Raw genomic sequence first — 48,032 nt, 5'->3', positions numbered from 1 at the left:
ATACGTCAATATACTTACACACAGAAAATCATTTAGGATTGCTCTCGATATAGAAAATCATTTAGGATTGCTATAGTGGAAATAGGGAACTTTTAAATAAGTTCAATTTCTCCTCTCCCCCGATCGGGCGAGTTAACAGGAGGAGCCAAAAATCCCTGAAAAAGGATTTATTGTAAAACAGAGCAAAAGTAAAAATCAACTACCCGGTGGGGGTGACAACTTCTTTACTTAGCTGTAGAAACTTTATTCAAACAATAGTAGTTACTTAAGCACCAAGCTTGGTAACGAAAGAGAGCGCGACTCATCGACATCCAGCCATAAACTCACATACAAAACTAGCCCAAAAGGGCAAACCAATTTTTATGATTGCGCTATGAGATAAAACCTGAAAGCCTGGGTGATATAAACAGGTTTCTGAGTTTTATCGACACCACAATAAATCTGCATTACATCCGCGTTCATCTGCGGTTAATAACCAAAAACTTGGATTTTTGCAAGAAATTCACTGTACTTGTTTGCCCATACTAATTAAGAGGAACAGTCCGAAATTACGGATTGCAAGTTTTCTATGAATATCCTGACAACACGCTCCTACAAGGGCGAAACTGACTGGTGCGCGATCGCAAATTTGATCGACGCTTGCGAAGCAGTCGATCGCCTCGGCGAAGAAGTCTCAGCAACTGAACTCAAGCTCGTACTTGATGCACCCAAACTCGACAAAGCCCGCGACGTGCAGTTGTGGGAAGATGGTAATTACAAACTAATCGGTTTGTCACTCCTAGATATGCCAGATTCGCCAGAAGAGATAGACGCTTGTCTGTGGTTTTATGTGCATCCAAATCAACGTAGCGAAGGTTTAGAAAAAGACATAATTAAGTGGGGAGAAAAGCGGCTGCGCGAAGTAGGAAAAGAACGGAATTTGCCCGCGAAATTGCGTACCTACAGCCGGGAGGATAAAACAGATGAAATCATGCTGTTAAAAAAACAGGGCTTTGAGGTCGATCGCTATTTTCTCACAATGGCCCGATCGCTCGCTGAACCCATACCAACACCCGAATTTCCGGCAGATTTTGCGCTGACACACGTATCCGGAGAACAAGACATCCAACCCTGGGTAGATATGTTCAACCAGTCATTTATCGATCACTGGAATCACCACGATTTAACTGCGGAAACCGTGCGCTACTGGATGCAAGATCCGAATTATCAGCCGGAATTAGATTTGATTGCTGTTTCGGGCGATCGCAAATTTGCAGCTTTTTGCGACTGTCAAATCAAACCCCAAAAAAACGCCCGCAGCGGCACAAAAGACGGTTGGATTGAATTGTTGGGTACGCGGCGCGACTTTCGGAAAATGGGTTTAGGAAAAGCGATGCTGCTGGCGGGTTTGCACTCCTTAAAAGCGGCGGGTGCAAATACTGCGAAACTCAGCGTCGATGCTGACAGTTTGACGGGGGCGACAAAGCTTTACAAATCAGTCGGTTTCCGCCCGATGGAAACTTGGATCGAGTGGGCTAAGACTGTGTAATATCAAATCTGGTTAGATATTACATCTTGCACCATTAGCAATAAGTTTTTCAAGAATAGGCAAGATGGCTGTTCCACAAAACATTAAGTTTATTGTGGAACAGCCAAGATGGCTGTTCACAAGAAGCTAGACCGTTGCACTGTGTCATTGTTCGCTTTGTTTAGTCACTTCGACATAAATATGTTCTAATCGCACCGGATACCGAGCGATTGAATCAATAGAAATGCCGTCGAACAGCAAAATAATCTCTTTTAATTCTAAACGTTCCGGCAGCCAAAAAGCTAAATCGCTACCGTAGCGGCGGGGAATGAAACTGTATTGTTTAGCGCGGGCGATGACTTCAGCTTCTGCGTCGGTTTTTACCACGATAATTTCCTGAGCCGGAATCAGTTTTTGCAACTCTTCTAAACTACCTTCAGCTACAATACTGCCATTCTTTAAAATCCCAATTCTGTGACACAGCCGCTCAGCTTCATCCAACAAGTGAGTTGTCAGTAAAATTGTAATTCCTTCCGATTGTAAGCGCTGAATTAACTCCCAAATTTCGTAGCGAGCCTCAATATCTAAACCCGTTGTCGGTTCATCTAAAATTACTAATTTAGGCTGGTGTACCAAAGCCACCGCAATATTCAAACGGCGCTGCATTCCTCCGCTCAAAGTTTCCACAGGGCTTGTAGCTCTATCTGTCAAATTAACTGCTTTCAAACAGTGTCTTACTTGATAGCGCCGCTGTTTGCGCTCTAAGCCGTAAATTTGAGCAAAAAAATTGAGGTTTTCTTCGCAGCTAAGGCTTTTGTAAAGCAAATTTTCTTGAGGCGCTACACCGATTAAGGATTTTGTAGAGTCGGAAACAGGTTCGCCATTAATATAAACTTGACCGCTGTCGGCATTTAACAAATTACATAAAATATTGATAGTTGTAGTTTTGCCCGCCCCGTTTGACCCGAGCAAACCGTAAATTTCTCCAGCTTGAATGTGCAGTGTTAAATCTTTAAGCACTGAACGCTCGCCATAGGACTTATTTAGCTTTTCTATTTGCAGCACTTCTTTAATTATCCGTATTATTTTATATATTTACGGTTGTTTTTGAACGATTAAACCGCAGAGAGCGCAGAGGGCGCAGAGTCAGAGAAGTGAGAGATGAATAATTACGACATAATGAGATACTTTTAAAGTCTTCTTTCTACTCTCAGCATCCTGCGGTAAGAAAGCCATCCACCTGCAATCATGGTAATAGAAAATATGAATAAATACCAAAAGTGTTCGGAAATAGCAGCCAAATCTTTGCCGTCAGCCCACACGCCCATCAGCGCTTCGTTCATGTGATAAATTGGATTATACTGGGCGAGATCCAGCAGACTTTGGGGAAAGAGCGAAGTAGGCAAAAATGCGCCTCCTAAAATCAATAAGGGGACGCCGAAAGCTGCTACTAGGGAGTTGACATCCTCAGTGCGCCTCGCAAACTGGGTGCCGAGAATAAAGCCTACACCTACATAAGATACAATACTGAGCAGAATAATCGCACATCCTAGCAGAATAGAGCCTTGAAATTGCGCTCCTAAACAAGAGGCGATCGTGTATACTAAAATTACCTGACCAATGCCGATGCAACTGTGGGCGAGGAAAATTCCTAAAAAGTAGGAAGTGCCGCTCAGCGGGGAAATAAACAAGCGTTTGAGGGTATGCTGTTCTCGCTCTGCTACTACTGTTGCTACGCTACCACCGAGACAGCTAAAAAATAAAGCCGCTCCTACTAAGCTTGCAGGTGCAGCAGTTTCAAAGGCTTTTGCTGTGGTGAGATTAGCGCGTTCTTTTAAAATTAAAGCGTTAATTAGCAAGATAGAAACTGGAAAAATACTCCACAAGACTAAGCTGCGTCGCCGCCTCCCCAATTCAATTAAAATCCGCTGTGCTACTGCGAGCGTTTCGTACCAGTATTTCATAGCAAATATATTAGTATGGTTAGAATTGGGAATGGGTAATGACGCCACCGGATATCATACCATAGAGGTGCAAATAAGTTTAACTCTCAATAAAAAACCCGCCGGCGCGGGTTTTGTGATTTTAGGGGGATAGGTTTTAACACCAGTAAAAAAAACCATGGAACTGTAACAAATTCCAAATCCATATCTAATCAGTTATTCCCTATCGAAAATCGAAAATCGTATAACTTGTCGCCCTCTGTCGCTGCTCTCAATTAATACTAAAGTTCTTACCTCTGTAGCATCCTTGAAAGGAAGTTAAACGGGTGCCGTTTTTCTGTTCCAATTTAGTCACGAGGGAAGAAGTATTGCTACTTTCAGGGGTAGCACCCCACTTGTAGATAAAGTCGCCGAGATTGTCTCCGGTTTCTTCGTAGCTGTGCTCTTCTACTGGAATTCCCGAAACTCCTGAAACAGTTTGGTTGTGGTATCCGTTAACGATGATTTTTTCGATAACTGCGCCCGGTTCTGCGGTAATGTTCCACTGCACGGGTTCGTAGGCTGAAAGCGCGAGAATTATTGGCTTGTTTCGGCGTTCTACTTTGACTTCGATCGCTCTTTTAGATAAATCTGGGTTCTTGTGATCCGCATTAGCTTCGTAAACGCCTATTAAATGAAGTTCTTTGTTTCCGCTTGAGGAACCGATATAAGCTGAAAAATCGTCGGAACCGCCCAGCCCGCAGTTGGCGCCAGAACTAATTGGGGAAATAAAAGCTGTTTTTTCGGCTAGTTTCTGCTGCACAGTTGGCACTACCCACAATCCGGTTCCGATGCCTAAAGCACCTATCAAAGCAGCCGCGATACCGAAAGGAAGGGCATTTGTGAGGTTGCGAACAACTGGTTTGGCTGTTAGTTGAGATAGGGTTTGCTGCCAAGTTTCACCCGTTTGTCGATCGGCATTACCGCCATCGAGACAAGCCAACAAAGCTAAACTTTCCGGCTGTTCGAGCAGACTTTGAACTGCTTTCCCTTCGCCGACGTAGAGATTTCTAGTTTCGATGTCTAAAAGCAGCCAGTAGCGATCGCCCTCGCCAAGGTTGTACTCTTGTACCGCAGGATCGACTAAATCGTGCTGCAAAAACACCAGCCAAGCCATATTATTGCCAGTGCCGACTGTTTTGCCGTCGCTGGAAATAAGTTGGTCGATGTCGGGTTCCCAGCGCCAAGCTACCCAGCGACTATCTCCTCGATAGCCGAGGGATTTTTCAAGTTGCGGATGAGCGGTTATTTCTAAGCGTTGAACTAAGTTTGACACTAGATGTCCTCCTCAAGTGCGATCGGGTCTAGAGCAATTTTGTTCCAATGTATTAAAACAAATATTTTGCTCATGAAGAGCCTCCGAATAATCGGGTTAATTTTGTCTGGCTAATATTATCAGCCGGTACTTTCCAAACCACACTGGCTTAACAAAAATATGCCTGTTTAATGGCTTAGCTTGAGAACTTGGAGCTGGCGAGCACCCGCCTGGTAATAACTTTAACCTGTGCCGATCGCTAATCCTGTTACGGATTAAAGCTGGCTATTTCTCACTGCTTCTACCTGGTTGTCCAGTTTTGAAAGAGTGCTTGGCTAATAGCGTCTACAAGTTCTTAGCTTAACTTTTATTTGGCTACTCTGCTACCAAATATGCCGATCGCACCTGACATCAATATTACGCAGGCAAATAAATATTCCGGCTTTCTCGCGGGTGAAATATCCCTGAAAAAGAGACGGTTTCCGAGAAACCCGGTTTCTGTGATGAAAGTTCAGACACTTCGCCGATTACTGGCGGGGGCCATCAATCGCATCTCTAGTCGGTGCAAGACCTCCGGGGCTAAAGGAACTCGGCGGCACTCTCGGAAGATTGAGAGTGGGATTGGGAACTAAATCGCCGTTGCCGCCGCCAGCAGTTCCACCCGTGGGAGACGCACTGTTATTGGGACTGGTACTCGGTGAACTTCCCGGATTGAGATTATTCTGATTGGTATTCGGCGAAGTTCCCAGATTGGGATTATTGGGAGTGATATAGGGCGAACTTCCCGGATTGAGATTATTGGGATTGGTACTCGGTGAAGTTCCCGGATTGGCATTGGGAGTACCTGCGGGCGAAGTTCCCGGACTGGCGTTGGGAGTACCTGCGGGCGAAGTTCCCGGATTGGCATTGGGAGTACCTGCGGGCGAAGTTCCCGGATTGGCATTGTTGGGAGTACCTGCGGGCGAAGTTCCCGGATTGGCATTATTCTGATTGTTGGGATTTGCCGTGCCTGTTGGAGTAGTTATCGGGGTGCCGGTACCATCTCTGGTGATGGCGTTGGGGTTCGGGGGAGGAGGCGGAGGAGTGCCTGCATTGGGGTTATTTGCAGGAGCATTGGCGGGGTTGCCCGCAACCGGAGCAGTGTTTTGGGGAGCAGCATTGCTGCCGCACAAGCTGACTAAATCAAAAGTTGTGCCGCCTCGGGTTTCGATGAAGCAAACCGGCACATTTACATCGGGGTTTGAGGCTCTGGGAAAATCGGCTGTTCCCGGCATGGGACGGCTAAAGGCAGCTTCAGCCATCAGTGGGGTCAAGGCCGCCGATAGAGCGGCGATTGTTCGCAATAATCTCATCAGCGTTTCCTCAAATGTATAACTTTATTTTCTCCAGTATTGCCCATAAATCGCTAAGTGTCGTCACTCTAAAAGCCGATCGATCTTTTTGACAACTGCTTCCACAGGGCCACCGCTGGCTGAAACATCTCGCGCCGACAGAAAGGACAGGTAGAAAAAGCCGAAAGTGCAACAGTCGCGCATCCGTTGCCCTTCTTCATTGATATTTTTAGTACCGAATTCGCGGGTCAACGTAAGCGTTCAAAATATCAATCACAATGCTGGCAATTACGACAATTGCCGCAAAAAACACCACAATACCTTGAACAGTTGGATAATCCCGCAAGCTAATCGCTTCGTAAAGGCGATTTGCCAACCCCGGCCAAGAAAAAGTAACCTCTGTTAAAATAGCACCGCCCAACAGTGCAGCAAAAGTCAATCCTAAGACAGTAATCACCGGAATTAGTGCATTTTTCAGAGCGTGAGCCCATAAAATCTGCAATTCAGGAATGCCTCTAGCTCTAGCTGCTTCGACATAATCTGCTTGCAAAGTTTGCTTGAGATTCACTCTGACAATGCGCTCGAAAATGCCGCTCAAAAGAATGCCCAAGGTCAAACTCGGAAGTGCCAAATAATGCAAAGATGTGAGAAACTGACCAGGGTTAGCGCTCAGGAGACTGTCAATCGTGTAGAGTCCTGTGTAGCCTTCGGGGGCGGGGAATGTCACGGGAAAGCGAGTTCCCAAGGGAAACCATCCCAACTGCACCGCGAAAATCAACTGCAAAACCATACCGGCCCAAAAAGCGGGCAGCGAGTAAGTGATAATGCCAAACAAACGGCCGACAGCATCGAAAATAGTGTTGGGGCGGGATGCTGCCAGGGAACCGATACTGATGCCGACAATTAAAGCTATGGCCATGCTACAAACTGCTAATTCCACTGTCGCGGGGAAATAATCTCCGATAATTTGCCACACGGTTTGTCCGCGAGTGGTGATGGAGGTTCCCAAGTCGAAGCTCAACAAGTCTTTCATGTAGTTGAGATATTGCTGCCACAGGGGTGCGTCGAGGCCGAGTTGAGTTCGCATTGCTTCTTTGGCGCCTGCGGGAGCTCGCGAGCCGAGAATGGCATCTATGGGGTCGCCCGGAGTGGCCCGCAACAATAAAAATACTGCTGTGGTGATTGTCCACAACATTAGCGGTGCCAGGAGCAAGCGGACAAAAATATAAGATTGCAGGGCTTTGGAACGAGACATAATATTTGGGAATTGCCAATTGCGAAGTCATTAGTCATTAGTCATTAGCCAGATGTTGAAGACATCAGGCAGATGGAAGGTAGAAGCTGGAAGAAACAGATATTTTATATCTGCGACTTCCGTGCCGCCAATCAGGGGAATTGGGAATTGTGAATAGACAGTTGAGTTGATTTTTGCGAAAAAGTCGATCGACTTTTTCGCAATTGGCGATTTTCCTATTCGCCTAGCAGCGATTCAAAGGCGGCTTGCAAAGACTTGATATCGCCTACTCTGGCTACTAACAAGTTTTCGCTGCCGGCATCCTCCAGCCTGTGCCTCCAATACTGGACGCTATCGGAGTTGTTCATCCAGAAACTAATCACGGTGTCTACAACTCGATCGACATCCCAGCCCCGGTAAGGAGAAACTGTCTCCACGGATGCCACAAACGCATCAAGAGTACACTTCCAGTTTCCCAAGTATTCTACACCCGACGGCTGCTGTTGTTTCAGCAATTCCTGCTGCTGGTTAAAAAATGTTAAAGTTGGAGATACGCCCAGGATTTCAAATGTATAGTTCATGTCATCCTCCAGAAGTATTATTTTGCCAAAATGTCGTAGCGAAGCGGGGCGTAAGCCATCGTCCAAAAAAGCCAAAAACGCTTTACTTTGCTGGCGTTGATGAAATGCAGATGCTTCAATTATCCTCTTTGTTCGATCGGGATTTTGGCGGCTTATCTTATTAATAGCAAATTTTTTAACACTCGATTGTCACAGAATTTACATTTGTCCTGGCATTGTAGAAAAAATGTAAATCAAATTTTTATTAAGCAGGGGTAAGGTGGGGCATCTGCACCCGGAGGAACTGATACACTTTTAGATTTGAGATTTTAAATTTTAGATTAAAGAATTGAATAATTGGGAATGACTGATGACAACCAAAGTTGGATCGCGGGTCTACAATTGCATTTGTTCTAACCTGGTGTGACTTTTTGGCCGCGAGTCCCCAGAGATATCGCCACATTCACGCAAGTAGTGGCATCATTAATATTACAAGTTTTTACAGTAGCGGTGGAAATCTCAGCCAAGTTTTGAGCAGGCGGCCACCCCACTTCACTATTGCTGCACAACTTTGTAAATTATATCTAGGGCATCTCTTAAACTACAAACGATACGCAAACCCGGTAGGTGTCAGAATATTGATGTTATTTAAAAATTTAAGCAGTTGTCTGATGAAAAGCTCCCCCAAGATGTCACTAAGCCTAGTCTTGTTGATACCCCTGGTGGTGCAAATCTCCGTAGCAGTCGGCGTGACTGGATGGCTTTCGTTTCGCAATGGCCAGAAAGCCGTCAATGACCTTGCTACGAGGTTAAGCTTGGAAGTCGCAGCGAGGACTAAAGAAAATTTCCGCAGTTTTGGGGATGTGTCTCATTTATTCCTGCAAATGAATACTGCTGCGATCGCCTCTGGAAACTTAGACCCGGAAGACTTGCCCAACTTAGAGCGCTATTTGTGGAACCAGACCAAGCTGAGCGATCGAAATACAACCATCTACTACGGCGACGAACAGGGCAAATTCCTCTTGCTCAAGCGAGAAGCAGAACACTTAGTATACATCAGAGACGAATCAACCGCTCCCAACCGCCAAATTTATCGCCTAGATAGCCAAGGAAATCGCACTGAGCTAATCAAAACCGTCCCCTATGACCCCCGTACTAGACCGTGGTACCAAGCTGCAAAACAGTCAGGAAAAGCCACTTGGTCTCCCATCTACGTCTTCGCAGCACCGCCAGTGCTGGGCATTACGCCGGTGATGCCTATTTACAATGAAACAGGAAACCTGCGGGGGGTATTGGCAATTGACCTGACTCTTTCTCAAATCAGCGATTTTCTCAAAAGCATCAAAATTAGCCCGTCAGGACAAGTTTTTGCGATCGAACGCAGCGGGGAAATAGTCGCCAGTTCCACAGACGAATTGCCCTTTGTCACCGACAAAGGCGAACAAAAACGGATGTTGGCGACACAGAGCAAAAATTTGCTAATTCGATCGGCCTCCACATACTTGCAAAAACGATTTGATAGTTTTGAAAAAATTGACAGCAAAGGACAGTTTACCTTCGAGATAGACGGCAAACGTCAATTCATTACTGTTGCTCCCCTGCAAGACGGCCGTGGCCTCGATTGGCTGATTGTAGTGGCAATTCCAGAAGCAGACTTTATGGAGCAAATTAACGCCAACACTCGCACAACTATCTTATTGTGCTTTTTTGCCTTCGTACTGGCGATCGCACTCGGAATTTTCACCTCTCGCTGGGTTGTCAAACCGATTACCCGATTGCTGGAAGCTTCCAAAGCTTTAAAAAAAATGTCCGAATCATCCGACTTCACCTCCACAGAATTAAACGGCGAAGTCGAAGTTCAAGGCGTCAAAGAACTCGGCCTTCTAGCTCAGTCTTTCAACCAAATGGCCCGACAATTGCGATCGTCTTTTATTGCCCTAGAACAAACTAACTCTAGTTTAGAACAGCGAGTAGCAGAGCGGACTGCCGAACTCGAAGCTGCCGAAGCAGAATTGCGGGCTTTGTTCGCAGCTATGAACGAATTAATTATAGTTGTGGGCGCCAGCGGCCGCTATTTAAAAATTGCGCCCACAAATCTTTCTCTGCTCTACAAACCAGCCGAAGAATTAGTTGGCAAAACAGTCACAGAGGTGTTTCCGCCAGCTACAGCCGACAATTTTCTCAACCACATCCGAGCAGCTTTAGATACTCAGCAAACTGTCAGCATCGAGTACGATTTAACCATTGACGACCGCGAAGTTTGTTTTGCCGCCAGCATTTCACCGCTTTCAGAAGAATCCGTCATTGTGGTAGCCCGGGACATTACCGAACAGAAGCGAGCCGAATCGGCGCGACGGCAAAGGCAAAAACAATTGCTCAAACAAAATACGGTTTTGGTAGAATTGGCAAGAAATAAAGCACTTTATCGCGGTGATTTAAAAGTAGCTTTGAGGCAAATCACCGAAGCGGCGGCTCATACCCTACAGACAGAAAAAGCTGGCGCGTGGCTGTATGATGAGAGCCGATCGAAACTGCGATGTCTCGACCAATTTCACCGCAGCAGCGAACAGCATGAAGCAGGCGCCGAACTCGCAGCAGCAGACTATCCAGCTTATTTTCAAGCTTTGGAAGAACACCGGACGATCGCAGCCGAGGACGCTCTCTCAGATATTAGAACTAGAGAATTTGCCGAATCTTACTTTTCACAAGCTGGCACTACTTCTACCTTAGACGCGCCAGTGCGCCTCGGCGGACAAACAGTCGGAGTCATCTGTATCGAACAAGTGGGAACTACTCGCAACTGGACATTAGAAGAACAAAATTTTGCCGCTTCCCTGGCAGATTTGGTATCATTGGCGATCGAAGCGAGTGAGCGCGATCGTACACAAATCGCTCTGCGTCAAGCAGAACAAAAATATCGCAGCATATTTGAAAATGCCGTCGAAGGAATTTTTCAAAGAACCCCCGAAGGTCGTTTCTTGAGCGTAAATCCAGCTTTAGCCCGCATCTACGGCTACGCCACTCCTGAAGAATTGACATCAAATCTCACAAACATCAGACAGCAAGCTTACGTCAATCCTCAGGAGGGCGACAAGTTTATGCGGGTGATGCAAGAATTCGGAGAAGTTTCGGGGTTTGAGTCACAAGTTTACCGTGTTGATGGCAGCGTAATTTGGATTTCCGAAAGCGCGCGTGCAGTGTGCGACGCCAACGGCGAGATACTCTACTATGAAGGCAGCGTCGAGGATATTAGCGATCGCAAAGTCTTTGAATCCGCCTTGCAACTCGCCCTAGAAGCAGCCGAAGCCGCTTCCACCGCAAAAAGCGCATTTTTAGCAAACATGAGTCACGAACTGCGGACACCTCTGAATGCGATCATCGGCTACAGCGAAATGCTCCAAGAAGAAACGGCAGAATTGGGTTACGATGAACTCACCCCAGATTTAGACAAAATTCGCACTTCCGGCAGACACTTGCTATCGCTAATTAACGACATTCTCGACATTTCTAAAATCGAAGCCGGCCGCATGGATCTTTACTTAGAAACCTTCGACATCGCCGCCTTGATTGAAGAAGTAGCATCTACTGCCGCGCCGCTAATTGAGAAGAACGGCAACACTCTAAACTTGGATCAAATTAGCAATATCGGCACCATGCACGGTGACATTACGAAAGTGCAGCAGATTTTATTAAATTTGCTGAGCAATGCCGCAAAATTCACTCAAAACGGTACAATTACCCTCACAGCCAGCCGAGAAAAAATTGCGGGCGACAGCAGCGAAGCAAAACAAGAAAACACTTCTGAACCTGCGGCAATTTCTCAATCTTCAATTGCTAGTAAAGAATTTTTAGTTGTTAATTGTACAGATACAGGAATTGGGATGACTCCCGAGCAGTTGCAGCAAATTTTCCAACCCTTTACCCAAGCAGACGCTTCCACCACCCGCAAGTACGGCGGCACCGGTTTGGGACTAGCAATTAGCCAGCGTTTTTGCCTAATGATGGGTGGCAATATTTCCGTAAAAAGTCAGGAGGGTGTTGGTTCTACTTTCACCATTTGCTTGCCGGTTAATCTGCAAAATTACGGGGCGTAACGGTTACACCTGCTCTGCCTGCAAACTAGAAATTACTAACTCCCAATTATATCAAATCCGTTAGCATCGGAATAGTAAATTCGAGTTCACTGTTCACTGTCAACAGTCAACCGTCAACAGTCAACATCATTCCGGTGTAACCGGAAATGAGATTACCTTTGAATGCTTCTCGGATCGAGAGCATCCCGCAATCCATCCCCCAATAAATTAAACGCCAAAACGGTCAAAATAATCAGTATCGCCGGAGGCCAAACCAACCAAGGCTGCAACACTAAAATCGAAGCATTAGTAGACAGGGATAGTAAATTTCCCCAAGAAGGATCTGGCTGTTGAATTCCCAAGCCAATTAAACTCAAAACCGACTCCGCCACAATAAAACCCGGAACAGACAAAGTAGCAGAAATAATTACATAAGTAGCAGTTTGTGGCAAAACGTGGCGGACAATAATATAAATTGGATTGGCGCCCATTGCCCGCGCCGCTTGCACGAATTCTAGCTGTTTAATTGACAGTACCTGACCGCGAATCACCCGCGCTAAACTCGCCCAACTGATAAATGAAGTAATCAGCACAATCAATATAAAGCGCTGAGCGCTTGTCAATCCCGGTGGCAATACTGCTGCTAGCGCTACTAATAAATAAAGACCGGGAATTGTCATCAATACTTCGGCGAAACGCATTAAAATACTATCAATCCAACTGCCGAAATAACCAGATATGCCTCCGATTAACAATCCCAAGGGAAAAGAAATGGCTATTCCTACTAAACCGATGCTGAGGCTAATTCTACTGCCGTGTACTAAGCGGCTGAATTGATCGCGAGCTTGTTCATCCGTGCCTAAAAGATTAATTTGACCTTCTCCTGTAGTGCCAAACAGGTGCCTGTCAAAAGGCAAAAATCCTAAAAATTTATAGGGGGAACCTTTGACAAACAAACCGAGAACAGAGGGTTTTTGCCAGTCTACAATTACCTCGCGAGCGCCGGTATTCGCATCCACTGGGCCCTGAGTAGTCGGATAAACGTGCGGGCCGATAAAGCGCCCATCTTGGCTGCTTAAATAAATCTGAGTTGGTGGCAGCAATGAACCGTTTAATTGAGAGTCGTAGGGGTCGTAAGGTGCCACAAATTCGGCTAAAAGCGCGACTGTATAAAAAATTAACAGTAGCACGGCTCCCAACCGAGCTAGAGGATTGTTTCTAAGATTTTGCCACCAGTTCATAAGTTTTTAGGTTTGAGATTTTAAGTGGGTTAGTAATAAAGACTAAAGTTCTTTGTAGAGACTTTAGTCTGTTCTTAAGGGACTCAGCAGCCAAAAGTTAATTCCTGACTTATAACAGTTTTCATAACTGAACTACTTACTACAAAAATTAGACTACTTTTGTTCATCTCCCACCAAGATTATTCTAGTTTCATCTTCTGGTATTTTTCCCAATTCCTCGCCGCTAAAAGGATTGTAGAAAAACGAGCCTGTTTGGGGCGGCAATTTGGGATTGAGTACAATTTCTACTATACTTTTTACAACCCCAGTGAGCGGAATTGCCAGGATAACTCCCAACAATCCTCCCACTCTACCTCCTAAAAGCAAAGCTGTGAAAATAATTACCGGACTCAATCCGGTGAGATTGCCCATGATTCGGGGAGCTACTAAATTATCCTTGATTTGCTGGAGACCGATCGCCACTACCAACACTTGCAGCGCCAGCCACCAATCAATAAACGCTACAATTATACTAACAGTCCCAATTCCCAAAGTGGCCCCAATAAACGGAATTATTTCCGTCAATCCTATAAACACGGCAAACAACAGAAAAAACGGAACTTGCAGCCACGAAAAAGCCAAACTCAGCGAGATGGCCATAAATAGTCCCAGCAATAACTGTCCCGATACAAATCGCTGGAGGTTTCGCTCCAAAGTCTCTGTTAAAACATAGCGAATTTCTGGGGAAAAAATGCTGGTCAAACCCTGCCACACTCTTTGCCCGTCTAGCAGCATATAAAAGGAAATCACCACAATAAAAATTAAGTCCACAAACCAGTTAACAGTACCGACAACTAAGCCTAAACCCGTACCGGCGATCGCCTGGACTTGTCCTTGGACTCTAGCTGACAGTTGCTGCTCCAATATTTGCACGTCAAACGGTAAATTGCGCTCGGCACTCCAGGCTTGAAATTCACCTAGCTGCAGCCGCCCCGACTCCAGCAATTCCGGCAACCTCACCCCCAACTGGCTCGCTTGGGTGAACACCGGCGGCACAATAGTTACACCGATTACTACTACTATCACGCCCGCAGTTAAATAAACCAGCGCTGCAGCGACTCCCCGCGGCAAAAATACTTCCAGTCTTTTTACTGCATAATTTAATAAAAATGCAACCAGTCCCGCGGTTACTAAAATGCTGACCAGTTCCCCAACATAACTGACAGCAGTCAGGGTAAACCATCCCGTCACTAGCACTAGCAGCCAAGTAATTAGAAACTGTTGGAGGGGAGAAAAGAGACTATTCATTTTGATTTTTGTCAATTAAACTGGTACAACTTACTGAGCCGATTTGTCGAGTTCTACGACAAACACATTAGAGTATAGATTAGCAATAATCAGTTCAAGATTAGACTGCATTTTCTCAGCATTGATGAGTTGGTGACAGCAAAACCGCTCGGGGACAGACAATGCGCTCGCGATCGCCCCGACGATCGCCCATTGCGCTAATATTCAGTATCCCGTTCTATAAGACCTACCCAAAACTACCTAAGTCTAGACTTAACTGGACATTGGTGGTTTCGGTGCTTACTTCCTGTTTCAAGGCAGTCTCAAGATGACTCTTAAGAGGTTTGTCTGCTCCACAAGCAATCTCGGTAGAACTTACCGTTTTATCCGAACTAATCGGAATATAAATTCCTTCAAACCATCGTTCGATATTTTTAGCCTCGTTCAAATCTCTGTCTTCAGTGTGTCCGCACTCAGGACAATGATAGACGCGGTTTTTAAGTGGCATTTTGTGACGATGCACATGGCAACCGGAGCAGATTTGAGAGCTAGGAAAGAAACGATAAACTAGAATTAACTGGCTAGAAAACTTCTCAGTCTTGTACTCTAGTTGACGCTTGAATTCGTACATTCCACAATCTGCAATAGCGCCTGCCAACTTATGATTTTTCAAGAAAGCTTTGACACTCAAGTCTTCAATCTTCACAACGCTGTGGTTTTTAGCGAGATGATTCGTGAGCTTATGAATCGCGTCCTTGCGAATATTGGCAACGGCTGCATGATGTCTTGCTAGTAATCGAATCGCCGACCACCGATTTTTAGACCCTTTGACCTTGCGACTGACAGAACGCTGTAGACGCTTCATTTTCTTGCTCATTCTTCGGTAAGGTTTGGGATTTGAAAACACCTTGCCATCACTGGTTACAGCCAATTCTTTGATACCGATATCAACACCTATCGTAGGTCGATTTGTAGCCACTACAGGCTTTTCGATTTCATACTTGATGGCAATAAACCAACTATCACCTGTGCGACTAATCACACAGTTATGAACTGAATTTACAGGCAACGCCTCTGTCAATCTCACCCAACCGATTTTAGGAAGCTTGACTCGCTTGCCATCGTTACGAATTCCTGGTTTAGCTTTGGTTCCTTGCTCTAAATAAAAAGAATCGTGTGAACGTCCTTTCTTCTTATAGCGAGGTTGTTTAGACACTTTCTTGAAGCATCTATCCCAGGCTGTACGCAACTCGGCTAAGGCTTGCTGAGGCGATGCCTTGGAAACTTGATAATACCAGGGATTCTCAGGCTTAACCTCAGCAACTAGACGTTTATGTAAGTCAATCGAGCTAGGCACTTTAATCGATTTATCGGTTTCTCTGAGTTCGAGAATCTCCCGAATTACTGCATTACCCCAATTGTAGGCATGACGAGCAACGCCGCAATGCTTACGAAACGCTGTTACCTGTTTGTTATTTAGGACTAATGCCGTTTTGAATGAAATAAGCATCGTTTCGACCTCCGATGTATTTGCTTTGCTATTACTGATTATGGACGATTGAGGAGTTTTGTCTAGATTTGTCTAGAAATTACGATACAGCTCTTAGCCCCAGAGGCAGATCAAATTTAATCTCGATCGAACAAACTTCCATCAAAGTTAATCAAAATTGCCATTGTAGGGTGAAACGGCGCCATACTCACCCAAAAGGAGGAAGCGCTACTCCAGATACCCTCGGCTAAAATGAACTAAATAATATCGTAATCTTTCTTTACAATATAAAAAAAGGAAAGGCCCATACTGGCGAGAGGAACTACCGTGACTAATCAAGTTTTTTCAGAAGCCGAAGAAAAGCAACCCCTTTCCTCCGTGGAGAGCGGGCGCGACAGGAAATCAGCAGTGGATGTAGCTGAAAGTGAAGTCTCAGACAACTCTCGCTGGCAATTCTCCGGTGAGGAAGATGAACGAGAAGTTCCCCTAGAAGCTCCAGAAATGGAGGGGGAACAGGTTTGGGAACCTGAAGCAACTGAAGTTGGGCCCCGCAAAGAAATCAGGTGGCCGGCTTTGTTGGCGGGCGCAGGGGTTGGGGTGGCTGCAACGCTGCTAGCAGTCAACTTGACTGGGGGCAATCAGAGTTCGCGTCCTGCCGCTCCAATTCCACCGGTAAACCAGCAGGCGGCGGCTCCGACGGTGACAGTGGCGCCTGTGGAATCTGCCCAGGTGGGTGAAAGTTTGGAAGCGACAGGCGCCGTGGCAGCCTATGACTTGCTGCCGGTGCTGCCACAGGCTAACGGTTTGCAAATCAAGCAGGTGTTGGTCAATGAAGGGGATGCGGTAGAAAAAGGTCAGACGATGGCGGTTTTGGACGATTCGGTGCTACGATCGCAAATTGCCGAAGCGCTGGCGGGAGTACAATCGGCCAATTCTACGGTAGAACAAGCCCAAGCTCAGGTACAGCAAGCCGAGTCAGCCCAACAAGAAGCCCAAGCCGGCGTTGCTCAAGCCCAAGCTGGCGTTGAAAAAGCCATCGCTGACGCAGCGCAAGCCAAAACAGGCGTCGGGCAGGCAAGAGCAGGTGTGGAACAAGCTAAAGCCGGTGTCACTCAAGCGAAAGCAGGCATTGCCTCCGCTCAGGCTAAATTAGATCAAGCTCAAAGAGAAGTAAATCGCACCCAAGATTTGGCTGCTCAGGGAGTAATTAGCCAGCAAGATTTGGAAAGGCGAAAGACAGAGCGGCAGACTGCTGTTCAAGACTTGAACAAAGCTAAAGCTGACTTGAATACAGCTTTGGAAGAACAGAATAAAGCAGCGGAAGAAGTGCGATCGGCTATTGCTAAAGTAGCTACTGCTGAAGCTAATATCAGTACGGCTAGAGCCGCCCTCGCCAGCGCTCGTGCGAAAGTGAATACGGCCGGAGCGAGTGTCAGCAGTGCGAGAGCAAATGTTGGAAATAACGCAGCAAGTGTCCGCAGCAATGATGCACAAGTCAAACAGTTACAAACTCAACTAGAACAAACAATTGTTCGAGCGCCCGATAGCGGCACTGTGGCTGAAAGAATTGGTCGAGTTGGCGATGTTTCTTCGGGAAGTCAAAAACTCTTTTCGATTATTCGGGGCAACAAGCTGGAACTGCAATTGAAAGTGCCGGAAACTCAGATTTCGCAAGTGCGGCCTGGAACAGCAGTGCAAATTACTTCGGATTCTGACAAGCGGATTAAGTTGTCAGGAACTGTGCGAGAAATTTCGCCGGTAGTTGACCCGCAAAATCGGCAAGCTACGGTGAAGATTGATTTGCCGGCCAGCGAGTTTTTGCGATCGGGAATGTTTTTGCGCGCATCAATTGCGACGGCAACGGCTCAAGGTTTGAAAGTGCCCGCTAAAGCTATTGTGCCGCAAGCTGACGGCAGTTCTATTGTTTACAAACTTGTGGGCCAGGACAAGGTACAGGCTCAACCTGTGGAACTCGGGGAAATTTCCGGAGGCGCTGTGGGGGATTTGACTGCTGCTAAGGTGGAGGTTAAAAAGGGTTTGAAGGCGGGCGATCGGGTGGTTGTTACTGGCGCTGGTTTTCTTAAGGATGGCGCTCAGGTTAATGTTGGTAAATAGTTATATGGATTCCGGTTGCAGCGGAATCATTCTTGACTGTTGACTCGATTTTATTATTGTGATGCAACCGGAATGATTGTTGACTGTTGACTGTAGAAGCAGGGGTGGAAAAACTCAATAGTTGAGTGTTCACTGTTGACTCGATTTTATTATTGTGATGCAACCGGAAACGATATCATACCAATTTAAGGTGAAGTTGCACATATCTCGATCCCCCTAAATCCCCCTTAAGAAGGGGGACTTTGAGAAGAATCTTGTCCCCCCCTTATTAAGGGGGGTTAGGGGGGATCAGATTCTACGGGGCTTCATAAAAAATTGGTATCAGATGAGGAGATAAGATTAGAAATAATATCAATTGCGGTTGCGCCGGAATGATATCAAATCCGCGCTTTATCGTCCCGATCGAGTCGAATCAAGCGGCCAACAAATAATTCGCGCAATTTGCATTTTTTTGACTCACAGCCAACCGTCAACAGTCAACAGTCAACAGTCAACAATCATGGGATCTCTGTTCGTAGCGGCAACCTCACGGTAAACGTTGCCCCTTGTCCCTCACCGGAACTTGTTGCACTAACAGTACCGCCGTGGAGTTCTACTAAATGACGGACGATCGAGAGTCCTAGTCCCAATCCACCGTCTCTGCGAGTGTAGCTACTATCCGCCTGACGGAAGCGATCGAACACATAGGGCAGAAAATTAGGATGAATGCCCTTACCCGTATCGCTAACTTGGATTTGAGCCATGCCATCAATGCAGTCTAATGCGATTTCCATTTTTCCTCCGGCTGGGGTGAATTTAATCGCGTTTGAAAGTAGATTCCACACTACCTGTTGTAAACGGTTTGGATCGCCCAATACCTTTAGTGTTAAAGAAGTTAGCCTGGATTCGATTTGAAGATTTTTGGCTTCTGCTGCCAAACGAACCACCTCCATCGAACTTTCAACCAGTGGATTCAGCTCAATTTCAGAAGCATTGAGCCGAAACTGGCCTGTGGTAATCCGCGAAACGTCTAATATGTCATCGATGAGCTGGTTTTGTGCTTTGGCGGCGCGCTCGATCGTTTTTAGCGCCTCCTCGGTTTTAGCCTGGTCAAATTTTTTCAGGCGCAGCAACTGTGCCCAGCCAATCATCGCATTGAGCGGCGTCCGCAGTTCGTGAGAGAGGACGGACAAAAACTCATCTTTGACGCGGTTGGCCTCCTCAGCAGCGACACGAGCCAATTGTTCTTCAATCCGAAGGCTGCGTTCTTTCTCCAACTGTTTTTGCTCGGTGATATCCTCGATCGCCAACAGAATCATCTGTGTATCGCCGATCGGAGGCATTTTGCGGGCATTGAGCCGCATTACTTTATGCCCGATGTGCTCAAACTCATGCTCGACATCAAAATCGTGAAACTCGGTCTTTCCTCTCAGAATTTCTTCTAGGAGCGATCGCAACTTGGGAATATTCCACTGTCCGTTACCGAGATCGAAGATCGAGTGTTGCTCAGTGTGGATACGCATCACCTGAAACGTCTCGTAGAAAGAACGGTTGGCGGTGATCGCGTGTAGTTGTAGATCCAGCACTAGCAAAGGTTCCCGCACGGTTTCTACGATCGTTTCGGCGTAATTTTTCGCTTCCATCAACTGCTGGGCGGTGACTTTGAGATCGTTGATATCCACCAACATCACCACAGCTCCATCAATCTTGTGGTCGATCGTCCGATACGGTCGAATATGCAGATCGTACCAATGACCCTCTCGATCTTGAACCTCCTCAACTTTCAAATTGAGGGTGCGGATCACTTCTATAATCATTGGCTCTAACTCCGGCACTATCAACTTGTGAGTGATGTCGCTCAAACAGCGCCCCACATCGCTAGAAATCAAGTTAAAGATGGTTTCGATTGCGGGAGTAAACCGGCGGATTCGCAGGTCGCCTCCCACCATCAGAATCGGAATATTGATGGTGCCCAGCAGATTCTGTAAATCGTTACTCACCTGAGTTGATTCAACATTGCGCCGCTGCAATTCGTCATTAATTGTGTTCAGTTCTTCATTGGTTGCCTGAATCTCTTCTTTTGCGGTTTCGAGTTCCTCATTTGTACTTTGCAACTCTTCGTTGTTCGACAAAATCTCCTCGTTGGCGGCTCTCAAATCTTGGTTAGCGGCTTGATGTTCTTGGATGATCGATTGCAGGTGGTCTTTTGTGATTTTGAGTTCTTCTTGCAGCCTCGCAATCTCCAAACTTTCACCCTCTAAAATATCGGATTTGACTTTACCATTGTCTGCAGCAGGTATTACAGGGATCGGCTGCTCCTCTTCAAACAAAACTAAAAAATAGTTTTTTTCTACAGCGGCTGTTGGGAATGGAATCACATTAATTATGACGAGGCGGATGCGATCGTTTTCTTTAATTTTCAAGCCAGTACGTTTGACCGGCAACTGCTGCTGGGAGGCCTGTTCAATTGCAGTGCGGAGTTCGAGGCGCAATCCTTCTTTTGCCATTCTCAGCAAATTCAAGCTAGCCCTACCGGGAGACGGTTCTAGGTAGTCACTCGTCTGTCCTCGAAATTGCAGAATCTCCTTGGCTGTGTTAATTACGACGCCGACAGGCGCATAGTGATTCAAAACAATGCGATCGGCATGTTTCTCGATCTCTATTTCGTTTAAGGTTTCCGTCACCAGCGGTAGAGGGTTGAAGAATGTCGCAGGATAGTTGCTAGCAGTTAAATCCATGCTCAGCCAATGCGACAGCAGTTTTTTAGTATAAATTTTGTTCTTTTTGTCTAATAGCCTAAACAATTCTGAAAAGTCACCAACCGTTTCCGAAGTGCCTAACAGCAAAAAGCCCGCGGGCTGAAGCCCATAGTGGAAAATTGGCAGCAGCTTTTTCTGCAAAGGCGGGCCGAGATAGATCAGCACGTTCCGACAGGTGATCAAATCCATCCGGGAAAACGGCGGATCGCTGATCAGGTTTTGTTTAGCAAAGATGCAGAGTTCGCGCACCGGCTGAGCGATTTGGTATCCGCCCTCGACTTGCACAAAGAACCGATGCAGGCGTTGGGGTGAAATATCCGCGACTTGGCCTGCCGTATAAAAGCCGCGGCGCGCCTGGGCGATCGCATTTTCGCTGATGTCTGTCGCATAAATCTGAATCGGCAGATCGGTAGCTCGATCTGCTAAAAACTCTAACAAGCAGATGGCGATCGAATAAGCTTCTTCACCGGTTGAACAGCCGGCCACCCAAATTCGGATCGGTATTTTCGACGATTTCTCTTTAACGATTTCGGGAAAAACCATGTTCCTTAAAGCCTCAAAGCTTTCGGGGTCCCGGAAAAAGCTCGTGACATGAATGAAGACATCGTGATAAAGCGCCGTTACTTCTGTCGGGGTGTTTTGGAGATATTCGGCATAATCCTCGAACCGTTCCAGCTTGTACAGGAACATCCGTCGCTCCATCCGTCGCTTCAAGGTTGTTTGTTTGTAGTGAGTAAAATCAACTCCTGTAGCGGCGCGCAGCAAACTGTAGATGGTGGCGATCGCATCTATACTTTCGGTCGTATCTTCGCTGGTAGTCGATTCTGTCTGAGGCTGATGGACAATGTAGGGATGACGGCTGATCTCTGCTATTTTCTGGCCTATTTTTTCCGGTGTCAAGATAAAGTCTACCTGACCCGTAGCCACCGCAGTGTTCGGCATACTGCTGACTTGTGCCGAGTCTTCACATTGGGCAAAAGTAATACCGCCTGCGGCCTTAATCGCTTTTAACCCTTGGGCACCATCGCCGTCGCCCCCGGACAAAACGACTCCGATGGCTTGGTTCCCGCGTTCTGCGGCGAGGGAAAGCAGAAAAATATCGACGGACATAAACATCCCGTATGTTTTGCCGCGAGGCGTTAGCTTCAGCACCGCTTCTTGCTCGATGGTCATGCTGACATTCGGGGGGATGACGTAGACCTGATCCGGTGCTACGGGCATCCCATCTGTTGCCTCATGCACGGGCATCTGGGTCGAGCGAGCCAGAATCTCTCCCAACACACTTTCCTGAGTCGGCAACATATGCTGAATTATTACAAATGCCATGCCCGTATCGATCGGCAAATGGCTGAGTAATTTGTTAAAGGCTTCCAATCCCCCGGCAGAGGCTCCTATTCCGACTACACGAAATAAGTCGTTTTGATTGTTCTGCTGCTGTCGATCGGCTTTCATACCAGATTTAGGTAGATATTTCTGGGAATTATTTTTTTTCGTCATTTTTTATACCCTGTTTTTGCTCTTTTTAACGAAGTATTTTATTAAGTTTTTATTTTTATAATATATCCTAGAATTTCCTAAAATCAAGGATTAGCCATCTATCTGCGGATATATTAAGGTGCAGTCTGCTCGTGCGTTTGAGCGATTTTTAAATTATTATTATTATTATTATTGAGAGCTATACGGCCTGCATCAACGGGGACAATGGTGAGGGTTGAAATCCCTCAGCAATTCTACTAATTGTACTGTTGAAATTTGATAAGAAGTAAATTTTCCACATTTTGCGATCGTAGCAATTCTATGAATGTTTGCGATCGAGTGGAGTTCCCTAAATGCCCCAACTCATCAATACACTTCCAACCGGAATCTTTTCCGCCCTTCTCAAGCAATGGGGATCGGGAAAAGCTGCGGGGAAAGAAAACAGTACAATTAAGTAGATAAACCTAAAAAAACATAACATCCTAGACAACCGCAATTAATCTCGTTTTTAGGAAGGTTGTGGCGATAGCAAATTCCCTAACGCCCCATCAATGTAAACTATCTCTGGATCATTTTATCACTGCTTCCTCACTGCTTGCTGGGGCATTTTTACCTTTTGAGTCATTTCCCGAGTATCGTCGATTAGCCGTTGCCAATATTGCTTGAACTCAGCAATTACTTCCTGAACTTCTTCTGGTGTTGAAGTTTGAGGCTGTTAATTTTCAGACACAATCTAATAGCTGAATTTTTTTTAATTTTCCCAAAATCCGGCACTCCTTGCTAATATTTTAAAGGAAAGTCACAAAAATATGTTTGAGTTGGCTGAGGGAAATTAGTCAAATCCAAGCAGCGCTGCAAAGTTCGGATTCTCAAGACAGGCTGCCGGAGGTAACGACCTTGAGAAAGGGCGATTCTGCGGTGGCGCTACCGATGTTGCTGAGGAAAGTGAACGATGCGGAGTTTATGGTGCGATCGTTCATGGCGATGGGATGGCGGCACAGTCAAACTGCGGACTAAATGGCTGCGCGGTTAAAAATGATGCAGTTCGATCGCGCGATCGGACGCGCGATCTGATCGCGCGATCCCAACCCGCTAACTCTTGGTCAATGTTCGGAACCGAGGCGATCGCTCATTTAGTGGCAGCTTTTGGTCGCGATGACAATGGGCTTGTCCCCCACAGTATCATAGCTCGGCTGTGCGATCGTCGGCGATCGCCCAAAATTGATTGTCAAAATGCTATACTCAAAATCAGAAAATAGTTGTACAATGTTTTTCTAGTCGTTTTTTACCGATCGGCCTCCAGAGTAAAAGAAGGTCAAAGCAAGTAAAAAACCCTAAGCGCGGGCGTAATTCAGTGGTAGAATGTCAGCTTCCCATGCTGAACGTCGTGGGTTCGAGTCCCACCGTCCGCTTGGGCGAACAGTCTTTAAAACCCTTGAGAAATCAAGGGTTTTGGCGTTTCTAGGGCTTGTTCTCTGTGGTTGCACGGGATGTTTTTGGAGATAAACATCGGGTTTTGGATAGCTACTTGGAGACAATTTGGAGACAATTTTGACTGTCTCCAGATACAGATCGGGTCGATCGGCTAGCTATGCGAGTACGTCGAGCACCGCCACTATATACCAGTCCTAAATCAGTCGCAAAATTAATCGAGATCGGAATCCTTGTAGTGCAAGCATCTTTCTCGCGTATGGCGCAAGCAAATCATTTAGGATTGCTAAATCCGCCAATTCCGCCCTCGACTTTTTATGCTTGAGCGCAACAGGTTCAACCTTTGATAAACTTTTTCGGCTGGTGGCTTAGGTGTCGGGCCTTTGTCTGGGTCTTTGTCCGCCTTCGAGCTAGCTAAATCTTCCTCAAATGACCCTATAATCAACATATTAACAGCATCAAAGCGGACGTAAATGCTCCAAAATCTTGCCATCCAAATACACAGAATTAATCACTTTCTCCGACGTATCACACCACTTAGCCACAACTGCACTCGGTACGCCTTTACCAACCTGCTCGCTAATAAAAGTATCCCGACAAGAATAAGGGGTGGTGGTTTTGCGGTCTTCTTCAAACTCGCGAGTTTTCTCAGTAATTGGGTCAACCAACTTATGCCACGTTCGTATAGTGAAATTGCTGTAATTAATTGCCCCGCCCTTCTTGGGTGAGGGAAAAACCAGACTGTTTTTGTCCGTCAAGTTTTCCGGCTCAAGCTTTCTTAAAAACTCGCTCAATTCCTGATTACAAGGAAATTTGCGGCGCTTGTTATTTTTACTACCATCAACCCTAGTTTCCATCCCGCCCGGATGCTGTACACTGCCGTTAAACACAATGTGAGAAAAGTCAGTGGCAATATCGCGCCACCTCAAGCCAACACCCTCAGAGGGACGGCATCCAGTCATAAACCAAAATTGCACCAAAGGGTAATAGAAGCAAAGCTTTTGCCCTGAATAACCCCTACCGTTCCAATTTCCCCTGTGGTTCTTGAAGGCTTCTAATACCAACGCCTTTTCTTCCGTGCTAAAAGCGTTGGGTTCGGGGTCACTTTGCCAGTTGTGTTTTGGTAAATCCGCAGCCATTCCCTGAAACGGAGAGACGGTGAACCCGCTGATGATTTTAAATTTAATCCCCCATTCAACCGCTGCATTTACATAAGTCAATATTCGCTTGGTCATGCTGTTAGTAGTGTCGTCAAGCAGCCACGCGCGTATTTGCAACGCATTATCCTCAGACAAAGCTTGGTAGGGACAGCGGTCAACGTAAGCTTGAATGCTCGTCACTAAATAGTGAAAAGTTGTTGGCTTGACAACAGGTTTTTTGAATTCCAAATATCTCTCAAACAACTGAGTAAGAGTCTGTTCAGGCTTTGGTTTGATAGTCTCAATGACAGTCAAGTGAGTTTGCGGTTTGTACTTTTTGAGGGTAGGGTCAAAACGCTCGAACTTGATGTCGGATTCAATCAGTTGGGCTTTAGCTTGTGCCAATTCCCAATTTTCAGGGGTGTCAGGTAGGTTTAGGTACAGGTACTTGCGATCGCCCCCGTAAATCTGCCTGGGCAACTGCAAGCGCAACCTGCCACTGCGAGTCTGGACAACTACCGATCCTTTCTTGGCTCTACTAGACGTATCGGTCATGGTAAAATGCAAAAAGCAACAGGACAAGGCTAGCACTTTGGAGACAATTTGGAGACAATTGGAAGACAATATTCAGCTTTGAGCCTACAATCCTCTGCCAGCAGGCGGTTGCCTGACTGATACTTACTGCTAAAGCTGAACGTCCTGGGTTCGAGTCCCACCGTCCGCTTTAAATTAATTTTCAAAATTCTAATTAGTCTTATCCAGTCGATATATGGCTTCTTTCTTAACCGCTGCTTTATATAAGTTCGTTGAACTACCGGATTTTGCTGATCTGAAAGCACCGCTACTCGATTGTTGCAACAACAACAACGTCAAAGGCACTATCTTGCTGGCCCAAGAAGGCATCAATGGCACGATTGCCGGCTCGTCCGAGGGCGTACACGCAGTGCTGGCATTCTTGCGTAGTGACCCGCGTTTTGCGGATCTCGTGCACAAGGAATCTTTCTCGGAAAAAGCACCTTTTTACCGCCTGAAAATACGCTTGAAGCGCGAAATCGTCACGATGGGAGTACCGGACATTAATCCCCGCCTCATGGCTGGCAAATATGTTAAGCCGGAGGAGTGGAATAAGCTGCTTGACGATCCCGATGTTGTGGTTGTTGATGTGCGTAACGACTTCGAGGTATCTATGGGTACTTTTGAAGGTGCTATTAATCCAAAAACAAAAAGCTTTTCTGAGTTACCTGAATGGGCGCTGCGGGAAACTGCTTTACGCAATAAACCCAAGGTGGCAATGTTTTGCACGGGTGGTATTCGCTGCGAGAAATCAACTGCTTTTTTGCGTACTCAAGGTTTTGAGGAAGTCTATCATCTCGAAGGCGGAATCTTAAAATATTTGGAAACGGTGCCGGAAGCAGAAAGTCGTTGGGAAGGTGAATGTTTTGTCTTTGATGAACGGGTTTCTGTTGGTCAGGGGTTAAAGCCGGGAAACTATGAACTTTGTCGCGGTTGTCGTCACCCCATTAGTCAGGAAGATAAGGCTTCTGAATTATTTGTACTTGGTGTGAGTTGTCCTCATTGTCATGACTCCAAAACTGAAACCAAAAAACAAGCCTTATCTGAACGTCAACGTCAGATTGAGCTTGCTAAGCGTCGCAACCAAGTACATATAGGCGCGCGCTACGATGCGAAGGAAAAAGTAGATGAGGCCTGCGACTAATAGTATTAAAACTAAGCTCAAAGAAACCCGGTTTATATGAAAAATCTTGTTTGGCGACGAGAAATATCGAAATAAACCGGGTTTCTGACCCGAAAAACCCGATCGCGCGATCGACTAATTATATCAATTCCGGCCTTACTGCCGGAATGATATCAAATCCGCGCTTCATCGTCGGGCGTAAAGTCTAATCCTGCGGTCAACAAATAATTCGCGCAATTTTCATTTCTTTGACCAACAGTCAACAGTCAACAGTCAACAGTCAACAGTCAACAGTCAACAGTCAACAGTCAACACTAATTCCGGCGCAACCGGAATTGATATTATATGTCAGCAACATACCCGATTTTGTATTCCTTCCGCCGCTGTCCCTATGCTATGCGCGCGCGCTTAGCCTTAATGGTTAGCAATCGGGTGTGCGAGTTGCGGGAAGTTGTTTTGCGAGACAAACCACCAGAGATGTTGGAGGTATCTCCCAAAGGTACAGTACCAATATTGATTGATGTTGACGGGGGGGTACTCGATCAAAGTATCGATATCATGTTGTGGGCATTGAGACAACACGATCCTGAAAAATGGTTGATGCCACAGCAAGGTTCGGTTACAGAAATGCTGGAACTAATCGCTCTATTTGATGATAGGTTTAAATATCATCTTGACCGTTATAAGTACCCCGATCGTTATCCCGGTGTTGATGCCCAAGTACATCGTTATGAAGGTTCTTTATTCCTGGACAAACTCAATGCACAGTTAAGCGCCACTAAATATTTATTTGGTAACAACGTAGCATTGGCTGATATGGCGATCGCACCTTTTGTCCGTCAATTCGCTCATACCGATCTAAATTGGTTCAACGAACACCCTTGGCCTCCGCTACAAGCTTGGTTAGCAAGGTTTACAGAGTCGGAAATTTATACCAGTGTTATGCAGAAATATCCGAAATGGGAATCCGGTAATCCAGGGGTTATTTTTCCTCCCTCGTAATTACTTATTCTTATTCGCTGCCAGCATACTTATTAATTCCCAAAATGTAATTTATCATGCTAAACTTATTGTTTTCAGAATAGCAGATTGACTGTTATTGGACTAGAAAAGTGACGCAGGCAAAACTCGCATTTTGCTAAAATTTTTAACTGGAAAGGATTTATTGTAATCTAGTAAGTATTGTCAGGTTGTAATTATGATTGATGTTGGTTCGTTAGTGCGATCGCCCAGAAACGATTTGGGAGTCGGAAAAGTTGTCGAGGTATCGCGTACCGATGCGGTAGTTGAATATTTTTGCTCAGTTAAAAACCGCATCCGCAAAACTGTGCCTTTGGGTTTGCTGCAAGAAGCCCGACTTCAGCGCCAAACCCGCTGCTACCTCTGGAGTACCACTCAGGAAAGATGGATTATCGGGCGAGTTTATGACTGGGATGAAGATAAATTAGAGTACGAAATTGACCTCCCCGACAGCCAAAGTTTGCAAGCTGTCGAAACCGAACTTTACGTTCGCTGCAATATCCCGATCACCGATCCGATCGACATTTTAGCAGTCAAAGGCCAAGAAACGCCGTATTTTCACGATCGCCGATTGGCATTCGTTCAATCTGCGATCGAACAGCGGGCCGTCAGCCGCGGCATGACGGGTTTAATTTCTGCTAACATAGACCTCTATCCGCACCAAGTAGAAGTGGTCCGGCGCGTCCTAGAAGACCCAATCGTGCGCTATTTATTAGCCGACGAACCCGGACTGGGAAAAACAGTAGAAGCCGGCACAATTCTCCGCCAATTTCTGCTAGATGAACCCAACGGACGCGCTGTGGTACTTGTTCCCAAATACCTGCTCGAACAGTGGCGGCAGGAGTTGGAAAATAAATTCTATTTATCTCATTTCGCTGACCGAGTGCAGCTTGTGGCTGTTAGCGACATCAATCAAATTAGCCGCAACGCCAACCTAGATTTTCTGATTGTTGATGAAGCGCATGATGTGGCGGCAATGGCACAATCGAGCGATCGCGCTCAGCAGCAGTCGTTTGAACTCTGTCAGAAACTAGCTCAGAAAAGCAAAAATGTATTGTTATTATCTGCAACGCCAGTTCTCGGCCACGAGCAAGATTTTTTAACGATGCTGCACTTGCTAGAACCCACAACTTACCGTCTTGACGACCTGGAAAGCTTCAAAGAACAGGTGCAAAACCGTCAAGAAATCGGTAGCGCTTTGCTGGATTTCCGAGAAAATGCCAAGCCTGCTGTTTTGCAAACAAAACTCGCTCAACTTCGCACTATTTTTGCCAAAGATGATTATTTAATCGGCTTAGCAACAGAGTTAGAAAGTTGTTTGAAAACGGAAGAAACCGCTGAACAGGCTCGCCTTGTCCGAACTATTCGCACTCACGTTAGCGATACCTACCGCCTGCACCGCCGCATCCTCCGCAACCGTCGGGATGCGGTGGAAGATGTGATTTTCGATCGAGATGCTGTCCCCAAAACGGAGTACGATCTGAATGATGAACAGTGGTCGGAAATTCAAACCGTACTCGATAAATGGCGCACAGTCGCTCCCAAGTCGAGCGAATATCAGAGAATTTTTCTGCTGTTTTTCCGCGCTTCCGGTACTTTGCTGAATGTTTTAGAACGGGTTGTCAAAGCTCGCTTGCAGAAAAAATCGACTCCTGAACTCGATCGCGAATTTGGACAAAATGACACGGCAATTTTGACCAAAACTGCGCTGTTTCCCGAAGAAAGGGAAATGCTGGAAACCTTGCTCAATACCCTGGAAAAGCCCCAGGAAGGACTCGATCGCCTGAGTTTGTTACGAATCGCCATTCTCCGATTTCTCGCAGTTGCTTTGAAGGTCCCGCGCGAGTATCACAGCAAACCTCGCGATTTGCTGTCGAGAATTCAACAGCAAATTAAACGACCGATTCCCGGCGAGCGTTTCCCGAAAATTGTGATTTTTACCAGTTTTACGGCAACTTGTAAAGAGATTGCGGAAAATTTAGCTAAAATCTTTGGTAAAAATGCGATCGCCAGCCATGAGACGAGCAAATCGGCTGATGATGTTGAGGCTAGTCTCAAGCGGTTTAAGACTGAACCGCATTGTTTTATCTTAGTGTGCGATCGATCGGCGGAAGTAGGGGTAAACCTGCAATTGACAGATTGGTTAGTTCACTTCGATTTGCCGTGGTTTCCCAACCAGTTAGAACAAAGACTCGGCAGAGTCGATCGCATCGGCAGCAAAATGGGAGTGCAATTTTGTTTGTTTGCAGGCCCGGATATGCCGGAGAGTCCCCACGAAGCTTGGTTTCAAGTTTTAAAAGATGGGTTTGATATCTTCAACAAATCTATTGCCAGCCTTCAGTTTTATGCTGAGGAAAAACTTCTCAAACTGGAAGAAAAGTTGTTTGCTGAGGGAGGCAAGGGCTTATCCAGCGAAATTGAAGCGATTAAAACTGAAATCGAACAAGAGAAAATCAAAATTGACGAACAGTACGTTCTCGATGAAATTGATACTCTTGAGGACAGCGCATCTCAGTATTTTGAATCTCTCGACAACTGCGATGCTAAGCATAAAGAAATGCAGCGGGCTACTGAAGGTTGGTTGTGTCAAGCTCTTCACTTCAAACAAATCGAACATCCGAGTATCTCGGGGTTGATGCGCTATAAACCTACTCAAAAAACGTTAATCCCCTCGAACGATTTGATGACCCGATTGGTTCCTTATTGCCAGCAATATGGCAGTTACAATCGCCGTATTGCTTATCAGAATGCGGATGTGGCTCTTTACCGCATTGGTGAGGGATTGATCGATGCAATTAGCTCTTATATTCGCTGGGACGATCGCGGTCAAGCTTTTGCCATGTGGCGGCATGATGAAAGTTGGGATGCGGAGCCTGGGAAGGAGTGGTTCGGCTTTCAGTTTAATTATTCAATCCAGACTGATGTGCAGCCGGCCGAGCAAGTTTTGCAAGCACAAAACATCGAAAATTACAACTTGAAAGCTTTGCAGCGCCGCGCTGATGCTCTGTTTATCCCAACTTTTGAAACTGTGTTTGTAGATGCTCGCAGCGAACAAATGTCTCTGGTGGAGGATGCGGAACTTCTGGCGATTTTGCAGCGGGCTTATAAGGGGAAAGGCGGGCCGAATCGGGATTACAATTTGTCGAAAAATCGCACGTCGCTGATTGACAGTTTTGTCGATCCGCTAGAATGGGATGATTTTTGTCAAAAGGGACGGGTGGTATCGGAGGAATTGCTGCGCGGGCGATCGGCTTTTGTGGAAATGTGCGATCGATCTGCTGTCACTGCTGCTATCCAACTCGAAAACCGGGTGAATCAATTGCAGTTGCGCTTGAATCGACTTTCTAAATCCGAACAACTTTTAGAATCGGTTTTGGCTGATGAAATCAATACCGAAAGTTTGTTGAGTCAAGCGGTTTTAGCTGGGATTCGCCGCCCGCACATGACTCTTGAGTCTGTGGGATTTATTGTGATTTCTGGGCGTCCTCCTGTAAAGTCGGAGGATGAAGGATAATTTGTTTGGGAGGGCGATCGCTCTTTTTGACCCGATTCGGAAGCACAGGCGAGACGCCCGTGCCACGATGGACGGATATGGATAAAAGGGCGATCGCTTTTTATTTAATCAAACTGTAAAACGGAAAACAGGTTTAGGGTGGAAAGTAGCGATAAATATCTTTCCGGTGAAGAACTCTTGCAAAAGTAACTGTTTCGCCATCAAAATAAAAACCTATTCGATAGTCGCCAACCCGAAACCGATACGCATTATCATCGCCTTTCAATTTTTTTAAGTTAACTATTGTCTGTAAATCATTAACATTGGGAATTTCCCCAAAAGCAAACTCCTTGATTTGCTGAAAAACAGGCGTACTTTTAAGAGCTTTTAAATCCTTCACAAAACTGGGCAGATATTCTACTTTCATTCTGTTTCCAGTTCTGCAAGTGCTTGCCGTAAATTTAACGGCTTTTCATTTTTTACTTCGCGCATAGCCAACAGAAGTCCTCTATCTTCGATAGCTTCTAGGAAATACTGATAGTCGGTATAATCTAGAATGACTTGACTAATGTTGCCTTCGGCATCGAAAATCAATTCTTTGGCAAGCGGATAATCTTCTATCTTCATATACTTTTTTGTTGAGATGAGTTGGGAGGGAAGGATGGTTCTATTTTAACAGCGATTTTTTTTACAAGGTTTGATGATGGTCGAGCGGGATTTTTTTGAACCGAATTCATCGCACAGGCGTGACGCCCGTGCCACAATGGAGGCGGATGAATAAAAGGGAGATCCCACTTACGGACTAAACCTCCTCAAAAATTGCGCCTCGCTGCTGTAGATTCACCTGCATCTCCTCATCCATTCCTGAATTGTTCCCGAATCTGGCTGACTCGACATTCGCACCGCTGAAATTAGTATTTGTTAAGTTCACTTCCAGCAGATTTGCGCCGCTCAAATTGGCACCGCTGAGGTTAGCTAAAGCTAGACTTGCTTTGTGCAAATCTGCACCGCTTAAATCGGCATTTCCTAAGAAAGCGCCGCTCAAATCTGCCCCGCCGAATTTGGCATTTTGCAGGCTGGCGTCGCTGAAATCGGCATCGTTTAAGTTGGCACCCCGGAAATTTACCCGATCGAGATTTGCGCTGCTAAAATCCACTGCACTTAATGTCGTTCCCCGCAAGGTGCTACCCGCGAAATCTAGTGCTGGATTGAGATTGGCGATTTTTGCCAACTCTACAAAGTTGTCGGTTTCAGCGGAGATAATGCGATCGACCATTTCCTGCAATTCCGATTCAGCTTCCGGGACAATTTTCACTTCGCGCGGTTCAACCGGAGGCAAATTGTAGGATAATAGCGCCCAACTGAGGGCAGGTTGGAGTTTATGTTCTTGCAAGTATATAGTCAGGATTCTTTCTAAAACCGAATGTTGATTTGGCGTGATATCGTGCGGCCACAAACCCTCCGCATCTGTGAGATTAATATCTTCTTTAGCAACTTCAAAAGCCGCTGCCATCCGAAATTCTTTGCCAGCTAATTCTCCCAATTTAACACTTTTTAGCAAACCTTTTAATACTGATTTGCGCTGTTCAACTGCAAAAACCCAAGCTGGCGTTGTATCATTCCTTATTGTGGAAACGTGACACCATATGCTCTCTGTTTCCTTGATTATTTCCGCCTTGTCGCCGCCCTGAACTCCGCGCTGACTTTCGCTTACTAAAAATTTTTCACTGCTGTGAATCGGTAGGGTTTCTTCTATTGGCAAAAGCTGGAAAGAACCGACTAACTGACGCGATGCTACGGGAATTTCGCAGTTTTCTAGATAGAGTTTGAGCGTCCCGCCTTGCAGACCAAATTTGACGCGACCGCCGAGCAGCGGTTCCCAATGCTCGTTAAAATTCAGACTCAAGTGAATGTCGAGCTGCTGGGTTTGGGGTGCAACCGATGGAACGGGAATTGCTTCTAATTGCATCCACAAGCAATCTGGGTATTTGTTGTGAGACTCTAGCGATCGCATATCGGGTAGAATTGCTGGCACTACCAGCCTGTAATTGATATTTAAATTAGTTTATTATTTCTATTTTATCACAATACAGCTTTTTTTGTGGACAAAATTGTAAATTTTGTTTAATTCGATCTGCAACTCATTGGTTTTGCTGAATTTGGCTTTTTACCCAATTCCGAAATGCTTTCACTAATTCCAAATAGTCCATTGTTTCTGAGTGTTCCAAAAATCTGACCATCTCTAATATCGGTAAGCTGGGAAATGCTAAACTGAGCTCGCTCTCAACGTATTCTCCATTTTCAAATCTGTTGATTCTGAGCCGCCGTCCATTATAAATCCAAACTTCCGGCACTCCCAGATCCGCATAAACCTGCAAGCTATTTTCCGAACGGCTGGTAATATCAATTTCCACCACTAAATCCGGCGGCGGATCTTGAGTCAGGTCGATTCTTTTTTTTCCTTTAACTGCACTAATATTCTGAATGTAAAAACATTCATCCGGTTCTGCACCGCTAAGTTCAGGACGTTTGAATGTCGTAGAACCCAGAGGCTCAATTCTCACATCTAATTCTTCAGCTAAGGTTTGAACAAATCGACCCATTATTATTTTGAAGCGTTCGTGTTGTGGAGAAGGTAGCCTAATTTCAAGATTGCCGCGATTATATGTCAGTCGAATTTGCCGATCGCCGATTTCGGCAAGCAAAGTTTCGTAGGTTTGCCAACTGATACCTGATAGCTCGACAATTTGTTCGGGTGGAGCGAGAGTTTGAGCGGTCATAGTGCTACTTTGGTGAAGAGTTCGTAGGCGCAAGCCGGGGCGTAGCCATCGCACTTTTACATTATATCATCGAAGGAAGCCTAGGCGGGAAATACCGAAGACAAATCCAGAGAGAACTCGGGAAAACCCGGAATTACCACGGTCTGATTTGGCAAAACAACTCGTTGCAATTGATAACTATAACTCCCGTTTTGTTTCTGATAAGGTTCGCTGTGCATTTCCAGTTGATTATCAACCAAATTAAATATCCAATAATTAGAAATTCCAGTCTCAGCATAGAGAGACAACTTGGTTGTGCGATCGTACTTCAACGTAGAATCCGAAACCTCAATTACCAATAAAATCTCAGCAGGCTGCGGGTGAGAATATAAATAATTGTCAGAACGATTGCGGGCAATAACAACATCAGGCTCTGGTTCGCTATCATCAGACAAAATAATTGGCTCTTGACCGCGCACCATCGCTCTTTTTCGCAGCAGCGGGTACAATTCTCCTAACAGTAGCGAATTACAAACAGAGTGAAACGTACTTTTAGTAGTCTTGAGGATAATTTCTCCGCGAATCAATTCAACTCGTTCATCGGGGGCGAAAAATCCCAGTTCTCCCAAACGGTGATATTCTGCGATCGAGAATCGTTTTGCAGTTACGGCAGTCATAGCTTTTGTTACCCTCTACAATTACCAACCTTTCCAATTAATTCTACTCAAAAATCCCGCCCCGTGCCGTCAATTCAACCTTCAGGGCATCCGAAATTCCCAAACAACAAAAAAACTTTGCATTTTCCACTACTGTATTTGTCAAATCAGCGCGGCTCAAATCAGCACCATTTAAATTCGCACCACTCAAATTAACACCGCTCAAATCAGCATTCTTAAAATCAGTATTTGTCAAATTTGCATTTACTAAAATCGCATTCGGTAAATAAGCACTGCTCAAATTGGCGCCGGTTAAATTTGCACCGCTCAAATTAGCCCGGGGCAGCTTTGTCCGCAAATCAGCACCGCTCAAATTGGCGCTGCTGAGTTCAGCATCCCGCAAATTAGCATTGCACAAATTAGCATCAATTAAAATAGCAGCGCTCAGCAAAGCACCGCTGAGATCGGCCAAAGTCAAATCTGCGCCTCGGAGGTTGGTTTCGCGCAAATCCGCACCGTTAAAATCAGCGTAGTGCAAGTCAAAACCGCTTAAATTAGCCCCAGCAAAATCCTCACTCGGATTCAAACCAACTGTTTCTACAAGTTGTACAAAACTCTTATTTTTATCAGTTAAAAACAGTTGCCGGACGATCGCCAATTGCTGCTGTCGGTACTGGTTAGCCTTCTCGTAATCTGCTAAATACTTGTAAGCAAGCTTCAAATTCTTGAGAGCATGGCGCTCAATGCGATCGTCCTTGCTGGCGCGCGCGATCGACAACTGATCGTGATAGCATTCGATCGCACTCAACAAATCTCCCCTAGCATCGTAAGCTAGTGCCAAATTGCCCAAAGTTTCCAACTCAGAGCGCCCGTCGCCAGTGTCCCGCGCGATCGCCAAACGCTGTTTGTGGTAAGCAACAGCACCAGGAAAATCCTCCAGAGCACAGCAAGCATTGCCCAGATTTCCCAAAGCATTAGCCTCGCCCCGACGATCGCCAATTTCTCGCGCTAACACCAAATGCTCCAGGTAGCACTCGATCGCCTGAGCATAATTTCCCAGCGCTTCGTAAGCTACGCCCATATTACCCAGCGCCGCACCCGATCGCCGCTTATCGTCCATTGAGCGATACAGCGCCAGCGCTTCCTGCCAAGAACCCAGCGCCGCCTCAAATTGACGCGCCTGATATTGCGAAATCCCCTGCTTTATTAGCTCGCTACCTTGTTCGCTCATAATGTCAAAATTAGTTAATAACTAAAGTTGATATTAATCGACTCAAAGCGGTAATTGCTAATCGGTAATCAGTAATCGGGGATCGGTATGGTTAATCCCCCTCTCCCATCCGTATTTTCACGTCCGTGGAAAAAAAAAGACAAAAAAAAGAGAGAGCTACCTAAGTAACTCTCTCTGCCATCAGGGTGCATCTACATAACACAATATAACACGCTCAGGATGAGGGGTGTTACCCCCAAACGTGAAGATGTTGTAAAGAAATGTAGACTAATTATAAAGTTACGAGCCAGCAAGAAGGGCGATCGCGCGGCGAGATCGGGAAAAACCGATCGCCCGCCGCTGTATCTGCTACACGACGGCCTTAATTTGCTTAGCTTGCGCCGTTAAGCTTCGCCGCCAGCAGCTCATTGGTCAATTTGGGATCGGCCCGGCCGCCGGTTTCCTTCATCACCTTGCCGACAAAAAAGCCCAGCAGCTTAGTTTTACCGGCTCGGTACTGTTCGAGCTCCTTGGGATTGGCTGCCAACACCGCATCGATCGCTTGCTCGATCGCGCCAGTATCCGAAATTTGAATCAAACCCTTGCTCTCAACGAACTTCTGAGGCGAACCACCGTTTGCCAGCAACTCCGGCAAAATATCCTTAGCGATTTTGCCACTGATCGTACCGGCCTCAATTAGCCCCAGCAGTTCGGCTAAATCCTGCGGTTGGAAAGGAATTTCTGCGATCGCCAGTTTTTCATTTTTCAGATAAGCAGTAATATCGCCCATCACCCAATTCGCAGCTTGTTTAGCCACAGCACCGGCGGCGATCGATTTTTCAAAATACTCCGCCACCGCTTTGTCGTCAGTCAGCACCCGCGCGTCGTAGGGAGAAAGACCGAGATCAGTTTCGTAGCGATTGCGCTTTTGGGCAGGCAATTCCGGCAGTTGAGCTTTCCAATCCTGCAATTGCTCGGCCGAAACTTTGATCGGAGGCAAATCCGGTTCCGGGAAATACCGGTAATCGCTCGCGCCTTCCTTAACCCGCATACTGAAAGTACACTGCTTGTTTTCATCCCACAGCCGGGTTTCTTGGACGATGGTTTCGCCATTTTCCACAGCTTGAATTTGCCGCTCGATCTCGTAATCGATCGCCCGTTCGATCGCATTAAAAGAGTTCATATTTTTAATTTCCACCTTCGTGCCGAACTCTTTTCTGCCCACGGGGCGCACCGAAATATTCACGTCGCACCGGAGCGAACCTTCCTGCATATTCCCGTCGCCAACACCGATGTAGCGCACGATCCGGCGCAATTCTTGACCGTATTCGGCAGCTTCCGCGCCCGATCGCAAATCCGGTTCCGAAACAATTTCGATTAGAGGCACACCGGCACGGTTGTAATCCACCATTGAATAAGTTGAACCGCTCAACCGATCGCTGCCGCCGTGAACCAATTTTCCGGCATCTTCCTCCATGTGCAAGCGAGTGATCCCGATTTTTTTTCTAGTAGAATTTCCAGTCTCATCCACCAGTTCAATTTCTAGCCAACCGTTAGTAGCGATCGGCAAATCGAACTGAGAAATTTGATAATTTTTCGGCAAATCGGGATAGAAATATTGCTTCCGGTCAAACTTACTGTAAGGTGCTATTTCGCAGTTGAGAGCCAGCCCTGCTTTCACCGCATACTCCAGAACTTTTTGATTTAATACTGGCAACACTCCCGGCATTCCCATACAAATTGGGTCAATGTTAGTATTTGGAGAATTGCCAAATTCTGTAGAAGAACTGGAGAAAATTTTAGTATTCGTACTCAATTGACAATGAGTTTCGAGACCGATAATGGCTTCGTACTGAGTTTGGTTTTTTATCGAAGAGGGTGCAGCAGCAGTCATAAGCAATTTTAAAGACTGAATAAGTTTAGATTTTATTTTAGCTTTTTATTGGCCAAAGTGAGTGGAGATTATTTGTAGGTAGCGGCAGTTTCATTGGTGTCAACAAGCGCGTCAAACCCTTAGTTCGGCAGGTTTAAACCCCTGCCGGACTTTGAGAAAGCGTGTTTAGTTGAGACAAATGGGGTTCTGCATACGCAACGCCCTGCTACAGATGGGCGATCGACCCAAGCCCCCAGCCACGCCGATCTCCTTTCGATCGCCCCCAAACAACAACTCTGTGCAAAAATATACTTAGCGCCTGCTCCTGCCCGTACCCTTCCCTTACCCAGGAGAGTTTTAGATCGATCCACCACAATTGCCGATCGATCTGCACCCCAAATCCTTTTACTTGCAGTCTTTAATAACGCCGGCCGCCTCCAACGATCGGATCGGCACACCAACTAAAAATTAAAAATGTATAATTTACAGGAAATTACCTATTTTTAATTTTTAAGCTTTAATTTTGAATTGTAAAAGTAACACTTGTCTAAGTGTCAAAAGTATGCCTGAAATTGCAGTTGAAAGTGCCACACTGTTTCAGAACAGCACCACTGAGCTAGAGCAGGCGGAATCAGCCCTCGAACTCGCTTGGCACGAACTCGAAAAACAAACAGCAGAAACCATTGCTCACATCGCCAACGCCGGCTCAGCAAACACACAGGAAATTAGCGATCGCTTGGCCGAGGCGAAGCAACTCCGCCAGCAACTTCAAACTCAAATAAAAAAAGCCAACTCGCGGCGGGAATTTCATCTAGAAAACTCGCCAATGGCAGTTATAGAGTGGGACAGGGAATTGCGGGTAGTGCGGTGGTCGCCAATGGCAGAACAACTATTTGGCTGGAGTGCAGCAGAAGCAATTGGCAAATACTGGCACGAATGGTCAATAGTTTATCCAGAAGACTTCGAGGCAGTGTGCGCCCTCACAAATCAACTGTTAGACAGCAGAGAAACCCGCAACGTTTGCCGCAACCGCCACTATACCAAAGATGGCTCTATAATTTACTGCGAATGGTACAATTCTGCACTCATCGATGAATCGGGAACAGTAGTTTCAATTCTATCTTTTGGTAGAGACATAACCGATTGCCACCGCATTCAAGAAGAACTGCACCGGCGCGAACAAGCTTTTAGCACCCTAGCGGAAAATGCAACCGATATCATCGCCAGGTTCGATCGAGAATTCCGCCACATTTACATCAACCACGCAGTAGAATCAGCAACCGGAAAACCCCCCGCCGAATTGATTGGCAATAGCAACAGAGAATCAGGAATGCCACCACACTTGTGCGACCTGTGGGACGAGACTTTTTTGAAAGTTTTTGGCACTGGCAAACAAGAAACGATAGAATTTGAGTTTCCCAGTCCCGAGGGCATAAAACATTACCACTGTCGAGTCATTCCCGAGTTTGCTGAAGACAATTCAGTAGAAACAGTTTTATCCATAGCCCGCGACATCACAGAATTAAAACAAGTCGAATCGCACTTGCGACAAAGCGAATCCAAATTTAAAGCCATAGTTGATTCTAACATGATTGGCCTAATTTTTTGGGATCTTAACGGCAGCATTACAGATGCCAACGCCGCTTTTTTAAACACGGTAAATTATACGCGGGACGAGATGCTTGCCGGAAGAGTTAACTGGCAAGAAATGACACCACCAGAATACGTGCGTTTAGATACAGAAAAAGTTGCCGAGCTGAAGGCTAGAAATACGGTTGTTCCCTTTGAAAAAGAATTTATACGCTCCGATGGTAGCCGCGTTCCGGTGCTGCTGGGCAGCACATTTTTAGAAGGAACGAAGCAGTTAGGCGTCAGTTTTGTGCTGGATTTAAGCGAGCGCAAACAGGCAGAATTGGAACTGCAAAAACATCAGCAACTTTTAGAGAGTATTGTTACAACAATACCTAACTTTCTCTACATTTACGATGCAGTAGAAAACAAAAATATTTATGCCAATGAATCGGTCACAGCCATGCTGGGATACACTCCCCAAGAATTGGAAGATTTGGGTACACACGCTGTCGCTAACTTAGTTCATCCCGATGATCTGTTAAAGCTAATTACAGGTATGGAGCGACTAAAACACAGCATTAATCCCTATGAAACCGATGACAGAGACTACAGAATCAAACACAAAAATGGGGAATGGCGCTGGGTGCACGCTCGCTCTAAAATCTTCAAAAGAACCCCAGACGGACAAATGAGGCAAATTATCGGTTCCGTACTCGACATCAGCGATCGCAAACAAGCCGAAGAATCATTAAAACAGCAAAAAGAACTGCTGCAAACTATATTCGACAACGTGCCGATCATGATTGCATTCTTGGGCACCAGCGGTGAAGTAAACTGGGTAAACCGCCACTGGGAACAAGTGCTAGGCTGGAGTTTGGCAGAAATCAAAAACCGAGATATGTTGGCAGAATTTTATCCGCAGCCAGAATACCGTCAATATGTTTGGGATGAAATTGAAGCAGCAAATCAGAACTGGAGCGATTTCAAAACACAAGTTAGAGACGGGCGAATTATCGACACTTCTTGGGCAAATGTTCGTCTTTCCGACGGCAGGTGTATCGGCATTGGTCAAGATATCACGGAACGCAAACGAGTAGAAGCTGAACTTAAAGAACTCAACGAAACTTTAGAAGCTCAAGTTGCCCAGCGTACCGCAGAATTAGAGACTTTTTTTGATGCTTTGCCGGACTACATTTATGTTGTAGAACGGGACAATATGCGCTTGTCTTTTGTCAACAAAACTATTGCCAAAATGTGCGGTTTCAACAGCCGCAAAGAGATGCAGGGAAAAACAGTTTTTGAATGTTTTCCGGACGAACTCGCAAAACGATTTTGCCGGGAAAATTTGCAGGTATTTGAAACAGGCCAAACTCTGCACTTGCAGGAAAAATTAGTTAGTTGCGGTAGCCATTCCTACTACGATACTTTTAAAATTGCCCTGAGAAATCTCGACGGCGAGGTTTATGCTTTAATTGGCACTTCTCGGGATATCACTGAGTTGGTAGAGACAAAACAAGCTTTGTCAGAACGCACAGAGCAATTAGAAGCTGCAAATCAAGAGTTAGAATCTTTTTCTTACTCAGTTTCTCACGACTTGCGCGCACCTTTGCGACACATTTCAGGTTTTGTAGAAGCGTTGAAGCAGCGGCTAGAATTAACTGAGGCTTTGAGCGATCGCAAAATAGTTCACTATATGGAAATAATTGAAGACAGCAGCCAAAAAATGAGCCTGTTGATTGACGGTTTGCTCGCCCTGTCGCGGGTGAGTCGCACCGAGTTGAGGCAAATTCCGATCGATCTGAGCCGTTTGGTACAAAATGCGATTAAATTGACTAAACCCCCAACCGTCGCAGATCCGACCCAAACTCTCCACAGCGTTGAATTTGCAGTCGGAAATTTACCGACGGTAATGGGAGATCCCACCTTGCTGCAACAGGTGTTCAGCAACTTGATTAGCAACGCCGTCAAGTTCAGCCGCGGGCGCACTCCGGCTACAATAGTTATTGAGGGTTTACCTGATGGGACGATTTTTGTCAAGGATAACGGGGTGGGTTTTCCGATGGAATATGCCGATCGCCTGTTTGGAGCCTTTCAGAGGCTGCACTCCCAGAGAGAATTTGAAGGGACGGGCATCGGTTTGGCGATCGTCCAGCGGATTATTCACCGCCACGGCGGCACGGTTTGGGCCGAAAGCCTACCTAGTCAAGGAGCCACGTTTTACTTTAAACTAGGGCAAACAATCTCAAACGGTAATATAGATTCATAAGTTAAGTGTATAAGAGTTTTAAATTCTGGATTTAAAACTCTTATACACTTAAATAAGTCACAATCGGTGAGAGTATCCGAATTTTGGTGTGACAGGAGTATTCACTGTTAGAGATGGAAGCGAAAGATCTAGGCTTGGCTGTGAAAGATGCTCGTACTCCTAAAAAACGCTCTTTTAAAAATTGGGACGATCCCCAATCGGTTCGCTCAGCCCTCGACTGCCGGTGCTAAATAAAGGTCTTGCGAGTAGAGTATATAATTGATTTTGCTAAAAATAACTAAAAATATTGCAATAAAATTAACAAGAAAAATCAGTCTAAAAACTTACTAGCAAAAACACGAATAACCAATTGAAAACCTCCCCAATTCCTTATGTTAGATATAAATCAGACCAACTATCTACTAAAAATGGTAGCGGAATCAACATTAAAATTGTTGATTATCGAAGACATGGCAGAAGATATGGAATTAATAGTGCTCGCCTTAGAAGCGGGGGGAGTAAATTTTAATTGCGACACGGCAGAAACAGCAACAGAGTGCAAAAAACTGCTGGAGAATTACAAGTACGATGCTGTACTCTCAGATTACCGCCTCCCCGGCTTCAACGGTTTAGAAGTATTGAAATTAATGCAGGAATTAGGGCAAGACATACCCTTGATTTTAGTAACGGGAAGTTTGGGAGAAGAAGCGGCAGTTGAGTGCATCAAAGCCGGAATGACCGATTACGTATTAAAAGGGCGGCTGTTTAGGTTGCCAACAGTCTTAGAACGATCGCTCCAAGAATACAAAATGCGGCGCCAGCAACAAGAAGCGATCGCCCAAATTCAGCGGCAAGCTCAGCGAGAAGCGATCGCCAACCGCATCCTCCAAGCCATGCGCTTCACCCTTGTACTCGACGAAGTGCTGCAAACCACCGCAGATCAACTGCACGAAGCTTTAGACATCAGCGCCTGCGCCATCTTGCAGCCAGATGCTGAAGGCGGCATCAGAATTCGCTACATCAGCAAAGCAGCCGACAGACAACGGTTTGTCGGGCTAAATTGCAAAGTGGCCGAACACTTCCGCTCCGGGCTAGCGGCCGGGGAAACCCTGATCATCGACGAGTTATCGACACTTTGCCCGTCCCTGCAAGAATCAGCAGAGTTGGTAGGGTTTCGCGGCGTCGCGATCGCGCCGCTGCTCTACCAGCGGTCATTTTTGGGAGGAATTAGCCTCTATCAGTGCGATCGGGCGCGCTCTTGGAGCGCCGAAGAACTGTCGCTACTCAAAGCCATAGCCGATCAGTGCGCGATCGCGATCCACCAAGCCGAACTTTACCAACAAGCCCAAACCGAACTTGCAGAACGCAAGCGCGCCGAAGCAGCAGTCTGCGGCATCCAGCAGCAGCTAGCCACAATGGCAGCCAATATTCCCGGCTCAGTCTACCGCACCGTACTGCATCCAGACGGCACAATTTCCATGCCCTACATCAGTCCGGGCGTGCGCGAAGTTACTGGGTTCGGGGCCGAAGAAGTGATTTCGCACCCGGAACTCTTGACCGAAATCATCCATCCAGACGACAAAAGCTCGTTTGACAGCCGCGTAGCAGCATCGAGAGCGACTCTTTTGCCGTGCGATCGGCAGTACCGCATCGTTCTGAGATCTGGGGAGGTCAAGTGGGTGCAAGACAGCGCTAAATTTTCCAAAAACGAAAACGGCGACGTAATCATAGACGGAGTAGCCCTCGACATCAGCGATCGCAAACAAGCAGAATCAGCCCTGCGCCAAAGCGAACAGCGCTTTCGCTCGCTGATTGAAAACGCCACAGACATCACGATCATTCTCGACGCCGAAGGAATCTTCCGCTACATCAGCCCTTCCGTCAAGCGAATTTTAGGATACGCGCCCCACCATGCGATCGGCCGCAGCGCCTTAGAAATAGTTCACCCCGACGACTGCGCCACCATCACCGAAACCCTCCACAAAGCCATTGAAAACCCCAAAAGAAGCCTGTCCCCAGTTGAGTACCGAGTCCGCCACCGCAACGGTTCCTGGTGTTATGTAGAAGCTGTAGCCACCAACTTGCTTTACGATCCCGCAGTCGAGGGAATCGTGATTAACTGTCACGATATCACTCAGCGCAAACTCGCCGAAGAACAACTTCTGCACGATGCTTTTCACGACGCCCTCACCGGATTGCCCAACCGATCGCTATTTACCGATCGCCTGGAACACGCTCTGAGGCTGGCAAAACGGCGCAAAGACTACTTGTTTGCGGTGCTGTTTCTCGATTTAGATAGATTTAAAGTAGTCAACGATTCCCTCGGCCACGCCATCGGCGATCAACTGCTAGTATCGATCGCGCGGCGTCTGGAAGCTTGTCTCAGGCCCGGAGATACAGTGGCCCGCCTCGGAGGAGACGAGTTCGTGCTGTTGCTCGAAGACATCGAGGGCATCAATGAAGCTACCACCATTGTCAACCGCCTGCAAAAGAAAATCACCTCCCCTCTCCTTCTAGACGGACACGAAGTATTTATCACCGCCAGCATCGGCATAGCTTTGAGTTCGGGCGAATACCTGGAACCGACAACCCTGCTGCGCGACGCTGACACAGCAATGTACCGCGCCAAAGAACTCGGCAGATCCAGACACGAAGTTTTCAACAGTTCCATGCACGCCCACGCTTTGCGGCTGTTGCAGCTAGAAAACGACCTGCGGCGGGCGATCGAATCCATTAGAGAGCCGGCCAGAGAAGAAGACTTTCCCCCATCCTCCGAATCAGCCTTACCTCCCTTATCCGCAGCGCCCCAGTTTATTATTCACTACCAGCCGATCGTGTCGATCGCCAATAACACAATTACCAGTTTTGAGGCCCTAGTGCGCTGGCAGCATCCAGAACGCGGCTTAGTTTCCCCCGGCGAATTCATCACCATCGCCGAAGAAACAGGCTTGATCGTACCCCTCGGCCGCTGGGTACTCCGCACAGCTTGCCACCAAATCCGCCAGTGGCAGCAGCTATTTCCCAGCAACCCCCCCTTAAGCGTTAGCGTCAACATTTCTGTCAAACAGTTTTCTCAACCAGACTTAATCGAATACATCGACCAAGTTCTCGCAGAAACTCACCTCGACGGCAGCAGTTTAAAACTAGAAATTACCGAAAGCGTACTCATAGAAAATTCCGAATCAGTAACAGCAATGCTGGTGCAGCTCAGAACCCGAAACATACATTTGTGCATAGACGACTTCGGCACCGGCTATTCGTCGCTCTCCTACCTGCACCGCTTCCCCACCAATACCTTAAAAATAGACCGCTCTTTTGTTAGCAGGATGGGAGGTGAGTTCGATTTCAGTAAAGGAGGGATTGACCCGACAGAAATTGTGCGGTCGATCGTTACTTTGTCCCACAATTTAGGCATGGATGTAGTAGCCGAAGGAGTCGAAGAAGCCTCGCAACTATCTATACTAAAAGGGTTAAAATGTGAGTACGCCCAAGGATTCTTTTTCTCAAAGCCAGTAGACTCTCAAACAGCAGCAGCCTTAATCCGACAGCAAGCAGAAAATCAGAATTTGCTGACATTTAGTTTGTTAGAGAAAGGCCATTAAAAAAACACGGCATTTTGTGAGCCCCGTTTCAGCATAAAATCTTAAAATATTTTAAAGCTGTCCCTAAATGGCGTCAGTTAATAAGTACGGCATCCAAATCACTGTCAACGACCCGGGTCTCAAGACACGCTTGCTTCGGGTCTAAGACTTAAACCATAGTTGACCAGAGGCGTACCTGCGTACTACGTTAACGGTAAGAGTTAAAGACCTACCAGGGAATGCTCTCGCTAGTTCCTTGCCAAGCGAAATTTAGGATTAAACAGACTTATTGGGTTAAATCAGTTTCCTAGATATAGTAGCGGCTGTTAACGAAGGCGCAAGCTAACATTACCCCTCTCATAGAGGCTCATAAAGGAGCGAACATTATGCGATCGCCGGTTGCGAGGTTGGATGTGGTAATTGTCCCACTGAAAGTACATTACAAAAGTACACTCCCATCTAGCAATCCCCGTGTAATGGAAAGATTCACGGCGGTGGAAACCGCCTAGCCGTTGCCCTCTCAGGTCTAAAGACACGCTCGTTTCCCACTTACCGAATTTTTTTATGACTATTGGCTACCTCGCACTCGTTCTCCACGCCCACCTGCCTTTTGTCCGCCACCCCGAAAGCGACTACGTTTTAGAAGAAGAATGGCTGTTTGAGGCGATCGCAGAAACCTACATTCCCCTGCTGCAAGTCTTTGAAGGGCTCAAGCGCGACGGCATCGACTTTAAAATTACCATGAGCATGACGCCGCCCTTGGTTGCCATGCTGCGCGACCCCTTGCTGCAAGACCGCTTCGACGACCACTTGGCTAAACTCGAAGAATTAGCGGATCTCGAAATCGAACACAACAGCGGAAACGGTCACCTCCGCTATTTAGCAGAACATTACGCCGCTCACTTCTCTCAAGTTCGCAACTTTTGGGAAAAGTACGATCGAGATTTAGTCAAAGCTTTCAAAGAACATCAAGATACCAACAACCTCGAAATCATCACCTGCGGCGCCACCCACGGCTACCTACCGCTGATGAAAATGTACCCCGAAGCAGTTTGGGCACAAATTCAAGTAGCTTGCGACAATTACGAAGCAAACTTCGGCCGCCGACCAAAAGGAATTTGGCTGCCCGAATGCGCCTACTACGAAGGCTTAGAACGGATGTTAGCCGACGCCGGCCTCCGCTACTTTCTCACAGACGGTCACGGCATCCTCTACGCCCGCCCGCGTCCCCGCTACGGCAGCTACGCCCCAATTTTCACCGAATGCGGAGTCGCAGCCTTTGGCCGAGATCACGAATCCTCGCAGCAGGTTTGGTCTTCCGAAGTCGGCTATCCAGGGGCCGCCGAATACCGCGAATTCTACAAAGATTTGGGCTGGGAAGCTGACTACGATTACATTAAGCCCTACATCATGCCCAACGGCCAGCGGAAAAATACCGGGATTAAATATCACAAAATCACCGGTCGCGGATTGGGTTTAGGCGATAAACAGTTGTACGATCCTTACTGGGCAAGGGAAAAAGCAGCCGAACACGCCAGCAACTTTGCTTTTAACCGGGAACGCCAAGTCGAACACCTCAACGGCATTATGCAGCGTCCGCCGATCATTGTTTCGCCTTACGACGCCGAACTTTTCGGTCACTGGTGGTACGAAGGGCCTTGGTTCTTAGATTACCTGTTCCGCAAGAGTTGGTACGACCAAAATACCTACGAGATGACGCACTTAGCCGATTATTTGCGGGGAAATCCGACTCAGCAAGTCTGCCGCCCGTCTCAGTCTAGTTGGGGTTTCCGGGGTTTCCACGAATATTGGCTCAACGATACCAATGCTTGGATTTACCCGCACTTGCACAAAGCAGCGGAACGGATGATTGAGTTGGGAAGCATGGAACCTGCGGATGAATTGCAGTGGCGGGCTTTGAACCAGGCGGCGCGGGAAGTGCTGCTAGCTCAATCTTCAGACTGGGCATTTATCATGCGTACAGGAACGATGGTGCCCTATGCAGTGCGGCGGACTCGATCGCACTTAATGCGCTTTCACAAGCTTTACGATGAAGTGAAAGAAGGGAAAGTCGATTCGGGTTGGTTGGAGAAGGTTGAGGAGATTGATAATATTTTCCCTGAAATTAACTATCGCGTTTATCGATCGCTTTAAGTCTCGTTTCCCCTTTCATCCTGTCCCCCAGCCATGCTTAAGGGAGGGACAGGATGTTAATTAAAATTATAGGTGATGGGGCGATCGCCATCAGTGGAATGAGAGGGGCGATCTTTGGTTGAGACTGTGAGTGCGATCGTATTTTTTGTCTAGAAAGGTCGATCGCACTTTATGTCTTTTTCTCAACGCGCAGGCGAGCCCCTTTTTAGTATAATATAATTATTCAATAACATGAATTATCTAAATACAACCGAGCGCGTAATATGAATAAAAAAATCCAAACAATTGTCACCAAAACTAAGCAAAGTCTCAAAATACTTTACGGCGAACAATTAGACAAAATTGTTCTTTTTGGCTCCCAAGCGAGAGGTGATGCTAGACCAGACTCCGATATAGATATCTTAATAGTTCTCAAAAAATCCTTTAACTACTCTCAAGAAAGCGATAGAATTAGTATTCTAATTGCCGACTTATGTTTAGAATATAATGTGCTGATTAGCTGTGCATTTGCCACTGATGAGCAATTTTATCAGCACAATAATGGTTTCTTCCGCAACATTCGTCAAGACGGGTTAGCGATATGACTCCAGAACAACAAAGACTACTGGATAAAGCGAGTAGAAGTTTACAAGCAGCGAGAGAATTGAACCACACCGGTTTTCCTGAATTTGCCACTTCCCGTGCTTATTATTCAATGTTTTATATCGCCACAGCATTTTTAGAAGCTGAAGGACTATCCTATTCCCGACACTCAGCCGTTATCGCTGCTTTTGGGGAACGCTTCGCTCGCACTAATCGAGTTCCGGTAGAACTGCACCGCTACCTAATTGATGCTGAAAGAACTCGTCTCAGAGCGGATTATAATGCAATACAGTTCAGTTAAGGCTATGCAGTGCTTAAAACAATAAATACAGGAGGATTCATTATGATTCCAGT

General features: G+C 46.4%; 32 protein-coding genes and 1 tRNA gene. 15 read left to right on the top strand and 18 right to left on the bottom strand.

The features are described from left to right. Positions 1-568: 568 nt before the first annotated feature. Complete coding sequence (locus QUB33_RS19260) at positions 569-1,528, top strand: GNAT family N-acetyltransferase (protein ID WP_333352720.1); 960 nt, start codon at positions 569-571, stop codon at positions 1,526-1,528. Positions 1,529-1,672: 144 nt separating this feature from the next. Here QUB33_RS19260 and QUB33_RS19255 read toward each other — a convergent pair whose 3' ends face one another. From QUB33_RS19255 to QUB33_RS19230, 6 genes are all read right to left on the bottom strand, one after another. Then, positions 1,673-2,527 (bottom strand): ABC transporter ATP-binding protein, encoded by an 855-nt coding sequence (locus tag QUB33_RS19255; RefSeq protein WP_445299537.1) that lies wholly within the window; start codon positions 2,525-2,527, stop codon positions 1,673-1,675. A gap of 170 nt (positions 2,528-2,697) precedes the next feature. Continuing rightward, the gene (locus QUB33_RS19250) at positions 2,698-3,471 is read right to left on the bottom strand and encodes an ABC transporter permease (protein WP_333352712.1); all 774 of its coding nucleotides are present in this window, start codon (positions 3,469-3,471) and stop codon (positions 2,698-2,700) included. 250 nt (positions 3,472-3,721) lie between these two features. Beyond that, entirely contained in the window at positions 3,722-4,765 is a 1,044-nt protein-coding gene (locus tag QUB33_RS19245) for a hypothetical protein (RefSeq protein ID WP_333352708.1), read from the bottom strand. 506 nt (positions 4,766-5,271) lie between these two features. Next, positions 5,272-6,096 (bottom strand): hypothetical protein, encoded by an 825-nt coding sequence (locus tag QUB33_RS19240; RefSeq protein ID WP_333352705.1) that lies wholly within the window; start codon positions 6,094-6,096, stop codon positions 5,272-5,274. A gap of 208 nt (positions 6,097-6,304) precedes the next feature. Then, positions 6,305-7,330, bottom strand: coding sequence for an ABC transporter permease (locus tag QUB33_RS19235; RefSeq protein WP_333352701.1), 1,026 nt, complete (start codon positions 7,328-7,330; stop codon positions 6,305-6,307). Between the two features lie 215 nt (positions 7,331-7,545). Then, a complete protein-coding gene (locus QUB33_RS19230) occupies positions 7,546-7,890 on the bottom strand; it encodes a hypothetical protein (RefSeq protein WP_333101056.1) in 345 nt (114 codons plus the stop codon). Positions 7,891-8,540: 650 nt separating this feature from the next. Here QUB33_RS19230 and QUB33_RS19225 point away from each other — a divergent pair. Continuing rightward, positions 8,541-11,963 carry a PAS domain S-box protein gene (locus QUB33_RS19225; protein WP_333352697.1) on the top strand — a complete coding sequence of 1,141 codons (3,423 nt, stop codon included), beginning with the start codon at positions 8,541-8,543 and terminating at the stop codon, positions 11,961-11,963. Between the two features lie 152 nt (positions 11,964-12,115). On the opposite strand, the gene QUB33_RS19220 is transcribed toward QUB33_RS19225, so the two are convergent. The 3 genes from QUB33_RS19220 to QUB33_RS19210 all read right to left on the bottom strand — a co-directional run bounded on the left by QUB33_RS19220 (position 12,116) and on the right by QUB33_RS19210 (position 15,959). Next, positions 12,116-13,183 (bottom strand): ABC transporter permease, encoded by a 1,068-nt coding sequence (locus QUB33_RS19220; RefSeq protein ID WP_333352693.1) that lies wholly within the window; start codon positions 13,181-13,183, stop codon positions 12,116-12,118. Between the two features lie 153 nt (positions 13,184-13,336). Further along, positions 13,337-14,470, bottom strand: coding sequence for an AI-2E family transporter (locus tag QUB33_RS19215; protein ID WP_333352690.1), 1,134 nt, complete (start codon positions 14,468-14,470; stop codon positions 13,337-13,339). A gap of 226 nt (positions 14,471-14,696) precedes the next feature. Next, positions 14,697-15,959, bottom strand: coding sequence for an RNA-guided endonuclease TnpB family protein (locus QUB33_RS19210; RefSeq protein ID WP_333352686.1), 1,263 nt, complete (start codon positions 15,957-15,959; stop codon positions 14,697-14,699). 306 nt (positions 15,960-16,265) lie between these two features. Between QUB33_RS19210 and QUB33_RS19205 the strand changes: the two genes are divergently transcribed. Beyond that, positions 16,266-18,053 carry an efflux RND transporter periplasmic adaptor subunit gene (locus tag QUB33_RS19205; protein WP_333352682.1) on the top strand — a complete coding sequence of 596 codons (1,788 nt, stop codon included), beginning with the start codon at positions 16,266-16,268 and terminating at the stop codon, positions 18,051-18,053. Between the two features lie 497 nt (positions 18,054-18,550). Here the strand turns inward: QUB33_RS19205 and QUB33_RS19200 are convergent, their stop codons facing one another. Then, entirely contained in the window at positions 18,551-22,288 is a 3,738-nt protein-coding gene (locus QUB33_RS19200) for a chemotaxis protein CheB (protein WP_333352679.1), read from the bottom strand. Positions 22,289-23,080: 792 nt separating this feature from the next. On the opposite strand from QUB33_RS19200, the gene QUB33_RS19195 reads away from it, so the two are divergent. The 3 genes from QUB33_RS19195 (at position 23,081) to QUB33_RS19185 (ending at position 23,679) form a co-directional block, all read left to right on the top strand. After that, on the top strand, positions 23,081-23,284 hold the full coding sequence (locus QUB33_RS19195; protein ID WP_333352676.1) for a hypothetical protein: 204 nt from the start codon (positions 23,081-23,083) through the stop codon (positions 23,282-23,284). Continuing rightward, the gene (locus QUB33_RS19190; RefSeq protein ID WP_333352673.1) at positions 23,257-23,526 is read left to right on the top strand and encodes a hypothetical protein; all 270 of its coding nucleotides are present in this window, start codon (positions 23,257-23,259) and stop codon (positions 23,524-23,526) included. The genes QUB33_RS19195 and QUB33_RS19190 overlap by 28 nt, the downstream gene beginning before the upstream one ends. Positions 23,527-23,607: 81 nt before the next feature. Further along, positions 23,608-23,679, top strand: a tRNA-Gly gene (locus QUB33_RS19185). A 477-nt stretch (positions 23,680-24,156) separates the two neighbouring features. On the opposite strand, the gene QUB33_RS19180 is transcribed toward QUB33_RS19185, so the two are convergent. Further along, positions 24,157-25,392 carry an Arm DNA-binding domain-containing protein gene (locus tag QUB33_RS19180; protein ID WP_333352670.1) on the bottom strand — a complete coding sequence of 412 codons (1,236 nt, stop codon included), beginning with the start codon at positions 25,390-25,392 and terminating at the stop codon, positions 24,157-24,159. A gap of 214 nt (positions 25,393-25,606) precedes the next feature. Here QUB33_RS19180 and trhO point away from each other — a divergent pair, with 214 nt between their 5' ends. The 3 genes from trhO (at position 25,607) to dpdE (ending at position 31,067) form a co-directional block, all read left to right on the top strand. Beyond that, on the top strand, positions 25,607-26,554 hold the full coding sequence (gene trhO, locus QUB33_RS19175; RefSeq protein WP_333352668.1) for an oxygen-dependent tRNA uridine(34) hydroxylase TrhO: 948 nt from the start codon (positions 25,607-25,609) through the stop codon (positions 26,552-26,554). 324 nt (positions 26,555-26,878) lie between these two features. After that, complete coding sequence (locus QUB33_RS19170) at positions 26,879-27,535, top strand: glutathione S-transferase (RefSeq protein WP_333352665.1); 657 nt, start codon at positions 26,879-26,881, stop codon at positions 27,533-27,535. Positions 27,536-27,731: 196 nt separating this feature from the next. Further along, positions 27,732-31,067, top strand: a complete 3,336-nt coding sequence (gene dpdE / locus QUB33_RS19165; protein WP_333352662.1) for a protein DpdE — start codon at positions 27,732-27,734, stop codon at positions 31,065-31,067. Between the two features lie 133 nt (positions 31,068-31,200). Here dpdE and QUB33_RS19160 read toward each other — a convergent pair whose 3' ends face one another. The 7 genes from QUB33_RS19160 to gatB form a co-directional block, all read right to left on the bottom strand. Further along, a complete protein-coding gene (locus QUB33_RS19160) occupies positions 31,201-31,473 on the bottom strand; it encodes a type II toxin-antitoxin system RelE/ParE family toxin (RefSeq protein WP_333303589.1) in 273 nt (90 codons plus the stop codon). Further along, the gene (locus tag QUB33_RS19155; protein ID WP_333352659.1) at positions 31,470-31,673 is read right to left on the bottom strand and encodes a hypothetical protein; all 204 of its coding nucleotides are present in this window, start codon (positions 31,671-31,673) and stop codon (positions 31,470-31,472) included. The genes QUB33_RS19160 and QUB33_RS19155 overlap by 4 nt, the downstream gene beginning before the upstream one ends. 175 nt (positions 31,674-31,848) lie before the next feature. After that, positions 31,849-33,081, bottom strand: coding sequence for a pentapeptide repeat-containing protein (locus QUB33_RS19150; RefSeq protein WP_333352656.1), 1,233 nt, complete (start codon positions 33,079-33,081; stop codon positions 31,849-31,851). A 106-nt stretch (positions 33,082-33,187) separates the two neighbouring features. Continuing rightward, entirely contained in the window at positions 33,188-33,826 is a 639-nt protein-coding gene (locus tag QUB33_RS19145; RefSeq protein WP_333352653.1) for a Uma2 family endonuclease, read from the bottom strand. Between the two features lie 80 nt (positions 33,827-33,906). Then, a complete protein-coding gene (locus tag QUB33_RS19140) occupies positions 33,907-34,482 on the bottom strand; it encodes a Uma2 family endonuclease (protein ID WP_333352650.1) in 576 nt (191 codons plus the stop codon). Positions 34,483-34,525: 43 nt separating this feature from the next. Further along, complete coding sequence (locus QUB33_RS19135) at positions 34,526-35,692, bottom strand: pentapeptide repeat-containing protein (protein ID WP_333352647.1); 1,167 nt, start codon at positions 35,690-35,692, stop codon at positions 34,526-34,528. 370 nt (positions 35,693-36,062) lie between these two features. Further along, a complete protein-coding gene (gene gatB, locus QUB33_RS19130) occupies positions 36,063-37,565 on the bottom strand; it encodes an Asp-tRNA(Asn)/Glu-tRNA(Gln) amidotransferase subunit GatB (RefSeq protein WP_333352644.1) in 1,503 nt (500 codons plus the stop codon). Positions 37,566-38,106: 541 nt separating this feature from the next. Between gatB and QUB33_RS19125 the strand changes: the two genes are divergently transcribed. The 6 genes from QUB33_RS19125 (at position 38,107) to QUB33_RS19100 (ending at position 47,979) form a co-directional block, all read left to right on the top strand. After that, a complete protein-coding gene (locus QUB33_RS19125) occupies positions 38,107-41,382 on the top strand; it encodes a PAS domain S-box protein (RefSeq protein ID WP_333352640.1) in 3,276 nt (1,091 codons plus the stop codon). A 407-nt stretch (positions 41,383-41,789) separates the two neighbouring features. Continuing rightward, positions 41,790-44,963, top strand: a complete 3,174-nt coding sequence (locus QUB33_RS19120; protein WP_333352637.1) for an EAL domain-containing protein — start codon at positions 41,790-41,792, stop codon at positions 44,961-44,963. Positions 44,964-45,328: 365 nt separating this feature from the next. After that, entirely contained in the window at positions 45,329-45,451 is a 123-nt protein-coding gene (locus QUB33_RS19115; RefSeq protein WP_333352633.1) for a hypothetical protein, read from the top strand. A gap of 55 nt (positions 45,452-45,506) precedes the next feature. Beyond that, positions 45,507-47,096, top strand: a complete 1,590-nt coding sequence (locus tag QUB33_RS19110) for a glycoside hydrolase family 57 protein (RefSeq protein WP_333036521.1) — start codon at positions 45,507-45,509, stop codon at positions 47,094-47,096. A gap of 263 nt (positions 47,097-47,359) precedes the next feature. Further along, positions 47,360-47,680: a nucleotidyltransferase domain-containing protein gene (locus tag QUB33_RS19105; RefSeq protein WP_333352629.1), complete on the top strand. Its 321-nt coding sequence runs from the start codon at positions 47,360-47,362 to the stop codon at positions 47,678-47,680. Next, positions 47,677-47,979, top strand: a complete 303-nt coding sequence (locus tag QUB33_RS19100) for a HEPN domain-containing protein (protein WP_333352626.1) — start codon at positions 47,677-47,679, stop codon at positions 47,977-47,979. Before QUB33_RS19105 ends, QUB33_RS19100 begins: the two co-directional genes overlap by 4 nt. The last annotated feature ends 53 nt before the right edge of the window (positions 47,980-48,032 follow it).

Origin of the sequence: Microcoleus sp. B3-A4, from assembly GCF_036705385.1 — a bacterium.
Classification (GTDB): Bacteria; Cyanobacteriota; Cyanobacteriia; order Cyanobacteriales; family Microcoleaceae; genus Microcoleus.
Note: the sequence above shows the minus strand (reverse complement) of the source record. Positions and strands in the feature narration are given on the sequence as shown.

Bases quoted from the DNA above. Each gene is read 5' to 3' on its own strand.
- QUB33_RS19220 (WP_333352693.1), bottom strand. From the start codon at position 13,183: ATGAACTGGTGGCAAAATCTTAGAAACAATCCTCTAGCTCGGTTGGGA.
- QUB33_RS19250 (WP_333352712.1), bottom strand. From the start codon at position 3,471: ATGAAATACTGGTACGAAACGCTCGCAGTAGCACAGCGGATTTTAATT.
- QUB33_RS19135 (WP_333352647.1), bottom strand. From the start codon at position 35,692: ATGAGCGAACAAGGTAGCGAGCTAATAAAGCAGGGGATTTCGCAATAT.
- QUB33_RS19190 (WP_333352673.1), top strand. From the start codon at position 23,257: ATGGCGGCACAGTCAAACTGCGGACTAAATGGCTGCGCGGTTAAAAAT.
- QUB33_RS19105 (WP_333352629.1), top strand. From the start codon at position 47,360: ATGAATAAAAAAATCCAAACAATTGTCACCAAAACTAAGCAAAGTCTC.
- QUB33_RS19230 (WP_333101056.1), bottom strand. From the start codon at position 7,890: ATGAACTATACATTTGAAATCCTGGGCGTATCTCCAACTTTAACATTT.
- QUB33_RS19215 (WP_333352690.1), bottom strand. From the start codon at position 14,470: ATGAATAGTCTCTTTTCTCCCCTCCAACAGTTTCTAATTACTTGGCTG.
- QUB33_RS19125 (WP_333352640.1), top strand. From the start codon at position 38,107: ATGCCTGAAATTGCAGTTGAAAGTGCCACACTGTTTCAGAACAGCACC.
- QUB33_RS19155 (WP_333352659.1), bottom strand. From the start codon at position 31,673: ATGAAGATAGAAGATTATCCGCTTGCCAAAGAATTGATTTTCGATGCC.
- QUB33_RS19170 (WP_333352665.1), top strand. From the start codon at position 26,879: ATGTCAGCAACATACCCGATTTTGTATTCCTTCCGCCGCTGTCCCTAT.
- dpdE (WP_333352662.1), top strand. From the start codon at position 27,732: ATGATTGATGTTGGTTCGTTAGTGCGATCGCCCAGAAACGATTTGGGA.
- QUB33_RS19100 (WP_333352626.1), top strand. From the start codon at position 47,677: ATGACTCCAGAACAACAAAGACTACTGGATAAAGCGAGTAGAAGTTTA.
- QUB33_RS19210 (WP_333352686.1), bottom strand. From the start codon at position 15,959: ATGCTTATTTCATTCAAAACGGCATTAGTCCTAAATAACAAACAGGTA.
- QUB33_RS19235 (WP_333352701.1), bottom strand. From the start codon at position 7,330: ATGTCTCGTTCCAAAGCCCTGCAATCTTATATTTTTGTCCGCTTGCTC.
- QUB33_RS19225 (WP_333352697.1), top strand. From the start codon at position 8,541: ATGAAAAGCTCCCCCAAGATGTCACTAAGCCTAGTCTTGTTGATACCC.
- gatB (WP_333352644.1), bottom strand. From the start codon at position 37,565: ATGACTGCTGCTGCACCCTCTTCGATAAAAAACCAAACTCAGTACGAA.
- QUB33_RS19115 (WP_333352633.1), top strand. From the start codon at position 45,329: ATGCGATCGCCGGTTGCGAGGTTGGATGTGGTAATTGTCCCACTGAAA.
- QUB33_RS19240 (WP_333352705.1), bottom strand. From the start codon at position 6,096: ATGAGATTATTGCGAACAATCGCCGCTCTATCGGCGGCCTTGACCCCA.
- trhO (WP_333352668.1), top strand. From the start codon at position 25,607: ATGGCTTCTTTCTTAACCGCTGCTTTATATAAGTTCGTTGAACTACCG.
- QUB33_RS19180 (WP_333352670.1), bottom strand. From the start codon at position 25,392: ATGACCGATACGTCTAGTAGAGCCAAGAAAGGATCGGTAGTTGTCCAG.
- QUB33_RS19260 (WP_333352720.1), top strand. From the start codon at position 569: ATGAATATCCTGACAACACGCTCCTACAAGGGCGAAACTGACTGGTGC.
- QUB33_RS19160 (WP_333303589.1), bottom strand. From the start codon at position 31,473: ATGAAAGTAGAATATCTGCCCAGTTTTGTGAAGGATTTAAAAGCTCTT.
- QUB33_RS19120 (WP_333352637.1), top strand. From the start codon at position 41,790: ATGGTAGCGGAATCAACATTAAAATTGTTGATTATCGAAGACATGGCA.
- QUB33_RS19145 (WP_333352653.1), bottom strand. From the start codon at position 33,826: ATGACCGCTCAAACTCTCGCTCCACCCGAACAAATTGTCGAGCTATCA.
- QUB33_RS19200 (WP_333352679.1), bottom strand. From the start codon at position 22,288: ATGACGAAAAAAAATAATTCCCAGAAATATCTACCTAAATCTGGTATG.
- QUB33_RS19140 (WP_333352650.1), bottom strand. From the start codon at position 34,482: ATGACTGCCGTAACTGCAAAACGATTCTCGATCGCAGAATATCACCGT.
- QUB33_RS19110 (WP_333036521.1), top strand. From the start codon at position 45,507: ATGACTATTGGCTACCTCGCACTCGTTCTCCACGCCCACCTGCCTTTT.